The organism is Acinetobacter higginsii (assembly GCF_000369845.1).
Classification (GTDB): Bacteria; Pseudomonadota; Gammaproteobacteria; order Pseudomonadales; family Moraxellaceae; genus Acinetobacter; species Acinetobacter higginsii.
Genome location: NZ_KB850217.1, coordinates 1 through 57,671, shown reverse-complemented (window position 1 = coordinate 57,671; position 57,671 = coordinate 1). Strand labels below are relative to the sequence as shown.

The 57,671-nt window shown below is 43.0% G+C and carries 56 protein-coding genes; 37 read left to right on the top strand and 19 right to left on the bottom strand.

Annotated elements, in window-relative coordinates; genetic code table 11:
* Positions 1–410 precede the first annotated feature (410 nt).
* The 4 genes from guaA (at position 411) to F885_RS06300 (ending at position 5,682) form a co-directional block, all read left to right on the top strand.
* Positions 411–1,979 carry a glutamine-hydrolyzing GMP synthase gene (gene guaA, locus F885_RS06285; protein ID WP_005200744.1) on the top strand — a complete coding sequence of 523 codons (1,569 nt, stop codon included), beginning with the start codon at positions 411–413 and terminating at the stop codon, positions 1,977–1,979.
* 57 nt (positions 1,980–2,036) lie between these two features.
* Entirely contained in the window at positions 2,037–2,819 is a 783-nt protein-coding gene (locus tag F885_RS06290) for an ANT(3'')-II family aminoglycoside nucleotidyltransferase (protein WP_005319767.1), read from the top strand.
* A gap of 127 nt (positions 2,820–2,946) precedes the next feature.
* A complete protein-coding gene (locus tag F885_RS06295) occupies positions 2,947–3,876 on the top strand; it encodes a LysR family transcriptional regulator (protein WP_005319765.1) in 930 nt (309 codons plus the stop codon).
* A gap of 348 nt (positions 3,877–4,224) precedes the next feature.
* Complete coding sequence (locus F885_RS06300; RefSeq protein WP_005319763.1) at positions 4,225–5,682, top strand: aldehyde dehydrogenase family protein; 1,458 nt, start codon at positions 4,225–4,227, stop codon at positions 5,680–5,682.
* Positions 5,683–5,763: 81 nt separating this feature from the next.
* Here the strand turns inward: F885_RS06300 and F885_RS06305 are convergent, their stop codons facing one another.
* Complete coding sequence (locus F885_RS06305; protein ID WP_005319759.1) at positions 5,764–6,657, bottom strand: LysR family transcriptional regulator; 894 nt, start codon at positions 6,655–6,657, stop codon at positions 5,764–5,766.
* Positions 6,658–6,811: 154 nt separating this feature from the next.
* Here F885_RS06305 and F885_RS06310 point away from each other — a divergent pair, with 154 nt between their 5' ends.
* The 5 genes from F885_RS06310 to F885_RS06330 all read left to right on the top strand — a co-directional run bounded on the left by F885_RS06310 (position 6,812) and on the right by F885_RS06330 (position 12,029).
* Positions 6,812–7,873, top strand: a complete 1,062-nt coding sequence (locus F885_RS06310) for a cupin domain-containing protein (RefSeq protein ID WP_005319756.1) — start codon at positions 6,812–6,814, stop codon at positions 7,871–7,873.
* Complete coding sequence (gene maiA / locus F885_RS06315; RefSeq protein WP_005319754.1) at positions 7,870–8,505, top strand: maleylacetoacetate isomerase; 636 nt, start codon at positions 7,870–7,872, stop codon at positions 8,503–8,505. The genes F885_RS06310 and maiA overlap by 4 nt, the downstream gene beginning before the upstream one ends.
* 36 nt (positions 8,506–8,541) lie before the next feature.
* Positions 8,542–9,243, top strand: coding sequence for a fumarylacetoacetate hydrolase family protein (locus F885_RS06320; protein ID WP_004801930.1), 702 nt, complete (start codon positions 8,542–8,544; stop codon positions 9,241–9,243).
* Positions 9,244–9,351: 108 nt separating this feature from the next.
* Positions 9,352–10,695: an MFS transporter gene (locus F885_RS06325; protein WP_005319752.1), complete on the top strand. Its 1,344-nt coding sequence runs from the start codon at positions 9,352–9,354 to the stop codon at positions 10,693–10,695.
* 125 nt (positions 10,696–10,820) lie between these two features.
* Entirely contained in the window at positions 10,821–12,029 is a 1,209-nt protein-coding gene (locus tag F885_RS06330) for an OprD family outer membrane porin (protein ID WP_407636632.1), read from the top strand.
* A gap of 94 nt (positions 12,030–12,123) precedes the next feature.
* On the opposite strand, the gene F885_RS06335 is transcribed toward F885_RS06330, so the two are convergent.
* Entirely contained in the window at positions 12,124–12,639 is a 516-nt protein-coding gene (locus F885_RS06335; protein WP_005319746.1) for a hypothetical protein, read from the bottom strand.
* 391 nt (positions 12,640–13,030) lie between these two features.
* Here F885_RS06335 and F885_RS06340 point away from each other — a divergent pair, with 391 nt between their 5' ends.
* The 7 genes from F885_RS06340 (at position 13,031) to F885_RS06370 (ending at position 16,971) form a co-directional block, all read left to right on the top strand.
* Entirely contained in the window at positions 13,031–13,564 is a 534-nt protein-coding gene (locus F885_RS06340) for a PadR family transcriptional regulator (protein WP_005319744.1), read from the top strand.
* Between the two features lie 14 nt (positions 13,565–13,578).
* Positions 13,579–13,968 carry a Fur family transcriptional regulator gene (locus F885_RS06345; RefSeq protein WP_004801940.1) on the top strand — a complete coding sequence of 130 codons (390 nt, stop codon included), beginning with the start codon at positions 13,579–13,581 and terminating at the stop codon, positions 13,966–13,968.
* Positions 13,969–13,988: 20 nt separating this feature from the next.
* Positions 13,989–14,297 carry a DUF3861 domain-containing protein gene (locus F885_RS06350; RefSeq protein ID WP_004801943.1) on the top strand — a complete coding sequence of 103 codons (309 nt, stop codon included), beginning with the start codon at positions 13,989–13,991 and terminating at the stop codon, positions 14,295–14,297.
* Positions 14,298–14,441: 144 nt separating this feature from the next.
* Positions 14,442–14,714, top strand: coding sequence for a DUF2798 domain-containing protein (locus tag F885_RS06355; RefSeq protein ID WP_004801944.1), 273 nt, complete (start codon positions 14,442–14,444; stop codon positions 14,712–14,714).
* Between the two features lie 163 nt (positions 14,715–14,877).
* A complete protein-coding gene (locus tag F885_RS06360) occupies positions 14,878–15,825 on the top strand; it encodes a pirin family protein (RefSeq protein WP_004801952.1) in 948 nt (315 codons plus the stop codon).
* The gene (locus tag F885_RS06365) at positions 15,822–16,220 is read left to right on the top strand and encodes an OsmC family protein (protein WP_004801954.1); all 399 of its coding nucleotides are present in this window, start codon (positions 15,822–15,824) and stop codon (positions 16,218–16,220) included. The genes F885_RS06360 and F885_RS06365 overlap by 4 nt, the downstream gene beginning before the upstream one ends.
* 97 nt (positions 16,221–16,317) lie before the next feature.
* Positions 16,318–16,971, top strand: coding sequence for a glutathione S-transferase family protein (locus F885_RS06370; RefSeq protein WP_005319738.1), 654 nt, complete (start codon positions 16,318–16,320; stop codon positions 16,969–16,971).
* 56 nt (positions 16,972–17,027) lie between these two features.
* On the opposite strand, the gene F885_RS06375 is transcribed toward F885_RS06370, so the two are convergent.
* The 3 genes from F885_RS06375 to F885_RS06385 form a co-directional block, all read right to left on the bottom strand.
* Complete coding sequence (locus F885_RS06375; protein ID WP_005319736.1) at positions 17,028–17,633, bottom strand: SPOR domain-containing protein; 606 nt, start codon at positions 17,631–17,633, stop codon at positions 17,028–17,030.
* 339 nt (positions 17,634–17,972) lie between these two features.
* Positions 17,973–19,763 (bottom strand): arginine--tRNA ligase, encoded by a 1,791-nt coding sequence (argS, locus tag F885_RS06380; RefSeq protein ID WP_005319734.1) that lies wholly within the window; start codon positions 19,761–19,763, stop codon positions 17,973–17,975.
* Positions 19,764–19,935: 172 nt separating this feature from the next.
* A complete protein-coding gene (locus F885_RS06385; RefSeq protein WP_005319731.1) occupies positions 19,936–20,856 on the bottom strand; it encodes a Dyp-type peroxidase in 921 nt (306 codons plus the stop codon).
* Between the two features lie 157 nt (positions 20,857–21,013).
* On the opposite strand from F885_RS06385, the gene F885_RS06390 reads away from it, so the two are divergent.
* The gene (locus F885_RS06390; RefSeq protein ID WP_005319728.1) at positions 21,014–21,637 is read left to right on the top strand and encodes a LysE family transporter; all 624 of its coding nucleotides are present in this window, start codon (positions 21,014–21,016) and stop codon (positions 21,635–21,637) included.
* Positions 21,638–21,646: 9 nt separating this feature from the next.
* Here F885_RS06390 and znuB read toward each other — a convergent pair whose 3' ends face one another.
* From znuB to F885_RS06405, 3 genes are read right to left on the bottom strand one after another with little or no spacing between them, the layout of a single operon-like run.
* Positions 21,647–22,456, bottom strand: a complete 810-nt coding sequence (gene znuB / locus F885_RS06395; protein ID WP_004801966.1) for a zinc ABC transporter permease subunit ZnuB — start codon at positions 22,454–22,456, stop codon at positions 21,647–21,649.
* A gap of 3 nt (positions 22,457–22,459) precedes the next feature.
* Positions 22,460–23,248: a zinc ABC transporter ATP-binding protein ZnuC gene (znuC, locus tag F885_RS06400; RefSeq protein ID WP_005319724.1), complete on the bottom strand. Its 789-nt coding sequence runs from the start codon at positions 23,246–23,248 to the stop codon at positions 22,460–22,462.
* On the bottom strand, positions 23,221–23,718 hold the full coding sequence (locus F885_RS06405) for a transcriptional repressor (protein WP_004801969.1): 498 nt from the start codon (positions 23,716–23,718) through the stop codon (positions 23,221–23,223). The genes znuC and F885_RS06405 overlap by 28 nt, the downstream gene beginning before the upstream one ends.
* Before the next feature lie 220 nt (positions 23,719–23,938).
* Here F885_RS06405 and F885_RS06410 point away from each other — a divergent pair, with 220 nt between their 5' ends.
* The 10 genes from F885_RS06410 (at position 23,939) to F885_RS06455 (ending at position 32,114) form a co-directional block, all read left to right on the top strand.
* Positions 23,939–24,778 (top strand): metal ABC transporter substrate-binding protein, encoded by an 840-nt coding sequence (locus F885_RS06410; protein ID WP_005200703.1) that lies wholly within the window; start codon positions 23,939–23,941, stop codon positions 24,776–24,778.
* 170 nt (positions 24,779–24,948) lie between these two features.
* A complete protein-coding gene (locus F885_RS06415; protein ID WP_004801974.1) occupies positions 24,949–25,347 on the top strand; it encodes an ATP synthase subunit I in 399 nt (132 codons plus the stop codon).
* Between the two features lie 100 nt (positions 25,348–25,447).
* Positions 25,448–26,323, top strand: a complete 876-nt coding sequence (gene atpB, locus F885_RS06420; RefSeq protein ID WP_004801976.1) for a F0F1 ATP synthase subunit A — start codon at positions 25,448–25,450, stop codon at positions 26,321–26,323.
* A gap of 82 nt (positions 26,324–26,405) precedes the next feature.
* Positions 26,406–26,651 carry a F0F1 ATP synthase subunit C gene (atpE, locus tag F885_RS06425; RefSeq protein ID WP_000424060.1) on the top strand — a complete coding sequence of 82 codons (246 nt, stop codon included), beginning with the start codon at positions 26,406–26,408 and terminating at the stop codon, positions 26,649–26,651.
* Positions 26,652–26,690: 39 nt separating this feature from the next.
* Positions 26,691–27,161 carry a F0F1 ATP synthase subunit B gene (locus F885_RS06430; RefSeq protein WP_004801977.1) on the top strand — a complete coding sequence of 157 codons (471 nt, stop codon included), beginning with the start codon at positions 26,691–26,693 and terminating at the stop codon, positions 27,159–27,161.
* A gap of 11 nt (positions 27,162–27,172) precedes the next feature.
* Complete coding sequence (locus F885_RS06435) at positions 27,173–27,709, top strand: F0F1 ATP synthase subunit delta (protein WP_004801979.1); 537 nt, start codon at positions 27,173–27,175, stop codon at positions 27,707–27,709.
* 42 nt (positions 27,710–27,751) lie between these two features.
* Entirely contained in the window at positions 27,752–29,296 is a 1,545-nt protein-coding gene (gene atpA, locus F885_RS06440; protein WP_004801981.1) for a F0F1 ATP synthase subunit alpha, read from the top strand.
* A gap of 89 nt (positions 29,297–29,385) precedes the next feature.
* Positions 29,386–30,255, top strand: a complete 870-nt coding sequence (atpG, locus tag F885_RS06445; protein WP_004801983.1) for a F0F1 ATP synthase subunit gamma — start codon at positions 29,386–29,388, stop codon at positions 30,253–30,255.
* A gap of 27 nt (positions 30,256–30,282) precedes the next feature.
* Positions 30,283–31,677, top strand: coding sequence for a F0F1 ATP synthase subunit beta (atpD, locus tag F885_RS06450; protein ID WP_004801985.1), 1,395 nt, complete (start codon positions 30,283–30,285; stop codon positions 31,675–31,677).
* A gap of 17 nt (positions 31,678–31,694) precedes the next feature.
* On the top strand, positions 31,695–32,114 hold the full coding sequence (locus F885_RS06455; protein WP_004801986.1) for a F0F1 ATP synthase subunit epsilon: 420 nt from the start codon (positions 31,695–31,697) through the stop codon (positions 32,112–32,114).
* 94 nt (positions 32,115–32,208) lie between these two features.
* Here F885_RS06455 and F885_RS06460 read toward each other — a convergent pair whose 3' ends face one another.
* The 5 genes from F885_RS06460 to F885_RS06480 all read right to left on the bottom strand — a co-directional run bounded on the left by F885_RS06460 (position 32,209) and on the right by F885_RS06480 (position 37,157).
* Positions 32,209–32,805: a hypothetical protein gene (locus tag F885_RS06460; RefSeq protein WP_005319718.1), complete on the bottom strand. Its 597-nt coding sequence runs from the start codon at positions 32,803–32,805 to the stop codon at positions 32,209–32,211.
* Positions 32,806–32,977: 172 nt separating this feature from the next.
* Positions 32,978–33,523, bottom strand: coding sequence for a glutathione peroxidase (locus tag F885_RS06465; RefSeq protein WP_005319715.1), 546 nt, complete (start codon positions 33,521–33,523; stop codon positions 32,978–32,980).
* Positions 33,524–33,641: 118 nt separating this feature from the next.
* A complete protein-coding gene (locus tag F885_RS06470; RefSeq protein ID WP_005319712.1) occupies positions 33,642–34,415 on the bottom strand; it encodes an AraC family transcriptional regulator in 774 nt (257 codons plus the stop codon).
* Positions 34,416–34,429: 14 nt separating this feature from the next.
* Positions 34,430–35,644, bottom strand: a complete 1,215-nt coding sequence (locus F885_RS06475; protein WP_005319710.1) for an MFS transporter — start codon at positions 35,642–35,644, stop codon at positions 34,430–34,432.
* 289 nt (positions 35,645–35,933) lie between these two features.
* Entirely contained in the window at positions 35,934–37,157 is a 1,224-nt protein-coding gene (locus tag F885_RS06480) for an MFS transporter (protein ID WP_005319707.1), read from the bottom strand.
* 137 nt (positions 37,158–37,294) lie between these two features.
* Here F885_RS06480 and F885_RS06485 point away from each other — a divergent pair, with 137 nt between their 5' ends.
* Both F885_RS06485 and F885_RS06490 read left to right on the top strand, forming a co-directional pair.
* Complete coding sequence (locus F885_RS06485) at positions 37,295–37,948, top strand: TetR/AcrR family transcriptional regulator (protein WP_407636631.1); 654 nt, start codon at positions 37,295–37,297, stop codon at positions 37,946–37,948.
* Positions 37,949–38,051: 103 nt separating this feature from the next.
* Positions 38,052–38,972 (top strand): DMT family transporter, encoded by a 921-nt coding sequence (locus F885_RS06490; RefSeq protein WP_032859607.1) that lies wholly within the window; start codon positions 38,052–38,054, stop codon positions 38,970–38,972.
* 394 nt (positions 38,973–39,366) lie between these two features.
* Here the strand turns inward: F885_RS06490 and F885_RS06495 are convergent, their stop codons facing one another.
* From F885_RS06495 to F885_RS06505, 3 genes are read right to left on the bottom strand one after another with little or no spacing between them, the layout of a single operon-like run.
* Complete coding sequence (locus F885_RS06495; RefSeq protein ID WP_005319698.1) at positions 39,367–39,936, bottom strand: L-threonylcarbamoyladenylate synthase type 1 TsaC; 570 nt, start codon at positions 39,934–39,936, stop codon at positions 39,367–39,369.
* Positions 39,937–39,972: 36 nt separating this feature from the next.
* On the bottom strand, positions 39,973–41,103 hold the full coding sequence (dprA, locus tag F885_RS06500; protein ID WP_005319695.1) for a DNA-processing protein DprA: 1,131 nt from the start codon (positions 41,101–41,103) through the stop codon (positions 39,973–39,975).
* A gap of 10 nt (positions 41,104–41,113) precedes the next feature.
* A complete protein-coding gene (locus F885_RS06505; protein ID WP_004802007.1) occupies positions 41,114–42,265 on the bottom strand; it encodes a LysM peptidoglycan-binding domain-containing protein in 1,152 nt (383 codons plus the stop codon).
* 122 nt (positions 42,266–42,387) lie between these two features.
* On the opposite strand from F885_RS06505, the gene def reads away from it, so the two are divergent.
* The 3 genes from def to F885_RS06520 all read left to right on the top strand — a co-directional run bounded on the left by def (position 42,388) and on the right by F885_RS06520 (position 45,561).
* Positions 42,388–42,918 carry a peptide deformylase gene (gene def, locus F885_RS06510; protein WP_005319693.1) on the top strand — a complete coding sequence of 177 codons (531 nt, stop codon included), beginning with the start codon at positions 42,388–42,390 and terminating at the stop codon, positions 42,916–42,918.
* 19 nt (positions 42,919–42,937) lie between these two features.
* Positions 42,938–43,375 (top strand): DUF2946 family protein, encoded by a 438-nt coding sequence (locus tag F885_RS06515; protein ID WP_005319691.1) that lies wholly within the window; start codon positions 42,938–42,940, stop codon positions 43,373–43,375.
* A 74-nt stretch (positions 43,376–43,449) separates the two neighbouring features.
* Positions 43,450–45,561, top strand: coding sequence for a TonB-dependent copper receptor (locus F885_RS06520; RefSeq protein ID WP_032859604.1), 2,112 nt, complete (start codon positions 43,450–43,452; stop codon positions 45,559–45,561).
* Between the two features lie 45 nt (positions 45,562–45,606).
* Here F885_RS06520 and F885_RS06525 read toward each other — a convergent pair whose 3' ends face one another.
* Together F885_RS06525 and F885_RS06530 are read right to left on the bottom strand one after the other, a co-directional pair.
* Positions 45,607–46,368, bottom strand: coding sequence for a hypothetical protein (locus F885_RS06525; RefSeq protein ID WP_005319687.1), 762 nt, complete (start codon positions 46,366–46,368; stop codon positions 45,607–45,609).
* A gap of 318 nt (positions 46,369–46,686) precedes the next feature.
* A complete protein-coding gene (locus tag F885_RS06530) occupies positions 46,687–50,178 on the bottom strand; it encodes a hybrid sensor histidine kinase/response regulator (RefSeq protein WP_171068219.1) in 3,492 nt (1,163 codons plus the stop codon).
* A 185-nt stretch (positions 50,179–50,363) separates the two neighbouring features.
* On the opposite strand from F885_RS06530, the gene F885_RS06535 reads away from it, so the two are divergent.
* Together F885_RS06535 and F885_RS06540 are read left to right on the top strand one after the other, a co-directional pair.
* Positions 50,364–50,696, top strand: coding sequence for a DUF485 domain-containing protein (locus tag F885_RS06535; protein ID WP_004656466.1), 333 nt, complete (start codon positions 50,364–50,366; stop codon positions 50,694–50,696).
* A 1-nt stretch (position 50,697) separates the two neighbouring features.
* The gene (locus tag F885_RS06540) at positions 50,698–52,413 is read left to right on the top strand and encodes a cation acetate symporter (protein ID WP_017402153.1); all 1,716 of its coding nucleotides are present in this window, start codon (positions 50,698–50,700) and stop codon (positions 52,411–52,413) included.
* A gap of 51 nt (positions 52,414–52,464) precedes the next feature.
* Here the strand turns inward: F885_RS06540 and F885_RS06545 are convergent, their stop codons facing one another.
* Positions 52,465–53,673, bottom strand: a complete 1,209-nt coding sequence (locus tag F885_RS06545; RefSeq protein WP_005319681.1) for an oxygenase MpaB family protein — start codon at positions 53,671–53,673, stop codon at positions 52,465–52,467.
* 85 nt (positions 53,674–53,758) lie between these two features.
* On the opposite strand from F885_RS06545, the gene F885_RS06550 reads away from it, so the two are divergent.
* The 3 genes from F885_RS06550 to F885_RS06560 all read left to right on the top strand — a co-directional run bounded on the left by F885_RS06550 (position 53,759) and on the right by F885_RS06560 (position 57,223).
* A complete protein-coding gene (locus F885_RS06550; RefSeq protein ID WP_005319678.1) occupies positions 53,759–54,355 on the top strand; it encodes a TetR/AcrR family transcriptional regulator in 597 nt (198 codons plus the stop codon).
* Positions 54,356–54,398: 43 nt separating this feature from the next.
* Entirely contained in the window at positions 54,399–55,094 is a 696-nt protein-coding gene (locus F885_RS06555) for an ion channel (RefSeq protein ID WP_005319676.1), read from the top strand.
* 152 nt (positions 55,095–55,246) lie between these two features.
* Positions 55,247–57,223, top strand: coding sequence for a BCCT family transporter (locus tag F885_RS06560; protein ID WP_005319672.1), 1,977 nt, complete (start codon positions 55,247–55,249; stop codon positions 57,221–57,223).
* Positions 57,224–57,671 lie beyond the last annotated feature (448 nt).

Genomic DNA, 57,671 nt, shown 5'->3' with positions numbered 1-57,671 from the left:
CTAATTGTTGCTCGTGGTCGGGCAAGCGCTAGATGATAGTGAAATATTTTCGGCCATTGGTGAAACACCACGACCCTTAATTTTTTGAGTTACCCTTTTATTTTTCCTTTGAATCAGGACATCACAATCGTATAAAAAGGCAACGATGCTGTCGATTGAATACCTTTCCGTGGTAGTACATATCTTGACTCGTCATCTTAGCACCAATTTTTGCTTTATGTTGAGCAGAATGGGCAAGAATTGTTGATTAAACTCTCCTTATTTTAGCTTTTGCGGTTTAATTTTAGTTTAAATATCAGTGTCGATTGCTCAATCCAATGAAAAAACAAGATAGATGATGAATTGCGATGCGTCAAAGCGTGAAAAATGTTAGAATGTGGCGCTTAATTCATTTGCCTTTAAGATGAACCATGACGACCAATACTCAAATTACTGAAGATCGTATCCTTATTCTGGATTTCGGCTCTCAATATAGCCAGCTCATTGCACGTCGTGTGCGTGAAGCGGGTGTCTATTCTGAAATGTATGCATTCGATATGTCTGAAGAAGACATTCGTGCGTTTAATCCGAACGGGATTATTTTGTCAGGTGGCCCTGAGAGCGTACATGAAGAAGGCAGCCCACGCGCGCCGCAAGTTGTATTTGAATTAGGCGTACCAGTGTTGGGTATTTGCTATGGTTTACAAACCATGTCTGAACAACTTGGCGGTAAAGTAGAGCCTGGTACAGTGCATGAGTTTGGTTATGCAGAAGTAGACATTCTAGTACGTGATCATTTGATTGGTAACTTGCAAGATCGCGAGAACCAACTTCATGTATGGATGAGTCATGGCGATAAAGTAAGTGCGATTCCGGAAGGTTTCCAAGTCACTGCAAGCACACCTAGCTGTCCATTTGCTGCGGTGAGTGATGAAACACGTCGTTTCTATGGCGTTCAGTTCCACCCAGAAGTGACTCACACGGCAAAAGGTGCTGAATTACTGTCGAATTTCGTACATCAGATTTGTGGTTGCCGCGGTCTTTGGACACCTGAACACATTATCGACTTACGCGTAGAACAGTTACGTGCACAAATTGGCGATGAAAAAGTTCTATTAGGTTTGTCTGGTGGTGTGGATTCATCTGTGGTTGCTGCGTTATTGCATAAAGCTATTGGCGATCAGTTGACCTGCGTATTTGTAGATAATGGTTTACTTCGTTTAAACGAAGGCGATCAAGTGATGCAAATGTTTGCAGAAAACATGGGGATCCGTGTGATCCGTGCTGATGCTGAACAGCGCTTCTTAACTGCGTTGGCAGGTGAAGTTGATCCTGAGAAAAAGCGTAAAATCATTGGTCGTGAGTTCATCGCAGTTTTTGCCGAAGAAGCGCGTAAACTTGATGGCGTGAAATTCTTGGCACAAGGTACGATTTATCCTGACGTAATTGAATCTGCTGCAAGCAAACAAGGTAAAGCACACGTGATTAAATCACACCACAACGTGGGTGGTTTACCTGATGACCTAGAGTTTGAATTGGTTGAGCCATTACGTGACTTGTTTAAAGACGAAGTACGTAAATTAGGTACAACAATTGGTTTACCGCATAGCATGATTTACCGTCATCCGTTCCCAGGTCCAGGTTTGGGCGTGCGTATCTTGGGTGAAGTGAAAAAAGAATATGCTGATATTCTTCGTCTTGCTGACGACATCTTTATGCAAGAACTGCGTGACAGCGGTTGGTACGATAAAACTGCACAAGCATTTGCAGTATTCCAACCTGTAAAATCAGTGGGTGTTGTTGGTGATGGTCGCCGCTATGCATGGGTGATTGCACTTCGTGCCGTAGAAACCGTTGACTTTATGACAGCACGCTTTGCACATCTTCCATATGAATTGGTTGATAAAATCTCAACCCGTATCATGAACGAAATTAAAGATGTTTCACGCGTCGTCTACGACGTGTCATCTAAACCACCAGCAACGATTGAGTGGGAATAAGACCAAGGGCAGGATGAGAATCCTGCCTTTTTTATGTGATTGACAAAGAGGTCAAGCATGTCCGAAACCTTGCAACTCGAACAGTTAACAGGATCTTTACAGCAGCTTTTGGGTGAGTCCCTGTTTGCCATTTATCTGTATGGATCAGCCGTTGATGGCGGGCTAGGTCCAGAAAGTGATCTGGATGTTTTGGTTGTGGTGAGTCAAGCCCTGAAACTCCAGCAACGACAACAACTGGCAGAAACCTTATTACACATTTCGCATCCGATTGGTGCTGCACAACGTGCACTTGAAGTCACCATCGTACGCAAAGATCATATTGTTTCAGGAAGTTATCCACTCAGTTACGAACTACAGTTCGGGGAGTGGTTGCGGGATGAGTTAAGCCAAGGTGCTATACTTAGCGAACATGCAGACCCAGATCTGAGTATTTTGCTGAAGAAAGCACAAATGCATCATCGTACTTTGTTCGGACCAAGCTTGACACAGTGGTCAGCTGAGATTCCTGTACAGCAACTCTGGCAGGCGATGGCAGACACCTATCCATCGATTGTGGCGCATTGGGATGAGGATGCCGATGAACGTAATCAGATTTTGGCCTTATGCCGTATTTATTTTAGTTTGGTGACGAATGAGATTGCACCTAAAGATCAGGCTGCACAATGGGTGGTTGCTCAGTTACTACCGCAACATCAGCCTGTTTTGCAGCGCATGATCCAAGAATATAAAGGTAAGATTGGCAAGCAAAATTGGCAACAACAGCATCAGGCTTTAGGCCCTGTTGTTGATTTTCTCAGTATGAAAATAAAAGTGCTTTTAGAACAAAAAATACATAAATAATAAACAGTAAAGGACATTGCTTGGGTTGTTGCATGGATAAGACTTAGTATTGCAAGAACAGACTATTCAAGTAGGCGTGATTAGACCTAACATCAGTCTATGACTAAACCCTGATGGGGAGTGCCTTTTGAATCAGATTGTTGAAATGCAAACTTATATCGCAGTGGTTGAAGCAGGCAGTATTACCCATGCAGCGAAACGTTTGGGCATTACCAAATCGGTGGTGAGTCAACGGATTCAACAATTGGAACAGCGTTTATCTGCCGCACTGATTCATCGTGGTCGGAGTATGTTACTCACCGAGGCTGGGCAGGAATTTTATCGGCAGTCGACCAAGATTCTGGCGGAGTTAAGTGATTTGGAAGCGTCCATTAGTGCTCGGCATGAGCATTTAAGTGGCAGTTTTCGTTTATCGGTACCACAAGCATTTAACATTCAATTTCTCGCGCCTTATTTGGCGGAATTCATGCAGTTGTACCCTGAGCTCAAGCTGGATATTGAGTCGAGTGATCAATTCGTCAATTTGAATAATGGTCATTATGATGCAGCGATTCGGATGGGGGAGCTACCTGACTCCAACCTGATCAGCCAGAGCATTGCACCGAATCATCATTATATTTGTGCAAGTCCAGACTACTTAAAAGTACATGGAAGACCAACACATCCGAATGAGCTGTTGCGCCATCGTGGTCTGTTGTACCTGCCTCGGGAACCGCACGGCATGTGGCAACTCCCTGTCGCCGGTATGAAGGCATTCTTCCGAATTTCACCTTATCTACGTACAGATAGTGGTCATCAATTATTGGAAGCTGCCAAGCTGGGCTTGGGGATTGCGATTTTACCAAGCTTTCTTGCCGCAGACGCCATTTGCCAGCAGCAACTCAAGGTGATTTTGCCTGAGTTCTCACCTTCGGGAGGCAATATTTCTGTGGTTTACCGCTTGTCGAATCGAGCTTCACCTAAAATTCAAGCTTTGGTTGATTTTCTATCCACAAAAATTGGTCATCCTGCACCTTGGGATAGCCAGATTCAGAACATTTTGCGGCAGTCGTCCTAAGGGAATGTTCGGAAAAAGCGAATCATAGTTTTGTTTTTTGTGGTCTAGCGAACAAAAATCATCATTTGGTAGGGTGTTTGCCTCGCTTTAACCCTTGTTGATATCGGGTGATCTCAGAAGATCGAGAATTCAATCCGCATTTACGCTAGCGATGAATTGCCATTACAAGTCGAACCCATGAATCCAAAGTAACTTGCAAGTGTGGTTTAGAAATAGCATGGGTTGCAGTCTGGCACTTACTTAGATTGTTGATTGTGTGAGTGAAATATGATGGTGAACACGCTAGCAAACCGATATTTGATTGAGGACTCAGCCGATCTTCTCTTATTTTCATTTTAGGATGTGCAGATGAATAGACTAGCTAAAAACTGGATTAATGGTGAGTGGGTGGACTCTCATCAGCATATACAGTCGATTAATCCAGCAACATATGAAGTGATTGGTCAATATGCCAATGCGACGGTAGAGCAGGCGCAGAGTGCCATATTGGCCGCAAAGACTGCATTTAAAGAAAACGATTGGAAGCGTGACCGTCGGTTACGCGCAAAAGTACTCAATGAAATGGCTGATGCTTTTGAACGCCATGCAGATGAGTTGATTGAGATCCTTGCCACTGAAAATGGAAAAATTAAAGCAGAAGCCAGCTTTGAAGTGACGATGGTTCCTGCCAAATTACGTTATTACGCGGCATTAACCCTGACCGAGTACGGTCGAGCATTAGAACCAAAGCCAGGCAGCTATTCCATGGTTTTGCGTGAACCAATGGGTGTATCTGGCATTATCGTACCGTGGAATTCTCCAGTGGTTTTAATGATTCGTTCACTGGCACCTGCATTGGCCGCGGGCACCACAACAGTCATTAAGATGCCCGGTCAAACTGCACAAACCAATGCTGTGATCTCCCGAATTTTTTCTGAGCTTCCTTCATTACCACAGGGTGTGATCAATCTTTTTAGTGAGTCGACTGGAGGTGGAGCACGCCTATTGGTTGAATCTGCAGATGTTCCTGTGATTAGCTTTACCGGCAGCACGGCAACTGGTAAGGCCATTTCGGCAACAGGTGCACAACATCTGAAACGATTTGGCTTAGAGCTGGGGGGTAAAACGCCGATGATCGTGTTTAAAGATGCTGATCTCGATCTGGTCTTGCCGAAGTTAGAAAAAGCGCTCACCATCTTCGCTGGGCAGTTCTGTATGACCGGTTCACGTTTATTGGTGCAGCGTGAGCTCGCTGATGAACTAAAACAGAAACTGGCTCAGCGCTTGGAAGCGGTTAAAGTTGGCCCTGCTGCTGATCCAAGCAGTGATATGGGACCATTGATCGACAAAAATAATGTAGCACGAGTCGATGCGGTGGTTGAAAAAGCGATTGCCGAAGGAGCGACGGTCATTGTTCGTGGTGGGCCGATCACTGAGGGTGAGTTGGCGAAAGGGGCTTTCTACCGCCCAACCTTGCTTGAAGTGAATGATAATTCGATGGACATCATTCAGGAAGAAACCTTTGGGCCAGTGCTGACTTTACAGGTGTTTGATACGGAAGCGGAAGCGATTGCGCTCGCCAATGACAATCAATATGGTTTAGCGGCTTCAATCTGGAGTCGTGATGTGGAGTTACCATTGCGGGTGGCGACGGAAATGGAAGCGGGTACGGTTTGGATCAATGATTGGGCTGTGGTTTATGATGAGTTTGAGGAAGGCGGTTTCAAAAATTCTGGACTTGGCCGAATGAATGGTATGGCGGCGATGGATGACTTTATTGAATATAAGCACATTACCATTTCAACCGGTATTTCTAGAGCGGAATAGGTGTTCTGTTCGTCATTGAATCAGATATCAAATAGCGCATCGATTTCGATGCGCTATTTTATTTTAACCCTGCTCTAAGCATTAGGCCGAGAACAGTTTAAAGCAAATTTGCCTTAACCACTGATTACTTGGGGTCTGATGGACACGTGAATGCCAGTGTTGTTTGACACTGAATTGAGGGAAATTATAAGGCGGTTCAAAAGTTTTGAGTCCACCTTGGGTCATAAACACCTGCGCCAGATAGTGAGGGATTGTCGCAATGGTATCCGTATCTCGGACAATCAGACCAACTCCCAAATAGCTCGGTAAACGTACCAGAATATTTCGATTGACGCCGTGTTTTTGCAGCTCATGTTCCACCACATAATGTCCCCCAGTCGCCAAGATATCGACATGTAATTCCTGAGCGAACTCCAACGCAGACAGGCTGGTTCCTGTCAGTCTCGGATGCTGTTGACTGGCGATACAGGTGTAATGTTGCTGAAACAGGGTTTGTTGGTAAAAACCAGCTTCCAACTGAGGCAGAAATCCAATGGCAAGATCAATATCCCCATTCGACATCATTGGTGCGGTTTGGCTATCAATCGGTAAAATTTCCAGACGAATTGAGGGGGCATGCTGGCGCATGTAATTCATTAGACGTGGTAAAAATACCAAATGACTGATGTCGGTCATGCTGATACGGAATTGATAAGTCGAAGTCTGTGGATCAAAGTCAATATTGTAATTCTGGACTAACTTCAAGCGGTTTAAGATTTCTACCACCATCGGATAGATCTGTTGAGCAAGCTCAGTGGGCTGCATTTTATTTTCAATACGCACAAACAGTGGATCACGAAAATGTGCTCTGAGTTTATTCAGTGCAATACTCAAGGTGGGTTGACCAATACCAAGCTGTTCCGCTGCTTTAGAAATACTTTTGTGCTGATAAATTTCAAAGAAAATTTTCAGCAGTCTTGTATCCAGATCAAACATGTCGATGAACTACCGTATTGATTTTATCAATACAGCCTATTGTTTTTTGTGCATAGATTCAACACATCCTGATTGCTACATTGAGCCAACACCGAATATTGATGAAATTATCGTCATTAGTATTGTGCTCCATGGGCAGAAAAAGGAATGACATATGGAACAGTTAGGCACGCTCGAAGAGCTACCAGAACGTTATCGTGAAGAACTGAATGCATCCAATCTGGTGCCATTGTGGCCCAATCTAAGAAGTTTTATTCCACCTCATAAACCAAGACCGCAAACGGTTGCAACGGCTTGGTATTTTCAGCAAATCAAACCACTGTTGTTAGAAGCAGGTGAGTTAACACCGATTGAAAAGGCAGAGCGTCGTGTCTTGGCACTCGCCAACCCTGGTCATGGTTTGGAGAATATGAAAGTCAGCCCAGCCATGTATTTAGGTATGCAATTGTTGCTTCCGCAAGAGTGGGCGCCTGCACATCGACATGCACCGAATGCGGTGCGCCTCATTGTTGAAGGAGAGGGTGCCTATACCACGGTCGAAGGGCAAAAATGCATTATGGAACATGGCGACATGATCCTGACGCCTTCTGGTTTGTGGCATGAGCATGGGCATGATGGTGATCAACCTGTGATCTGGATGGATATCCTAGATTTACCGCTGGTTTACTACATGGAAGCCTCTTTTGTTGAAGAGGGTCGCCGTCAGGAAGTGGATCGGATTAATCAAGGTTCTACGCCTCAATATGCAGCGGGTATCGTGCCTACACCACATTTTAATCGTGAAGATGCGCCTTATCCGATGATGCGTTATGCCTGGAAAGACACCAAAAAAGTATTGGATACCTTGGCTGAAAAAGCTGGCTATCAGGACCCGTTACAAGTGGCTTATGTCAATCCTGAAACAGGTAAAGACTGTCAGAACATTCTGGGTTATTCAGCTTTACTTCTGCGTCCGAATGAAACGCTGTCTTTGCCTTTGCGTTCCACTGCACAGGTCTTTCATGTCATTGAAGGTGGACTGACCATTCAGATTGATCAACAGGACTTCCATTTAACCCAAGCGGATACCGCATGTGCACCATGTTTTGCTGCTATTGATTTAATCAATACATCTGCGCAGCCATGCTATGTGTTTATTGCCGATGAGGCACCTTTGCAACGTAAATTAGGCTTGTATTCGGTACGTGAACGCCATGCTGAAGGAGTGAGCCCATGAAACTGTATGGATTTTTCCGTAGTGGCACCTCGCACCGTACCCGCATTGTACTGAATCTCAAGGGTTTGGATTATGAGGCGAGCTATGTATCGCTGGCGAAAAATGAGCATCATCAAGCTGCTTTTCAAAGGCTAAATCCACAGGGTTTTGTTCCCGTCTTGGAAACGGAGGCGGGGATGCTGTTACAAAGCCCTGCCATTATCGAATGGTTAGAACAGCAATACTCTGAGCCTGCTTTGCTGCCAGCAGATGCGTTGGGTAAAGAGAAAGTACGTGCCATTGCAGCCTTGATCGGATGCGATATTCATCCCTTAAACAATAAGCGTGTACTGGAGTATTTACGCCAGCTTGGACTGGATCAGCATCAGATCAATGCTTGGTGTGCCAAGTGGATTCAGGATGGTTTTTCAGCCTTAGAGCAGATATTGGCTGAAGATCCAACTCGGGAAAAGTTCTGCTATGGCAAGCAAGTCAGCATTGCCGATGCGTATTTGATTCCACAAGTGGTATCGGCACAACGCTTTCAGGTCGACCTGTCGGCTTATCCTCAAATTAATGAAATTTATCAGCATTGTATGACCCTTGACGCATTCCAGAAAGCTGCGCCTGAACAGCAGGCCGATGCGTTTTAAGGCTCTGATTTAACTTATATCAACAAGGAATATGCCATGACTTTTATTTTCCAGCCAATGACACCCGCGGGCCTGTTTATTCATGGCTCAGATCAGCAATTTCCAGTACGTCGTGTCTATTGTGTCGGGCGTAACTACGCTGCCCACGCACGTGAAATGGGCTTTGATCCAGATCGTGAACCGCCATTTTTCTTTTGTAAGCCGAACGATCTAGAGTCGATCGTACCCGTTAATCAGGATGCAGTAGATCTTCCTTATCCAACCGAAACCTCAAATTATCACTATGAAATTGAGTTGGTGGTGGCGATAGGACGCGATGCTAAAAATGTTTCGGTCGAAGATGCCGTAAATTACATTTATGGTTATGCAGTTGGTTTGGACATGACTCGCCGTGACTTGCAAATGAGTATGCGTGAAAAGGGGCGTCCATGGGAAATTGGCAAAGCATTCGATTTTTCTGCGCCGATTGGCCCCATTCACCCGATGACGGAAACTGGTGAAATCAATCAGGCTGATATTCATTTGACCGTGAATGGTGAAACGGTACAACGCAGTGATATCACCCATCTGATCTGGTCAGTTGCTGAAACCATTGCCAATCTGTCGACCTTATTTGAACTGAAAGCGGGTGACTTGATCTTTACAGGTACGCCTGAAGGGGTCGGTGCTGTGGTGCGAGGTGATGTGATGCGTGCGGAGATTACAGGTCTAACAGGTATCACCGTGAATGTGAAATAACTCACTTGATCTGAGTGGTTTAAACAGGTGCTCAAACTGAACAATAAATAGAGTTGAGCACCTTTGCTAAGGATTGCACTGGCCAAGGTATTGGCAAAAGGAGTCGTTATGTCTCAGAAAACCATAGATGTACAAAATTTCATTGATGAAATACCACTGTCAGCTTTGCAAAAGCTAATCATGTGGTTGTGCTTTTTGATTGTTGCAATTGATGGCTTTGATACCGCAGCAGTCGGTTTTATTGCGCCTGCATTGAAAGCCGAGTGGGGCTTGCAACCCACTGATCTAGCACCGTTATTTGGCGCAGGCTTATTTGGCTTAATGGCAGGCGCACTTATTTTTGGCCCTTTGTCCGATAAACTTGGGCGTAAGCCGATTCTGATCGGCTCGGTGATCATGTTTGGCTGTGCCAGCCTATTTGCCGCCTTTTCATCGGACTTGCAAACGCTGATTATTTGGCGCTTTCTCACTGGGCTGGGTTTAGGTGGTGCTTTACCGAATGCCATTACCTTAACGTCAGAATATGCACCGACGTCCCGCCGTTCCAATTTGGTCACCATGATGTTTTGTGGTTTTACCATTGGCTCTGCGCTGGGTGGGATTCTATCGGCACAACTGCTACCACATATCGGTTGGCATGGCATTTTATTGATCGGGGGAATTGCACCTTTATGCACAGTGCCTTTCCTATATTATCTCTTGCCTGAATCGCTGCGGTTTCTGGTTTTGAAACAAAAAAGTGTCAAACACATTGAAAGCATCATTCGTCGTATGGCACCGCATATCACGCAGATTCCAAGTTTGGTCCCGCCTGCAAATGAAGTGGCAAAATCTAGTCTTAAAGACCTATTTAGCAAAGGTCTTGCTTTAGGTACTTTTCTAATTTGGTTTACATTTTTCATGAGTCTGCTGATTATTTATATGATCTCAAGCTGGATGCCGACTTTACTTACCAATGCAGGTTTTAACTTATCCAATGCCTCATGGCTCACCTCGATCTTTCAGATTGGCGGAACAATCGGTGCCATCGTTTTAGGTGTGCTGATGGATAAAATGGATGCGACTAAAATTTTAAGTGCAGCTTATGCTTTTGGTGGTTTGTTCTTGATCTGTTTAGGTCTCGGGATTGAACAGTCCAATACCATATTGCTGATGTTTGCCATGTTTGGTGTGGGTGTGGGGATCAGTGGCTCACAAGTTGGCGCAAATGCCTTTTCATCCAGTTTTTATCCAACACATTGTCGTGCAACTGGCGTGAGTTGGGCCAATGCGATTGGACGTGTAGGGTCTGTTGTCGGCTCTATCATGGGCGGCTGGCTGATGTCATTGAACCTTTCTAGTTTTGCCATTCTTAGCATTCTTGCTATTCCTGCCTTCTGTGCGGCCATTTCATTGTTGCTGATTAAACGCCTTAAAAAAGAACAGCCTGTCGTTGTGACAACGCTAGGCTGAAATTAAAGATATTCCGCATAAAAATAGATTGCTGTGCCAATGGATGGCACAGCACCCAGCGATGGATGATTCCTTCTATGAACCATTTAAATACACAAACTTTAACGCTGAGCCTACTGTTGGTGATGTCAGGAAGCAGTTCGGTGCTATGGGCAGCAGATCCAACCCAAGCTATTCAAGATGAATGGAAATTTAACCTAAAGAATGCCTATCTATATCGGGATTATGACAATCCGAATGCCAAAAATTTTGGTAGTTGGTCGCAAGGGGTTTCTTTATTTTATACTTCAAATTTACACGACACACCTTTAGCGATTGCAGACAAGCCGATTCGTATTGGCGCGGACGCTTCGGTGCAATATGCCGTACGTTTAAGTGCAGATCGGCATGTCAGTGATATGGTGCTGCCCTTTGACTCCAAAACACAATCTCAAGCTGCTGATTATTCAAAATATGGGGCAACCTTAAAATTGGGTTATGACAAAACCTTGCTGAGTATCGGGGAGTTATGGTTGGATTTACCTGTCACCACTTCAGATGCGAGTCGGCAGCTCATTACCTCGTATTGGGGGACGAATTTAAAGTCACAGATTTCGGATCAGCTGTATGTTGAACTGGGTAGAGTGGAAAAAGTATCTCCACGCAATGAGGAGGATTTTCATCGCTTTTCCTTTACCTCCAAAGGCAAAACGGCTTATTCCGATGGCTTAAATTATCTAGATCTACGTTATCAACTGACACCTGCACTGAAAGCTGAATACTATTTTGGCAATTTAGAGGATTTATATAACAAACACTATCTAGGCTTGGAGCATACGTGGAAACAGCCGACTTTTTCACTCAATTCCAAGTTGAAATATTTTAATGCTAAAAATGATGGCAATAATTTTGAGATTGATGCGCAAAATATCGGGCTGTTGGAAATGTTGAAAGTGAACAATCAGAGCTTTGGTTTGGGCTATCAACAGATTGTTGGTAAATCGGCCTATCCTTTACCTGATGGTTTTTTGCCTGAGTTGTATTTTATTAACTGGAATGCCACAGGCTTTTTTAAGCAGAATGAAAAGTCCTATCATTTGATGTATGGCTATGATTTTAAAGACTACGTACCGGGGCTAAATGCCATGGTTAAGTATGTTTATGGTCATGATTTTAGAACCGCCAATGGTGAGAAAAATCATGAAACTGAATCCAATGTCTTGGTCAATTATGCCTTTCAGCAGCCTTATTTAAAGGGTTTTGCCATTCAATATCTGCGTGTTGATTACAAGGTCAAACATGGCAATGACTTTGGTGAAGACCGTTTGTTTGTGAACTATACGAAGCGGTTTTAATCATATTCAAGGTCGTAAAAAAGAGTGTTTGAGCACTCTTTTTTATTGTTTATAAAAGTTATTATGCTGATCTTAGAAATTTTAAACACCTCAATTATCCTTTATTTGACCCTCTTTTTCCAAAAGCAGGTTTTAAATTAAAAGATAAGTTATCTTCAATAAGCTGAAGCACTTCGTTGGTTTCTTTATAAACTCTAATCTCTATTTCATAGACACCCTCAAACCACTTATTTAATCTTAGTGCATAAGTATCATTAGGAGATTGGGTAGTATGTTGACGTAAACGTCCTATTAAATTTGTTGTTGAAGATCCTACATATAAAATTTCTGATGGGCTATTTAATTGAGGACATGCTAAAACTATCTCCTTCTCTTCATTCTCTTTTTTATTTTTATTTCTTTTTCGTTTCTCTGTTTGCTCCTCTTTAAATTTTTTAAACTGATTGAACGTACTGTTGGCATCGCCATTCTTTTCTTTAATGATATAAATTGCTGATGAAATGGTTGATAGATCACTATCATTTTTAAAAATAAATTTTTTAACACAAACTGCTTTTTTAGCAGCCTCACAATTAGCGATCAACTGCTCTAAATAACCTACTTGTTCCATCTCTGTATTTGATCACTAAAAATAATATTTAAATTATAAGCACCTAATGTAAATAAATTAAGCGGTATCCATATCTTTAACATCATTTTGTATAAAACAATATTTTTTCAAATATTTATTTGGTTTATCAATAGTCTAGAACGGAGCAGACTCAAAGACTGCATTTGAAATAAGTCAGATTTTTTGCAACTTGATTCGATACTTGTTACCAAAAAAAGAGTGCCTACGCACTCTTTTTTATTACTTACTCTTCCAAAAGTTCTTTTGAGAAAATAAATAACCCCATAAATATCAAACTATTAAAAATTAAGTTGTATCTTAACTTGATAAAAGATATATTAAGATATATCTTAGAAGTCGTAAATTAAGCAAATATAGAGAAAAATAACAGATGAAACATCAATCCGAGCATTCCCATGATGAAGCCGAAGCGGCTTTATTACATCGAGAACATCACCGAGCCGGTCGCCGTGGTCGCTTATTTGAATCAGGTCGTATGAAACTGTTAGTGCTGCATTTGATTCAGCAAAGCCCTAAACATGGCTATGAAATTATTAAAGAAATTAGTGATCTGGTAGGCGATGGTTATACCCCAAGTGCCGGAACGATTTATCCAACGCTAACCGCATTGGAAGAAATGAATTTGATTCGCGTGCTGGATGCCGAACGTAAGCAATATCAGATTACCGACTATGGCGACAGCTATTTAAAGGAGCAGCAAGACATGCTGTTGGCACTTCTACAAAAGCTGCGACTAAGACGTGAAATCCATAATAATGATCAGCTGATTGATATCCACCGCGCGATGGAAAATCTGAAAACCGCATTGCGTTTAAAGCTGAATATCACAGATTTGCAACAAGAACAGATCCATCAAATTGCGGAAAAAATTGATCAGGCCGCCATCGCAATTGGACGTTTATAAGTTGGGAGCGAAATATGTTAGAGCTACAACAGAAAATCAAACAGGCGGGTCTAAGGGTGACTCATCCACGTATGGCGGTATTGTCTGTGCTGGCACAACAATCAGAAGAGCTTACGGTGAAGCAGATTTATCAACGGTTGAATGAACAGAAACAGCAACTGAGTTTGGCTACAGTGTATCGGGTGGTCAGTGATCTGGTGCAGGCCGGCTTGATTGCCAGTTATCAGTTTCATCGTGCTGAGACCAAGTTTAATTTACCTTCAATCTCTAACGGTCAAGTGCTGCAAATTCGTTGTGCTGATTTAACCACAGCCAAACAGACCGCATTTTTACAGTCGTTGGCTGCAGTATTTCATCAATTTCAAGTCGACCTGATGCAGGTTGAAATTAAAGAGAGTGCTTAAAAGCATCTTGGAGCAGAAGCATGAAACAACATCAATATCATGTCACAGTACAACATCTAAAGGATGCGAAAGGGCAGGTTTCAACTTATAGCGAGCGTTTAGAGTTTTATACAGGCAACCATGACGATATCTTCGAGATTGTCGAACGTTTGAAGAAAGCCGATTTTTTTGATGATCAAACCACCAAATCATTTGCAGTGGGCTTAAAGCTGTTTAGTGAAGTGATGTTGGAAAACAAAGATCATCCTTTATTTGAGACTTTTCTACCTCAGTTTGGTCAGTTTATGAAAAATTTAAAACAGCAAGTGAAGAAAGACAATCCTGAGTAAGGTTGTTTTAGAACAAAGTTCATGATGCGTTCAGTAATAGATTGTTGCATAGATAGTACCCTGTGTATCGTTTATGGATCGTGCTGATGACGTTATAAATTATTAAAATTAACTAAAGATTGTTTTTATTAAAACGAGCTAAAAATGCAAGAATTGAAAGCAAGCCCACGACTGATTGCGAAATTACCCGCGAAGTATGCAGCGTGGATCTTACCGCTGATTTTATCTTTTTTTATGAGTGGGACTTTATCACTCGTTAATCTATGGATGAGAACGGGCTTTATTTCAGGGTTTACCATGATCTGGTTGGAAACATGGATGTTTTCTTGGTTGATCGCTTATCCATTGGTCTTGGTTTTATTGCCTGTGGTACGGCGTTTAACAGGCTTGATTGTCGATATGCAAGCTAAGCCATAAACCTAATGAAGTGGTATTTTATTGAAGGATATTAAGCCTATATCAAGATTGTCTCATGAATAACACTCTGTGTATTACTAAAAGACTATATTGCTGAATGATTGTATTGATAAGATCAAGCTATCAACTCATTGCAATAGCATAGGTAAAAGAGAGCAATATCATGAGCAATAATAACGACTACGATATTTCTGATTCAAAAGACTGCGAAACATATATTAATCAATTCATTCAAGAATTTACCATTCGTTCTGCCGAAATTGGTAAGGGAACCGTGATTAAGCGTGCTCTGCCGAGTCGACAAAAACGCTTGGTCGGAGCATGGTGTTTTCTAGATCATGCTGGGCCTGTGAGTTTTCCAGCGGGTGATGGTTTAGATGTGGGACCGCATCCACACATTGGTTTGCAGACGTTCACATGGATGATTGAAGGCACCATGATGCATACCGATAGTCTGGGCTCAAAACAATTAATTCGCCCGAAGCAAGTCAATTTGATGACGGCAGGTCACGGAATTTCACATACCGAAGTTGCACCTGATACCGAAACCAAAATGCATGCTGCACAGCTTTGGATTGCATTACCAGATGACAAACTGAATATGTCGCCTAAGTTTGAGCACTATCCAGAATTACCGATTGTGAATAAAGATCAGGTTGAATTTACGGTACTGGTCGGAGATTTCCTCGATACAACCTCACCTGTACACGTGCATACCCCTTTGGTGGGTGTGGATCTGACTGCACAAGCTGATACCAAAACCCGTATTCCACTCAATCCAAAGTTTGAATATGCCTTTATGGCTTTAGAAGGCACGGCTCGCGTCAATGGGCATGAGCTGACTGCCGATAATATGGTGGTTTTAGAAACCGGACTCACTGAAATTGAAGTCGAGTTAACTCAAGGTCATCGTCTGTTATTGATTGGTGGTGAACCGTTTGAATCGCCGATTTTACTGTGGTGGAATTTTGTAGGGCGTACCATGGAAGAGTTAAAGCAAGCGCGTGAAGACTGGATTAATCACGATGCTCGTTTTGGGGAAATTCCAGATTACCAAGGTAAACGCCTAGAAGCGCCAGTGTTACCTGATCAAATGAGGGCATCAAAATGAGTATTATTGCCAGTGCAGCAGTCCAGACTTTGCCAGAACCTTGGAAGGGGGCAGTGAAGAGTGGTACGCATCAATTTCTTACCGATAAGCCAGAACAGTTTGGTGGACATGATACAGGTCCTGCACCTTATGATTTCCTCACCACAAGTCTGGCCTCCTGCACCATGATTACCTTGCGAATGTACGCGCAGCATAAGGAAATGGATTTAGGTGAATTTACCGTTGAAGTCGATTTTCATACCAATCGTGAACAGCAGGAACGGATCGAACGCCGTGTAATATTTAAACAACCTGTTTCACAAGATTTAAAAGAAAAGCTTCTCAATGTCTGTAGCAAAACGCCTGTTACTAAAACTTTGTTACGTAGTTTAGACATTCAGACCATGATTCTTTAAGACTAAAGTGCTATTGTGCTTGGGCAAAACATAATTCTAAGCGTAGCTATGAGAGGGACTAAAACCATAGTTACGCAGCTAAAAAGCAGGCACAAAAATGATTACCTTACATTACCTACAATGCTCACGTTCGTTCCGCATATTGTGGGCGTTAGAAGAACTTGGTGTGGATTGCCAAGTTGAGTATTACCAAAGGTCAGCCAGTTACGCAGCGCCAGAAAGCCTTAAACAAATTCATCCTCTCGGTAAAGCACCTATTTTGGTCGATGGGGATGATGTCATTGTTGAATCTGCTGTGATCCTCGATTATTTACAACAGCAGTATGATCTTCAAAGCAAATTTAAACCTCAACAGGCATCTGATCAACGTCAATATTCATACTGGATGCATTATGCAGAAGGTTCATTGATGCCTTTATTGGTCATGACCCTTGTGATGAATAATGTCAGCAAACACGTTCCTTGGGTGATTCGTCCGATTGCGGAAAAAATTACCGATGGTGTTAAAGCCGGCTTTGTCCGCCCACGAGTGAAAGAACATATTTTGTATCTTGAGGATTATTTGTCAAAACATGATTATTTTTCGGGTGATTTTTCTTTTGCTGACATTCAAATGGCTTTTCCACTGATTGCGATTCAGAACCGCTTACATGGTAAGTATCCAAACATTCAGGCTTTTGTACAACGTGTTCAGCAGCGTCCGGCTTTTCAACGTGCTGAACAAGGAACACTGCATTCTCAATGCGCATAAATTTTTAAGCATAAAAAAGGGAACTGATTGTTCCCTTTTTTATTGTGACTCTATTTTTAGCGTTTAATTACAATTGAATCAATGCCGCTATGTTGTAAGGTCTGTTGAGCAGCAAGCGCAGATTCTTGGCTGTCATAAGGTCCAGAGAACACTCGATACCAAGTTTGACCATTTTCAACGCTTTTCACCACATCTGCAGATAAACCATTCAGGATGATTTCTGCACGACGTGCGTCGGCACTGTCTGGGTCAGGGTAGCTACGTACTTGTAAAATATAAGTCGCATGTGCAGGAGCTTGTTCACTTGGGGTGATGCCACTTGGATCTTCTGTTGTTGTGGTTTCAGGTTTTGGTGACTCGATAATCACAACATTACCCTGAGGTTTAGATTCTGGCACGGCTTGCTCAGGAATTGGGGTTACTTGCTGTTGCGGAAGTAAGTCATAAAAGCGGTAGTCTTTATTGGTATTTTCTTCTTCATAGTGTTCAGACGTTACCTGATTTTTTGCAGGAACAGGCTGCCATGGTTGCCAAAGCATGAGCATCACGGCAGCGCACAGGATCGCGAGAACTGCGACAAGCATTCCTAACCACTTTGGAATGAGTGGTTTTTTGGGCTTGTTTGGTCGTTCAGATACACCACGTTGCGTTTTTCCAAACACCAGAAATTCCTCTTGATCCTATTAGGTTATTTGTAACTTGAATCTGCTTAAAAACAAAGCATTATGTTTGAAAATAATGCTTTGTTTACCATATTGTTTAACAATCATGGTTTAAGTTTACATCTGTTTAAGCTTTGATTTACGGGTTGCCGTTTTACCTCAGGCATCGCCTTTGGTCTTGCGACGATGTGCAAAGCGTTGCTTTGCTGTTTTACAGCCCACCTCAAGCATAGCTTTTGGTTTTACAGCCATGTGTGAAGCGTTGCTTTGCTGTTTACATGGTTACTTCGGGCACAGCCCTCCGTCTTGCGACCATGTGTGAAGCTTTCGCTTCACTTTTTACATGGTCTCAGGAGCGGAGACACCGAGTAATTCTAAGCCATTGTGTAAAACTTGCTGTACATTGATTGAAAGCAATAAACGTGCTTGAGTCAGTGCCACATCATCACCCAAAACCTTATGCTCATTATACCAAGCATGGAATAGGGCAGCTAACTCTTTAAGATAGTTACCAATTTGGTGTGGTTCATAGACATTTGCCGCACGGACTAAAATATCAGGATAAGCAGCAAGCTTAGACAGAATTTCTGTTTCAGCATCAAGTTCTAAACGATTGGCTTGCTCGCGCGCTGCAACAGCATCAAAACTGATCCCTGTAGTGGCTGCTTTTTCTAACATACGACAAATACGTGCATGGGCATATTGAATGTAATACACCGCATTGTCCTTGCTTTGTGAAACCGCAAGATCAAGGTCAAAGTCGATGTGTTGTTCAGACTTACGCATCACATAGTAGAAACGTGCGGCATCATTACCCACTTCTTTACGTAGATCACGTAAAGTCACGAACTGACCCGAACGCGATGACATTTGTACCATCTCACCGCCACGCCACAAGCTTACGAACTGAACCAAAAGCACAGTCAATTTCTTCGAGTCATAGCCCATTGCATCAATGGCAGCTTTGACACGTGAAATATAACCGTGGTGGTCTGAACCCCAAATATCAATCAGGTCAGTATAGCCGCGTTGTAATTTATTTAAGTGATAAGCAATGTCAGAGGCGAAGTAAGTGGTTTGACCATTACGACGTTTCACCACACGGTCTTTTTCATCACCAAATTCAGTTGATTTAAACCAGATGTTACCCTCTTTTTCATAGAGGTAACCACGCTGGTCTAATGTCTCAAGCGCTTCGTCAATTTTGTCAGTTAAAGAGTCTTCACTGAACCATTTGTCAAAGGTCACGCCAAAGTCAGCCAAGTCATCTTTGATGTCATCTAAGATGGCATGTAACGCTGCTTGATGGAAAACACGGTAGTCCGCACCCAAGTGTTGTTGTGAGTTTGCGATCAAACCATCAATGTGTTTTTCTTTATCGCCAGAAAGCACAACTTTGTTGCCTTCTGCATCGAGTTCTTCAGCGTATTGAACATCTTCTGGTACATCTTTATAGATGTCAGCAACGGCACGAACGTGTGCATTGCCATCTTTATCAATAATTTCTTGTGCGATTTCTTTGACGTAGTCGCCTTGGTAGGCATTTTTAGGGAAAACTAAAGTTTGTCCCGTCAATTCTAAATAACGTAAATAAGTTGAAGTCGCCAAAATGTCCATTTGACGACCTGCGTCATTGACATAGTATTCACGATCAACGGTTGCACCTGTCGCTTCTAATAGATTCGCAACGGTCATACCATAAGCTGCACCACGACCATGGCCGACATGCAGGCTAGAGGTTGGGTTTGCTGAGACAAACTCGACTTGGATCTTTTTAGCTGCGTTGGCTTGGCTACGACCATAATCATTTTTTTGTGCTTGAATTTGGTCGAGTACCGCGTAGCGTTGGTCAGCATTCAAAAAGAAGTTGATAAAACCCGGACCTGCAATTTCTGCTTTGGTAATGTCAGCGACTTCAGGCAGGGCTGCCAAGATTTTTTCAGCGAGAGCGCGAGGTTTCATACCTGCAACTTTTGAGCCGATCATGGCGATATTTGAAGCAAAGTCTCCGTGACTTCGGTCTTTGGTACGGGTTAAATGGCTCGTGTTGGTCCAATCTGAAGGAAGTACACCTTGTTGTTGCAGGGTTTGTACCGCATGATCGAGAGCTGCTTGTATTGCCGTATTCATAGTTACCGAAAATAAATGTCGCGGAAAAACGACCAATATAGCAAATTTTATCGGCTTAAGGGGAGTGGGATTTGTGCGGAATTAACATATTCACATAAATCTTTTTGGCGTGAGTAGAAATTTGGTGGTCATACAGATGCTATGTCATTGATAAACATAGCATCTGCTGGTTCTAATCTTCTAAAATCTGTTCTAATAATTCATCGCTTGGCGCGAAGTAATAAGCACCATCAATTGCGGTAGTAAAATGCAGCAAGCGATCATGAATGCCATCACCTGTGGTCCCAAACATACGTTTCAGCATCTCGTCAATAATGCTTAAATTGTTGGTGTAAGCGACAAAGAATAAGCCTTGCTCACCTTTGCCATCACCATAAGGCAAGCTGTGACGCAAGATTTCCATTTCCTCACCTTCACCGTCTTCAACGACTGTACGTGCCACATGTGAGTTTTCTGGTTTTACATCATCATCAAGCTCAATTGACTCAAGTTTGGTACGGCCAAACACATGCTCTTGCGCATCAACTTTCAGTTGTTGCCATTTTGCTAGGTCATGGATATAGCGTTGTGCAAAGATAAAGCTACCATCAGCAAAGGCCCCTGCTGTTTCTGGTAGTAATGCTGCTTCGGCACGGTCATCTGGAAATTGCGGATTTTCTGTTCCATCAATAAAGCCTGTCATATCACGGCCATCAAAGAAACGGAAACAAGCACGTTCATCTAGGACTTCGACTTTGTCTTGAATGCCGTTAAAAAAAGCTTGGCTCATGGCAAAACAAATATCTGCACGGGCACTGGCAAGATGAATAAATACATCCGCTGGCACCACTGGCATATTAAACGCACCTTGTTGCGGATCGAGCTGTTTAAAACCTTCAGGTGTTTGCGAATAGAGTTGTGCCCAAAGTTCGGGACCAAAAGCGATGGCTGTTTTAATCTGGTCATTCGGGTGTTGTGTGATCAAACGGTCACGTGTCGAAAGGAGAGCTTCAATCTGTTGTTTTAATTCGGCAATGCTTAGATCTTTTAAACGTAAAACAATAAAGCGGGCGTGGTCAGAAGGTAATGGAAGAATGACAGATTGCGCAGTCATTAAAAAACTCCTTAGTTATTTTTAAGGGGAAAACGATAATTGTGCCTGATGTTGGTTGGGCTGAGTAGTTTATTTAAGAAATTTTATTGCCTAAAAAATCATCGTAACTATTCAATAAAACAGTATAATTCACCTTTTATTGTTCGACGCTGTTGTTATGTCTTTGCAGATTTGGTTTGCTTTTATGTTGGCGTGCTGGGTGATTAGCATCTCTCCAGGCGCGGGCGCAATTGCGTCAATGTCGAGTGGCCTCAACTACGGCTTTCGACATGGCTATTGGAATGTCATTGGTTTACAAGTGGCATTGTTGCTACAAATCCTGATTGTGGCAGCAGGTGTTGGTGTGCTGTTTGCGACTACACCTTTGGCTTTTCAGGTGGTGAAATGGTTTGGCGTCGCTTATTTGGTCTATTTGGCGTATAAGCAGTGGACTGCACCGATTCAGGCGATTGAGATTCGACAGGAACAACCTCAATCAGCGATCGCCTTAATATTGAAAGGCTTTGTGGTGAATATGAGTAATCCTAAAGCCATTGTATTCTTGCTGGCTGTTTTACCGCAATTTCTAGATTTGAGTCGACCGCAATGGCTGCAATACTTAATTATGGCGGTCACGATGGTGACGATCGATCTGATTATCATGGCGGGCTATACCGGACTGGCTTCGAAAGTATTGAGATTGCTTCGCTCACCGACACAGCAAAAATATTTAAACCGTGGTTTTGCGGTGATGTTTAGTGGTGCAGCACTTTTATTAAGTGCGATCCAACAGTCAAGCTGACTGCCTGATTTAGGCAGATTGAGCTTGGCTTTTGAGTTTTTGCGTGATGAAAATAGCGGCAAAGCAAAGTGCCATACACAGAACAATACTTAAGCCTGTAGAAATATTCAGTGCAGCACTCGACCATAGGCCAACCGTAACCCCGAGCTGTGCCAACACAAATGCCCAAACCACCATTTGTTTTGGTGAGTGCGCCAATAAGCGTGCACTCAGGGCTGGAATCACCAGTAAAGCACCCATCAATAATGAACCGACCGCACGTAATGCCAATACGGTAAACAGTGCCAATAACAACATGAAGATCAAACGTTGCCAATTGGCACTGACCCCTTCACTCATGGCGATATCTGGATCAATCGCAATTTGAATCTGCGCTGACCACGAACGATAAAGTACGATTAATGCACCTGCAATCACCACGGCAAACATGGGTAAATCAGCCCACTCGATACTGAGTAAATCACCGAATAAATAGCTAAGCAATTCAGGGCGCAAACTTGGTACTTGTTGAATCAGTAGCAGACCAGAGCAGAGGAGGGTGGCAGAGCTTAAAGCGAGTAATGCATCATTGGGTAGACGCGAATCGTGCAAAACCCACAGCAGAGCAACCAGCAACAGCGCAAGGCAAGCGACACCCAGCCAAAAAGGTAAATTCAGAATCCCTGCAACCGCGACACCCAGTAAGGTGCCGTGTGCCATGGTGTCGGCAAAAAAAGACATTCTGCGCCAAAGCATCAAGCAGCCGAGAGGCGCCGTTAGAAAAACCAGCAGTGACCCCATGATCCAAGCAGGGAGGAGGAGTTGTAACCATTCCATCATGGCTTAGACCTTTGGCTCAGGGTGAATATGTGGGCGTGGATCGTGTGAACACGGTTCGGCATGATCACTATGCCCACAGTGATTGTGATGATGCTGATAGAACATACGTTGGGTGCCAAAAATCGCTTGGTATTCTGGATGCTGTTGAATACTTTCAGGTAAACCACTACAGCAGATATGTTTGTTAAGGCAGACTACGCGATGTGTACCTTGCATCACCCATTGTAGATCATGTGACACCATCAACACAGCACAGCCATAGCGTTCAGGCAAACTGCGGACATATTCATAAAGCTCAGCTTCGGACTGAATATCCAAGCCTTGCATTGGTTCATCTAGTACTAAAATATCGGGTTGACGCAATAAAGCACGAGCCAATAACACCCGTTGCCGTTCACCACCTGAAAGTTGCTGTACTTTGGATGACTGTAATTTTTGAATGCCTGTGTCGCGAATAATCTCTTCGCGTAACGCTTGTTCGCAGACTTCTAGATCAAGTAAATCTTGTACACGTAAAGGTAGGCTCGCGGAAGGGTTAAACTTCTGCGGAACATAGGCCATTTTTAATTTTTTAGAAAAGTGAACTTTGCCTGTATTCGGCGGCATGATACCTAGTAGCACTTTGATCAATGTAGATTTACCTGCGCCATTGGGACCAATCAACGTCACAATTTCTTTTGCCTGCAAGGCAAAATCTACATTTCTTAAAATATCCAGCTCATCACGACGAACTGAGATTTTCTCCAGTTGAATAAGTGGAGTGCTTACTGGCGTGTGCTGCACTGATGACATTTTCCAGAGATTTCAATAATGCTATGTTGCGCTAAAAACTGGTCTGATGACGCAAGTTGATCGAGTTGCTGGATCAAACCTTGTGCTGAGGCTTCTTTCACAGAATGACATTCCGTACAGATCAGAAAAGCCGCTTGATGGCCTTCACGTGGATGACAGCAAGGAATATAGGCATTAATAGATGTAAGTCTATGAATTAAGCCTTTTTCTAATAAAAAGTCTAAAGTACGGTAAACCGTAGGAGGCGCAGCAGGGCGGTCTGCTTGGCCTTTAATTTTAGCCAATAAGTCATAAGCACCCATCGGTGCAGATGCATTTAAAATGAGTTCAAGTACTTCTTTACGTAAAGGTGTCAGACGAGCGCCAGTCGCAGTACATAAAATTTCTGCTTCGGCAAGGCGCGCTTTAATATCGTGATGACCGTGAACACCATGTAAAGCATTGTCATGTTCATGTGAACAAGAACTCATAGATTGACCTCATTGTTTTTGTAGAGCCTATTGAATTTTCACTGACATGAAGTGTCTGAATAGTGTCGCAATAGCCCCGCTATCATAACATGCAATTTATGATAACTATCTATATAAGTTAAATGCACGACGGATAGTGCAGCGAATCTAAAAATAGACATAGGCATTTTTTAACTTTTGTTATATTATAACATGCTTCGCTAAATTGAGTAATGTTGTGATGTCTCGCCTATTTGTCTTGGTCTTGTTTTCGATGTTAAGCACATGGGGCTGGACACAAAGCTTGGTGGTTTCAACACACCCAATTTATCTGATTGCCAAAGAGGTAACAGACGGAGTAGAAGAACCGATTCTGTTATTAAAAGATCAAAGTGGCCATGACGTACAACTCACACCCGCTCACCGTAAAGCGATTCAAGATGCCTCATTGGTGATTTGGCTTGGCAAAGCGCATGAGGCACCGCTTGAAAAGATGCTAAATCAGAACCGTAAAGCGATTGCGCTATTGGATTCAGGCATTTTAACGACTTTACCGCTGCGTAATTTGCGTGGTGCGTCTATGGCGAACACAGTAGATAGTCATGTGTGGTTAGATCCGAATAATGCAGTTCGTATCGCTTTCTTTATTGCAACTTTACGTTCGCAGCAATATCCAGAAAATAAAGCCAAATATATGGCCAATGCCAAAGAATTCTCTCAGCAGATGCTGCAAGCCTCACAACAATATGAAAGCTCTAATAAAGCCAAAAACTATTGGTCTTATCATGATGCCTATCAGTATCTAGAACGTGCCTTGAACTTAAAATTTGCGGGTGCACTAACAGATGATCCACATATTGCCCCAACGGCAGCTCAGATTAAGTACTTAAGAGATAATCGTCCGCAAAATAAAATGTGCTTATTGGCCGAAACGACAGCAAGTGCCAGTCAGTACCAAAAAATGAACCCAGTAGTTTTCCAATCGGTCGATGAAAGCATGCGTGGTGAAGACAATTTTGTAACAGCATGGCAAAAATTGGCTTTAAAAACCGATAAATGCGTAATAAGTGCACAAAATTGATCAAAAAAATAAAAATCAATTGACTCTAACGTCAAAAAATATGGTAACGAAAAAAGCAGACTTAAGTCGAGAAAAGATTGCATGTTCAGGGGTGTAACTCTATAATGCCTGCGATTCGAAACGATCATGATTAAAACTTGTCAAGCAGTTCTGCTGTAAGTGGGTAAAAAATGAGCCAAACTAGTCGCATGATTGACCGACGATTAGCAAAAGCTTTGGTCTTCTTACAAGCATGTATGATTCCTGTTGCCGCTTTACTGGCATGGGCAATGAAAGATACAACTGCTGCTTTGAGTGCTGCGCTTGGGGCTTTGGTATGTTGGTTGGCACATTGTTATTTTGCTTGGCAGTCGTTTAGAACGGCAGGCGCAAGAGCATCAAAACAAGTCATGCTGAATATGTACCGAGGAATGCTCGGTAAGTTTGCGATTGTGATCGTGGGTTTTATATTAATTTTGAGCAATGTTAAACCGCTGTCACCGGTTGCATTGTTTTGTGGATTTATTCTCGTACAAGCGATGTCGTGGGTCGCGCCATTTTGGGTGGCACGTCTACAAAAACGAGGGTAAAACACATTTTGAGATTTTTGGAAGTAGAGGCGGGATCTTTGCCATCCGCTTGATTCGTTTCTACTTCTTTTTAATGATTGACATTGACCAGGTGTGATTTATGGCTGCTGAAGAACATGCCCTGACTTCGACCGAGTATATCAAGCATCACTTGACCAATATGACCTATGGCAAAATGCCTGATGGTACATGGAAATTGGCTGAGACTGCTGAAGAAGCTCATTCGATGGGGTTCACTGCAATTCACTTGGATTCAATGGGTTGGTCTATCGGACTTGGTGTGATTTTCTGTTTGTTGTTTTGGACAGTTGCGAGAGCTGCGAATGCAGGTGTTCCAACTAAATTCCAATCAGCGATTGAAATGATTATCGAGTTTGTTGACTCAAGTGTTCGTGATACTTTCCACGGCAAATCACGTTTAATTGCACCATTGGCATTAACCATTTTCGTGTGGATTTTCCTCATGAACGCAATGGACTTAATCCCTGTTGACTGGATTCCGTATACAGCTCAATTGATTGGTGCAAACGTATTTGGTATGGACCCTCACCACGTTTACTTCAAAGTTGTTCCATCTACTGACCCGAACATTACCCTTGGTATGTCGTTGTCTGTATTTGTTTTAATTTTGTTCTATAGTATTCGTGAAAAAGGGATCGGCGGTTTCGTCGGTGAATTGGCACTTAACCCATTCAACCCAAGTAACAAATTTGCAAAAGCGTTATTGATTCCAGTGAACTTAATTTTGGAATTAGTAACTTTCCTTGCTCGTCCAGTTTCGTTAGCTCTACGACTGTTCGGTAACATGTATGCGGGTGAGTTGATCTTCATCTTGATCGCATTATTGCCGTTCTGGATCCAGTGGGCGTTATCTGTGCCTTGGGCTATTTTCCACATTCTTGTAATCACGCTGCAAGCATTTATCTTTATGATGCTGACCATCGTTTACTTGAGCATGGCAAGCGAAAAGCATTAATGGTATTGCCTAACTATCACCTGATCGTTGGGCTTAAATTTTAGTTTAATTTGGTAATAACCTAACCTCTGAGGAATTTTTCATGGAACTCACTTTAGGTCTAGTTGCAATTGCATCTGCTATCTTGATCGCTTTCGGTGCTTTAGGTACTGCGATTGGTTTTGGTCTTTTAGGCGGTCGCTTCTTAGAAGCTGTTGCTCGTCAACCAGAATTGGCTCCACAACTTCAAACTCGTATGTTCTTAATTGCGGGTCTTCTTGATGCTGTGCCTATGATCGGTGTTGGTATTGGCTTGTTCTTCATCTTCGCTAATCCATTTGTAGGTTAATAGCTTAATTCCTAAATCCACATATTGAGGAATAGCGAAATGAATATCAACCTCACATTGATTGGCCAAGCAATTGCATTTGCGATCTTTGTCGCATTCTGCATGAAGTTTGTTTGGCCTCCACTAATCAATGCGATTAGTGAGCGTCAGCGTAAAATCGCTGATGGCTTAAACGCTGCTGAAAAAGCAAAAGCTGACCTTGCTGATGCGCAAGCACAAGTAAAGGCAGAATTAGACGCAGCAAAAGCACAAGCGGCTCAATTGATCGAACAAGCGAACCGTCGTTCAGCACAATTGATCGAAGAAGCGCGTACCCAAGCATCTGCTGAAGGTGAGCGTATTCGTCAACAGGCGAAAGAAACTGTTGATCAAGACATCAATTCTGCTCGCGAAGAATTACGTCAACAAGTTGCTGCTTTGGCAGTTGCTGGTGCAGAAAAAATTCTGAACCAACAAGTTGACGCAGAAGCTCATAATGCCATGCTGAATCAGCTGGCTGCTAAACTTTAAGCGAGGCGAATATGGCTGAACTCTTGACGTTAGCACGCCCGTACGGCAAAGCAGCATTTGCTTATGCATCTGAGCAGAATGCAACTGACGCTTGGTCAAATGCGTTACAACTGCTCAGTGCTGCGGTGCAAGATGAAGCATTTTCCGCTTATTTAAATCGCCCTGAGCTGACTCCTGCGGAACAAGTAGGTCTTTTTGCCAAGGTTTTAGGTGAAGATCAAACTCAATCAGTGTCTAACTTTTTGACATTGCTTGCAGATAATGATCGTTTAGTTTTATTGCCTGAAATCGCAACAGAATACGAACTACTTAAATCGCAGAACAACAACACATTGGAAGTAGAAATTGAATCTGCTTTTCCAATGGATGCGACACAAGAGCATATTTTAGCTCATGCGCTTGAAAAACGTTTTAACAGAACAGTTCATGTCACTGTTAACGTTAATCCAGCGTTGATCGCAGGTGTTGTGATTCGTGCAGGCGACCAAGTGATAGATGACTCTGCGCTTAACAAGCTTGAAAAAATGCGGACTCGTCTTCTTGCGTAATAGCAAAAAGACTGAACTTAAAAAAGATTGAGGAATAGCGCAATGCAACAACTGAATCCATCCGAGATCAGTGCGCTCATTAAACAGCGTATCGGCGATCTGGACACCAGCGCGACCGCGAAGAATGAAGGTACCATCGTCATGGTATCTGACGGTATCGTGCGCATTCACGGTCTTGCAGATGCAATGTACGGTGAAATGATCGAATTCGACGGCGGCTTATTTGGTATGGCACTGAACCTAGAACAGGATTCAGTGGGTGCCGTTGTTTTAGGTAACTACCTAAGCCTTCAAGAAGGTCAAAAAGCTCGTTGCACAGGTCGTGTATTAGAAGTTCCGGTTGGTCCTGAACTTCTTGGCCGTGTCGTAGACGCTTTGGGTAATCCAATTGATGGTAAAGGCCCAATTGATGCAAAATTAACTGATGCTGTTGAAAAAGTAGCACCAGGTGTAATTTGGCGTCAGTCTGTCGACGAACCTGTTCAAACTGGTTATAAATCAGTTGATACCATGATCCCTGTAGGTCGTGGTCAGCGTGAGTTGATTATTGGTGACCGTCAAACTGGTAAAACAGCAATGGCGATCGATGCGATCATCGCTCAGAAAAATTCTGGCATTAAATGTGTATACGTTGCGATTGGTCAAAAACAATCAACAATTGCAAACGTGGTACGTAAGCTAGAAGAAACTGGCGCTATGGCGTATACAACTGTTGTCGCAGCTGCGGCCGCTGATCCTGCAGCAATGCAGTATTTAGCTCCGTACTCAGGTTGTACAATGGGCGAATACTTCCGTGATCGTGGTGAAGACGCGTTAATTATTTATGATGATTTGTCTAAGCAAGCTGTTGCTTACCGTCAAATTTCATTACTTTTACGTCGTCCACCAGGTCGTGAAGCGTATCCAGGTGACGTATTCTATCTTCACTCGCGTCTTCTTGAACGTGCTTCGCGCGTTTCAGCTGATTATGTTGAGAAGTTCACGAACGGTGCAGTAACTGGTCAAACTGGTTCTTTAACTGCGTTACCGATCATTGAAACTCAAGCTGGTGACGTATCTGCATTCGTACCAACCAACGTAATTTCGATTACTGACGGTCAGATCTTCTTAGAAACATCATTATTCAACGCAGGTATTCGTCCTGCTGTGAACGCGGGTATCTCTGTATCTCGTGTTGGTGGTTCTGCTCAAACGAAGATCATCAAAAAATTGTCTGGTGGTATCCGTACTGCTTTAGCGCAATACCGTGAATTGGCTGCGTTTGCTCAGTTCGCTTCTGATCTTGATGAAGCAACTCGTAAGCAACTTGAGCATGGTCAACGTGTAACTGAGTTAATGAAGCAAAAACAATATGCTCCTTACTCAATTGCTGACCAAGCTGTTTCTGTTTATGCATCTAACGAAGGCTATATGGCTGACGTAGAAGTGAAGAAAATCGTAGACTTTGATGCTGCGTTAATTTCTTACTTCCGCTCTGAACAAGCTGCGTTAATGCAACAGATCGATGAAACTGGTGATTATAACAAAGACATCGAAGCAGCAATCAAATCAGGTATTGAAAGCTTCAAAGCGACTCAAACTTACTAATTTTAGCAATAGCTAAAACTTTAGTTAAGTTTGGTTCACGGATCAACCTTCGGAAGCTCGCAAGAGCTTTCGAATACTAGGTTAAGCGTATGGCAAATTTAAAAGAAATTCGCGCCAAAGTAGCTAGTATCAAGAGCACGCAAAAGATTACTCGCGCGATGCAAATGGTAGCTGCTTCTAAAATGCGTCGTGCGCAAGAGCGCATGGCTCAGGGCCGTCCGTATGCCGATAATATGCGCCGTGTAATTGCTCACTTAGTCCAAGCAAACCCTGAATACAAACACCGTTATATGGTTGAGCGCCCAGTTAAGCGCGTTGGCTATATTGTGGTGTCTTCAGATCGTGGTTTGGCAGGCGGCTTAAACATTAACTTGTTTAAGAAAGTTGTGCAGCATGTCAAAGCACAACAAGAGCAGTCAATTGAAGTTGAATTTGCTTTGATTGGTCAAAAAGCGGTTTCGTTTTTTAAGAGCTACGGCGGTAAAGTGCTCGGTGTGACCACTCAGTTGGGTGATACACCAAGTTTGGAACAGTTAACGGGCTCAGTGCAAATTATGCTTGATGCATTTGATAAGGGCGAATTAGATCGTATCTACCTCGTATCAAATGGCTTCATCAATGCAATGACACAACAGCCTAAAGTAGAACAACTCGTTCCTTTAGCACCAGCAGAAGAGAGTGATGACCTTAACCGTACTTATGGTTGGGATTACCTCTATGAACCAGAAGCAGAAGAATTGTTAAATGGTTTGTTGGTCCGCTATATCGAGTCTATGGTTTATCAAGGTGTGATTGAAAACATCGCCTGTGAGCAATCTGCACGTATGGTCGCTATGAAAGCAGCGACTGACAATGCAGGCGATCTCATCAAGAGCCTACAACTCATTTATAACAAGCTGCGTCAAGCCGCGATTACTCAGGAAATTTCCGAGATCGTTGGTGGTGCCGCTGCCGTTTAACATTATTTTTGAATTGAGGAGACAGCAATGAGTAGCGGTCGTATCATTCAGATCATCGGCGCGGTTATCGACGTCGAGTTTGAACGTAATAGCGTTCCTAAGATCTATGAAGCTCTCCAAGTTGATGGTACTGAAACGACTTTGGAAGTTCAGCAACAGCTTGGTGATGGTGTAGTTCGTACTATCGCAATGGGTTCTACTGAAGGCCTTAAACGCGGTCTTAACGTGACTAGCACTGGCGCACCGATTTCTGTTCCAGTTGGCCCAGCTACGCTTGGTCGTATTATGGACGTTTTGGGTCGCCCGATTGATGAAGCGGGTCCTGTAGCGACTGAAGAGCGTTTGCCGATTCACCGTCAAGCCCCTTCTTATGCTGAACAAGCAGCTTCTACTGATCTTTTAGAAACTGGTATCAAAGTCATCGACTTACTTTGCCCGTTTGCGAAAGGTGGTAAAGTTGGTTTATTCGGTGGTGCGGGTGTTGGTAAAACCGTTAACATGATGGAGTTGATCAACAACATCGCGAAAGCTCACTCAGGTTTATCTGTGTTTGCTGGTGTTGGTGAGCGTACTCGTGAGGGTAACGACTTCTATCACGAAATGAAAGATTCTAACGTTCTTGACAAAGTAGCAATGGTCTACGGTCAGATGAATGAGCCGCCAGGTAACCGTTTACGCGTAGCGTTAACTGGTTTGACCATGGCTGAATATTTCCGTGATCAAAAAGACGAAAATGGTAAAGGTCGTGACGTATTATTATTCGTCGACAACATCTACCGTTATACACTTGCGGGTACTGAAGTATCAGCATTGTTAGGTCGTATGCCATCTGCAGTAGGTTACCAACCGACACTTGCAGAAGAAATGGGTGTTCTTCAAGAGCGTATTACGTCTACTAAGTCTGGTTCGATCACTTCGATCCAAGCTGTATACGTACCTGCCGATGACTTAACAGATCCATCGCCTGCGACAACATTTGCTCACTTAGACGCAACAGTTGTATTGAGCCGTGACATCGCATCTTCTGGTATTTATCCAGCGATCGATCCACTTGACTCAACTTCACGTCAGTTAGATCCATTGGTTGTTGGTGCTGAGCATTATGAAATTGCACGTTCTGTACAGAACGTATTGCAACGTTATAAAGAGCTTAAAGACATCATCGCAATCTTGGGTATGGACGAGTTAGCAGAAGAAGATAAATTGGTTGTTTACCGTGCGCGTAAAATCCAACGTTTCTTCTCTCAACCATTCCACGTAGCTGAAGTGTTTACTGGTGCGCCTGGTAAATTAGTACCGCTTAAAGAAACGATTCGTGGCTTTAAAGGTCTATTAGCTGGTGAATACGATCACATCCCAGAACAAGCGTTCTATATGGTTGGTGGTATTGACGAAGTGATTGCTAAAGCTGAGAAACTCTAATTTAAGGAGATCATCTCATGGCGACTATGCAATGTGATGTCGTAAGTGTTAAAGAGTCAATTTACTCTGGACAAGTTACGATGTTAATCGCAAAAGGTGCGGGCGGTGAGCTTGGTATTTTACCAGGGCATGCACCACTCGTAACTTTACTCCAACCGGGCCCGATTCGTGTTCAGTTGGAAAATGGTACAGAAGAAATCGTTTATGTATCTGGCGGTGTGTTAGAAGTTCAACCTCATGTTGTTACCGTACTTGCAGATACTGCAGTTCGTGCTGACAATTTAGATGAAGCTGCAATTTTGGATGCTCGTAAACAAGCTGAAGCATTGCTAGCAAATCAAAAGAGTGACTTGGACTCTGCTGCTGCACTTGCATCTCTATCTGAGATTGCAGGTCAGCTCGAAACGATTCGTAAGATGAAAAACCGCGCATTGTAATTTGCAGGTTTGACATAAAAAAGCCACCGTAAGGTGGCTTTTTTATGTCTCATCTATTTTGAAATCTGAATTTGAAGTTAAACAATCGATGCTTTTAAGTATTTGATTCGTCTTTATTTCCTAGCACTAAAGTCGCCAGTTTTACCATATCCATTTGAATCGTATTAAATTGCTTTTCTATCTTGGCAAAATCGATTTTTGAAAGATCGGTTTGACCATGCAATAGCGGCATATTCAGCAACTGTTGATTTGCACTCAATAAGCTTTGGCGAATTTGATCCACTTCCGTACTTTTTAAATTGAGTGCCAGCAAGGCATCATGTAAACCATTCAACTCTTGGCTGAGTGTAGCCGTGGTACTTTGTAAAGTTTGGACATTTTTATCTTGAATCGCTTGTTCAAGATTGCTTTTTGATTGCTTAAGCAGCGTGACGTAGTCATCAGTCTCGATTTGCAACTTGGCAATATCACGGGCGATGTTCAACATATTGCCACGACTTAAGGGTTGGGTGTCTTGGGTGACTGTTGTTGCGCTTTCTTCATTTTCAGAAGCTGTGTCTGCCTGTTCAAACGTAGTTGTTTGTTCAGCTTGCTCATTATCTTGGGGAGCTTGGTCACAGCCAGTGAGCGTTAATGCCGCCGCAAGTGTAGATATAGAGAGAATGGCTTTGAGAGATAGATTTTCCATCATGGCTGAACGACACCAGATTATAAGAAGATGGTCACTATAATGAGAAAGTGTGGAGAAAGAAGTGATTTTTGCAATTCAACAACAGTTTGATGAAAACAGAGGGATGAAGGGGTTTCTAAGTATTGAATAGAAAAGAGCAGATCAACTGCTCTTTTCTATTTGTTTCTCAAAATTATTTCGCTAATTCTGCTTCAATTGCGCTGATAATACGCTCGTCATCCGCAGTAATATCTGGTGCAAAACGGGCAACAATTTCACCGTTCTTATTTACTAAGAATTTTTCAAAATTCCATAACACTTCTGGTGGGTTGTTTGGCGTTAAACCATAATCGACCAAGTCTTTCCACCATGGACCTTCGCCTTGACGCTCTGGAATCGCTTGGGTCAGGGTTTGATATAAAGCGTGTTTATCCTCCCCCGCAACAGAGATTTTTGCGAACAGAGGGAAGTGTACGTCATAGTTCAGTGAGCAGAACTGCTGGATTTCATCATTTGATCCTGGCTCTTGTTCTAAGAAGTTATTCGCAGGAAAACCAAGAATTTCTAAACCTTGATCTTTTTTGGCTTGATACAGTTTTTCCAAACCTTCATATTGCGGTGTTAAACCGCACTTTGATGCTACGTTAACGATCAACAGGACTTTGCCTTGATATTGATCTAGATCGACTTCTTGGCCTTTAATGTCTTTAACTGGAATGTGATAAACCGATTGGCTCATGGAATACGTCCTAATTTGTTGTTGTGACAATACCCGTTTGTTTTAACTGCTATTGCCGCAGAGTGCAATGCTCTTGATATGAATCCATACAAATAATCAGAAAAACCAAGCCTTTATTTCAGAGAGAAGCATTTTTAAGTTGAATCGGTGTTTGCCCTGTATAGCGCTTAAAGAACTCAATAAAGCTGGAGCTGTGATGATAGCCCAAAGCAAAGGACAACTGTTTAATGGTCATCCCTTGGCGAATTTGATTGATGGCAAAAATAATCTTGGCGCGATTGCGCCATTCTGATAGCGATAGTTGTAACTCTTGTTGACTCAGACGAAGCACATGCCGCTCGCTCACTGTAAAGTTATTTAATACCTGCTGTAAACTGCTATTAAATAACTCAGGATCAGACAGCTTCTCTAAGATTGGTGACAAAATGGGATGGCTACTTTGGGGTAAGTAATGTGAATAAGCAGGCGCTTGTTTGAGCTGATCGAACAGCACTTGCAGCAGGTGTTCGAGATATTCAGGGGGAGCAGCTTGTTTTTGTTGCTCTAAGATTTGCAGTACCAATGCTCGAAAGAAAGGCTCGATACTAAAACAACGGCAAGTATTCCCTAAGAAATCGCCAAACTTCGGATGTAGCCGGATACAGATATAATGAATTTCATGCTCAACGGGGAGTGATTGATGTTCGGTTCGTGAGGGTAACCACAATCCATAACTCGGTGGTGATAGGTAGTATTTACCTTCAATATCAAACTCTAAAGTTCCATTCAAACTGAAATTGAAATCACCCCAAAGTGAAGAATGAGGTGTGACAATATCGTCTTTTTGATATAGAAATTCATGGACTTCTATACCGTGTAAAAAGGGAAATTGTTCAGCAACATCATGCTTCATTTGAGGGGCTCATTTTAGTTTTCGTAGGTCACTTTAGGATTGTTTAGACCTTTGGCTAAAGTAAAAATACTAATCAAAGCTAAGGCAACAAAACTAATTACACCATAAATTAAGATATTTTCATTGAAATGATCAACCACATAACCACCGAGTAGTGAACCTGTGGCAATCATGACTTGGAACATGCCCACAAACAGAGGCATACCTTTCTCCACAGCATGAGGGGCATGCACAAACATCCAGATATTGGCTGAGGTCGGGAACGCACCGAAAGCAAAACCCCATAAGGCGGTCAGTACAATGGCACCAAACTCATGAATTGCAAAGATTGGGAAGCCAAAGAAGACGATGGCAAAACAGATCCCGACAAAGGCAAGGGTATAGCGCACATTTAAATTGCCACTATAGCCTGCAAAGGCATTACCAAAAATACCTGCAATGCCATAAAGCAGAAGCAATGAGCTAATGGTGGTTCCATTAAAACCTGCAATATTTTTAAAGAAGGGGGCCAAGTAACTATAGGCACAGAAGTGAGCAAGACCAATCAGTAACACGATCAACATACCGCTACGTGCTTTGGGGGTACGCAATAATGCAGGTAGGTCGCGTAAATGAATGGCAGACTCAGGTTTCAGTTTAGGCAAGAAAATCACTTGTAGAACCAAAACCAGCAGTCCAATCACCGCAGTAATGCCGAATGCACTGCGCCAACCATAGAATTCACTCAGCCATGTCCCGATTGGAACGCCTAGGACGGTTGCAAAAGTAACACCCGCCATCACAATCGCAGTGGCTTTGGCGATGGGTAAATGGGGTGGTGCAAGCTTGCCACTGAGCGCGATTGCGGTTGCCCAGAAGCCACCAATTGAAATTCCGAGTACCAACCGGCTGAGCAATAGCACATTGAAGTTATCGGCAAATGCCGTAATGGTATTGGCAATGACCATAATTGCAGTCAGTAAGATCAATACATAACGACGATCTAGCTGTTTGACCCAAATGGGTAATAGCGGTGCAGCAATTGCTGCCATTACACCAGGTAAGGTAATGATTAAACCTGCAGTCCCGACGGAAATATTTAAGTCCGCCGCGACACTATTCAGTACGCCTACGGGCAAGAATTCACTGGTCACTAATGCAAAAGCACCAATGGCAACAGCTAAAATTGCATACCAACTGCCTTGTGTGGTTTCGATGGGTCGTGCATCTGAGGAAGTGGATTGTTCCATGTGAATGTCCTTATTTGTCATTAAGATGACAAAAGGGTTAAGAATAAATTAAGTTTTTATAACGATCGCTATAAAATAAAATAGTAGATAAATTCAAGGTCGTCAATTAATTTAATAGTGATCATTATAAAAATATTTGTAAGGCTTATGAGAAATATGCATAGCTTGAGAAAGTCACGTGGAAATGAATCAATAGGTCGCCTTAACAGGTTGTGTCGAGGCGACCAGTCATGATGCGGATAGAAGAAATACCTAAGCAGGGGGCAATTCAGTATTATCTCTGCATATATTATTGCTTTTGATAATGGACTTTAGGATTGTTCAGACCTCGTGCCAGCGTAAAGATCAATACTAGAGAACAGAGGACCAGTGGCAGCATGGCGAAAAATAAGACCGTACCATTAAAATAATCCACGATAATGCCACCAAACATACTGCCCAGCGCAATCAAGATTAAAAAGGTCAATGTCACCATTGGCATGCCTTTTTCAACGGCTTCAGGCGCATGGGTAAACATCCAGATGTTGACTGCGGTTGGGATAATGCCATAAGCAAAGCCCCATAAAGCAGTCAATATAATTGCTGAGATGACATGTGCGCCAGACAGTGGTAAGCACAGAAAGGCAAAGAAGAAAGTGATACCACTGACTGCAAAGGTATAACGGATATTCTTCTGCCCCAGATAGCCAGCAAAAATATTACCAAAAATCCCTGCAATCCCATACACCAGCAGTAAACGGCTAATCAGACCATCAGAGAAGTCTAGTTGATGCTTAAAAAAGGCAGAAAAATAACTATAAGCCGCAAAATGTGCAAAGCCCATAAAAATAAAGATGATCAGACCTTTACGCGCTGCAGGATGTTGCAACAGGATCGGAAGTTCTTTCCAACGCAATGAAGAGGCGGGTTTGAGTTGAGGCAGATATAGATACTGGAAGATAAACAGCAATACCCCCATCAATGAAATTGCCGTGAAAGAGGTCTGCCAACCATTATATTGAGCCAACCACGTGCCCATCGGCACCCCCAATACACTGGCCAAGGTCACTCCGAAGGCTACCCAAGCCGTTGCCTTGGCAATCGGTAAATGAGGCGGTGCAAGGCGACCGCTTAAAGCAACCGCAGTGGCCCAGAATCCGCCAACGGCAACGCCCAGAATGATACGTCCGACTAACAGCAGGATAAAGTTAGGTGCAAAAGCTGTGAGAAGATTGGCAACAATCATTAACAGAGTGAGCATCAGTAATAGAGTACGCCGATCTAGTGTCTTCGCCGAAATGGGAATCAGCACAGCAGCAAACATGCCGACGATTGCGGTCAATGAAACGGTTAGACCTGCTGTTCCTACAGAGACTTGAAAGTCCCGTGCGATGTCATTGAGTACACCAATCGCAAGAAACTCACCTGTGACCAAGGCAAAAGCACTGAAGGTAACGGAGAGCAATGCGAGCCAGTTCCCTTGCGAGGGGTTTGACTCCAGTGAGCTGAGGTCAGTTGCAGATGGGTTTTCCATAAAAATTCCCTTTATTGTTAATTAGATAACAATAAAATTGAAAAGTATTAATTTTTTATAACGATCGATATAAAATAAAATAGTTGATTAATGTTGCTGCGTCAATTAATTTGATAGTGATCGTTATGAAAATACCTGTGACTGTTATGACAAATGCACCTGATCCTCTGCCAACACCCTGTGATGACAGCTTGAAAAAAAAGCGTGGCCGTCCAAAGTGTTTTGACGAGCAGCAGGCTCTGGAAAAAGCCATGTTGCTATTTTGGGAGCATGGTTATGAAGCCACGTCGATCAGCGATTTAACACAAGCGCTAGAGCTGACTGCACCGAGCTTATATAGTAGCTTTGGTGATAAAGCTGGGCTGTTTTATAAATGCATCGACTATTATTTGGCCCATGAAGCTTGTCCGATTGTTCCTATTTTTTTAGAAGCCAAAACTGCCAAAGTTGCATTTGAGCTTTATTTATATGACAACGTCAAACGTTTGGCTCAACCCAATAAACCGACAGGTTGTATGTTGGTTGTCGCGACCATGAACTGCTCGGACAATGCACAGGCGGTGCAACACAATATTTTGGAAAAACGTTTGCAGACCAAGCAAAAACTGTTTGAGCGTTTAGAACAGGGAGTTGCCAACGGGGATTTGCCAGCAACAGCGCCTTTACAGGAAATGACAGACTTCTATGCAACGGTTGTGCAGGGTCTGACGATTCAAGCACGAGATGGGGCGACGGTTGAACAACTGCATAAGGTGGTTGAACACGCGATGCGCGCATGGGAGCTGTTCTAAGCCACGATGTCGTGACTGCGATATAAATGTCTGAAATACGATATTTCAATTATTTTGGACATCTTCCACAATACTCTCATTGCTGAGATAGGGTGAGAAAATGATGGGTCAGTTAAGTAAGTACCAAAAGTGGGCCTTCGTATTGCCCTTGATTGCGGTTTTGATTTGGTCGTTGAATATTGCAGTGACACGCTATGTGGCGGACTATATTTCGCCTGTAAGTATCAGTTTTTATCGTTGGTTTGTTGCCTTTATTATTTTGACACCGTTTATGTTGCCGAAAGTATGGCGACAACGCGCTGTAATTCGTCCGTTGATTCCTAAATTAGCCATACTCAGTGCTTTTGGTATGGTGTTGTACCAAGGTTTATCTTATACCGCTGCTCACTATACGACTGCGACCAATATGGGCATTGTGAATGCCTTTGTCCCGATCTTTACCATCTTTATCTCTTATTTTATTTTAAAAGATGCACCGAATCGTTTTGCGATTTTTGGCAGTCTTTTATCTTTTGCAGGCTTGATTTATGTGATGAGTCAAGGCCACCTGTCAAACTTATTTGATCAAGGCGGGCACTGGGGCGATGCAGTCATGGTATTGGCTGTGGGTTTCTATGCGTTTTATGGCGTGTTCTTGAAAAAATGGCAGCTACAGCTTCCTTTATTAAGCAGCTTGTATGTACAAATTGGTTTTGCGTTGCTGTATCACGTCCCATTCTTGCTCTGGTTTGGCCTAGATGGGATTAATGCTCAGAATGCCGCGAGTGTTCTGTATGCGGGCATGTTCCCTTCATTAATTGCACCTTTATTATGGATGGTCGCTGTACAGGCGATTGGCCCAAATCGTACCAGTATTTTTATGAATTTAATGCCGGTATTCACTGCGATTATCGCTAGTTTCTGGTTGTCAGAGCACTGGACAATTTATCATACCATTGGTGGTTTGATGATTCTGATGGGGATCATTATGGCGCAGAAGAAAACGGTTAAAGTATCGGCTCCGCTGGCTGAATCTGCATCCTAAATGTGAAAGTTGATGGTGCGTTTGTTTAAAATATCAACAAACGCACCAAAAATATTTTTTTATGACTGTGCTTTCTATATGATTTGCAAATATATTTTTAAGATTTACTAAATTTACGATCAAAAAAAAGCTGAATAAAAATATAAATATAATTTTATTGAAAATGACGAAGTGACAAAATTGGTACGCTTTTCACACTTTTTGTTAGATAAATAATATATTTGTATAAATGGGACGATTCCCTCATAATAGCAACCACAGCAAGATGATTCATTTTTAGAATGAATAGGTTGCTCACCAAATTTACAGACCCTCTGGATGTGATTATACACATCCTTTTTATGCTCAGTTATCCCTATATAACTGAGCTTTTTTTTGTCCGCTATTCACCTAATTAGGCGCGAACAACCTCACCTGTCAGTGCATTCAAAATGCGACTTGGTTCTCGACTCAACCCTAAATCACCTTCGAGATAATGTAATGAAGTGCTGAAGTAATGCTGCGCTTCTTCTAAGCTTTGTGCGGGTGAGAGACCTGCTGGGTTGGCGCTGGTAGAGACAATAAAGCCGCCAAATTGTTGGCATAGTTCCATGCATAGTGGATGTGTCGTGACACGAACTGCGACCAAAGGATGCTGTCCCTTGATCCATGTTGGAATACTTTGATCAGCAGGCAGTAGCCATGTTGTGGCACGTTCTGTCTCAAGGCGATTCGACCAACTTGCAATCACTTGCTGACGCAGATCAGTACTCAAGCCTTGCAGTAAATGTTCGACTTGGTCTAAATGCCCAGCCAATAAGATCACGCCTTTTTCAACGGGACGATGTTTCAGTTCCAGAACTTCCTGAAATGCCTGCTCATTGAAGGGATCACAACCCAATCCCCAAACTGCTTCTGTCGGATAAGCCAGAACTTGTCCTTGCTTTAAAAGTTGAGCTGCTTCAGAAATAGAGGAAGTCATCATGGGATGTATGTGAAAACAGGAGAGAGTATGACTAGTTTAATACATTGGGCGACAACGTAAATAGCGTCCTGCTTGTTGCATGCATAAACCGAGTAATTCCAATTCCATTAATTGTGCAGTCAGTTCCGCAATTGGCATCGGGTGACGTTGAATCAACTGATCTAGGTCTTGTCCGACCCAATCTAAAACTTGATAAAGTGCAATCAGATGGTTGGGTAAGGTAGGAGGGGCGATAGGTGCTTCTTCGGTTGTTTGTTGTTGGGTTTGCCATTGCGTTGGTAGTGCTAAATCTTCGATGATTTGTTCAGGATGATCGACCAGAATTGCACCTTCGCGAATCAGTTGATGACAGCCTTGATGGTGTTCACTATAAATATGCCCTGGAATCGCAAATACCATTTTACCTTGGGTTGCTGCCTCATTCGCGGTAATTAATGAACCACTTTTGAGTGCCGCTTCGACCACTAAGACACCGAGGCTAAGACCACTGACAATACGATTGCGCCTTGGAAAATGTTGTTGTAAGGGCATCGTGGTCGGCAGAAACTCAGTTACGATGGCCCCAGACTGGGTGATTTGTTGTGCCAGTTGTTTGTGCTGAGCCGGGTAGACGCTATCGAGGCCTGTACCCGTCACTGCAATGGTCCGTTGATGGGCCAATCCACCTTGATGTGCGGCCTGATCAATCCCATGTGCGAGTCCGCTGCTGATATAAAAACCTTTTTCACTTAAATAATAGGCAAAATCATAAGCGACTTGGCGTCCATGTGGACTCGGTTTACGGCTGCCCACCATGGCAATCTGTGGTTGTAATAAGGCCTGTGCTTGACCTTGTCCAAATAAAATGGGAGGACGATCTACATAAGGCAGCAGTTGAGTTGGGTAGCCAATATCATCAGGCGTTAAAATAAAATCGCTATATTTGCAAACCAGATCAAGAAGTTGTTGGAACTGTTGTTGACCCTGAGGGCTTTGAAATTCTGCTAAACGTTTTAAGTGATTGGCGTGTAAGCTCAGCTGAGACCATTCTGAGAAACGATGAGGCTGTGTTGCTTGTTCACAACCACCAAAGTGCTGCTGAATTTTGCTGAAACTCGACAGCGAATGCTGAACCAAGTACCACACCAACACAGTGTGATAGTGATGAGGTGATAATTGATTCAACATAGGCGTTTACTTAGTCATCTAAACGAGGTGGCTTAATATCCGAGCCAAGCTTGATCGGTAACTCGCTTTCAAGGATATAGGCGTAGCTGATACGATCAAAACTCTTAAAGATCATGGCGCTACCTAGGTATTGTCCAGGGAGTTTCACTTTCTCTTTGGTTTTTGGATCTCTGACCACTTCACCATCTTGATAGACACTAAACACTTGACCAATTTCAACGCCATCAGCGGTGCCACGATCAACGGTGACCACCCCATTTTTGGCTGCTGTGCCAATTGAACCCATTACACGAATGATTTTGCCGCCGTCTTTTACCTGATTGGCATCAATTGGGTAGAATAAAGTCGGTAGCATGGCATCCTGTTCAGCCATCACCCGATCGCCACGACGGACTTCACCGTTATAACTATCGGTAAGCTCAACCGTGGTGATGTCATTTTCATTGCGAATGGCAACAGCTGAAGCCACTTGCGTCAGTTCAACCCCAAGATTCTGTTTCTTGCCATTTTGGTCCAATACAATGTATGGCTCACCTTCACGGAATACTCCATAACGTTGACCGTTTTCAAGGCCTTTACCACGAACATAAACACTTTGGCCTTTACCTGCAAGTACGCGGTTGTCTGCTGTGCCCAGGATATAAGGGGTATTGGCAATCGCGTCTGCTGGTAGCACCGAAGTGCGCTCTAACCATTGTTGAATATGTGCCAAAGGAATGACAGGAACACTATTATTCAAGGCCTCAACACGGACTTGAGGACGTAAATTTGAGGTATTGCCTGTATAGCGACGGATAATCCCATCACAACCATCACCTTCATCTTTACCAATCAATGGTTTTCCATTCAAGCTACACAGCAGTAAGCGATCGCCCGGATAAATCCAGTGCGGGTTTTTCACATGCTTATTGCTTGCCCATATTTCTGGCCAGCGCCAAGGCTTACTTAAAAATTTCCCTGAGATATCCCAAAGCGTATCGCCTTTTTTCACCACATAAACATGTGGCGCACCGACTTTCACTGACGGTGGACTGACATTTGGGCTGGCTGCGTGGGCGAAATTAATGCTCATGCCTAATCCCGCACAAATTGCAGCGGCAATCAGTTGTTTTTTTAACCCCAAGGCATGAAATGAGTGTATGCCGTTTAAAACCTTTTTCATTATCATAATTCCTAATAATTATGTGTGTAGTTGCGTTATAATAACGACTTTACACACAATTTTTTGATCAAGTATTCCCTTTAGTTGGTTTTTTGATCAATGGCATAAGTGAGGACGACTGTATGGCCTTATTACCTATTCTAAGTTTTCCTGATCCCCGCCTTCGTACCATCGCCAAACCAGTCGAAGAAGTCACTGATGATATTCGTCAGCTTGCAGCAGATATGTTTGAAACCATGTACGAGGCACCGGGTATAGGTTTAGCGGCAACTCAGGTTGATCATCATATTCAGCTTATTGTTATGGACATCTCTGAAGAGAAAAACCAACCGATGGTGTTCATTAACCCCAAAGTCATTCCACTGACCGAAGATACGCAGCCTTATGAAGAAGGCTGTCTCTCTGTGCCTCAAATATACGACAAAGTTGAGCGTCCGTCACGCGTAAAAATCGAGGCAATTAACCTTGAAGGTCAAGCATTTGTGTTAGAAGCTGACGAACTTCTCGCTGTTTGTATCCAACATGAAATGGATCACTTAAATGGCAAACTTTTTGTCGATTATTTATCGCCATTAAAGCGTCAACGTGCACGTGAGAAAGTGGAAAAAGTGGTTCGCCAACGTGAAAAAGAAAAAGTCACTGTCAAACGTTAAGCGCTAGACATTATTTAAGATGTTTTCTTTGTTTCGTTGTGGCTTGCTGCTGGCTTTAACCGCGGTCTGTTTGCAGATTGCGGTTTTCTTGCAGCCGCTACTTCCGAAGCAATATCAAATCGCGCCTGTCTGTGAAACCATTACTCAGGCGTTGCTGTTGCCTAAGCTACAAGCTTCGCACAGCCATTCGGGCCATGCATCTTTGCAGCATGAGCATCAACTTGAACATGTTCAAGTGTCGATGCCACAACATGATCATCACGATCCTAACCACCAATGTCAGTACTGTACGGTCTATGCCAATCTGGTATTGCCGCCTGAATTGGGGGTGAAAGAGGTTTTGGTCCGTATCCAAATCCGTTTAGTTGCGTATCAACAAGCCTTTAAGCATGTTTATTTTGCACTGCAACGGTTGTTCTTATTGCCTCAAGGGCGGGCTCCGCCACTCTTTGCATAAATTAAAACTTTATTTTCGTTAGGGTTTTTTTGAACTCTGGCTCTGTTTTATCTATGTTTTAAGAGAGACCGATGATGGCTCAACCTAAATTTTTATTACAACCGCTGACGGTTGCGATCTTGGCTGCTTCAAATACCGCAATGGCATGGGCAGAACCTGTTCAGCATGAGCAGGCACATGTCTCAATGGCACCGATTGTGGTCACTGCACAACAGCCGAATGAGAGCAATGGTTTGGTGGTACAAGCCGATCCTAAGAAACCAATTCAACCCATCCCAGCGACAGATGGTGCCGACTATCTACAAAGTATTATGGGTTTTAACTCAATACAAAGCGGTGGCACCAATGGAGATGTGACTTTCCGTGGTATGTTTGGCTCCCGCATCAAGATTTTAACCGATGGTACGGAGAATCTCGGTGCATGTCCTGCTCGTATGGATGCGCCGACCTCTTATATATCCCCTGAAAGCTATGATCGTATTTCAGTGATTAAAGGGCCACAAACGGTTCAATATGCCAATACCGGTTCAGCAGCAACGGTGATCTTTGAGCGTGAACCTGAAAAACTCACCCAAGACAAACCTTATCGTGGGCAGGCGAGTGTATTGTGGGGTTCGTTTGGACGTTTAGATCAGAATGTTGAAGCGGCGATTGGCGATGAAAAAAAATATATCCGTTTAAATGCCAATCGTTCTGAATCGAATAGTTATCAAGATGGTGATGGTAAAACCATTCCATCGTCATGGGAACGCTGGAATGCCGATGTTGCATTGGGCTGGACCCCAGATGAAAACACTTGGTTGGAGTTGACCGGTGGAAAAGCGGATGGTGAGGCTGAATATGCTGGGCGTGGAATGGATGGTGCGCAATTCGCCCGTGAAAGTTTAGGTCTGCGTTTTGAAAAGAAGAATGTCACTGATGTGATCAAGAAAATTGAAGCTCAGGTCAACTACAGCTATAACGACCATATCATGGATAATTATAGTTTGCGCACACCGCCATTGGTTGAAATGAGCCATGATGGCATGACCATGCTGATGCCAAACCCGATGGCCATGCAAGTGACACGCCGTACCTTGAACTCACGTTTGGCCATGACCTCGGAATGGGATCAGTGGAGCTTAATCACTGGGGTCGATTCTCAGTTTAATAAACATGGTGGCAGTATGTTCTCGCCGACTATGCCATCAATGAATGTACCCTTCCGTCAGGATATGCGCTTCCAGTCTTATGGTGCCTTTGGTGAGTTGACTTATCAATTGAACCCGCAGAATAAAATCGTGACAGGTGCTCGTGTAGACCAAGTCACTGTTGATGATGAGCGTGCGGATTCTAAAGCCAAAGGTTTCAATACCCAGCTTGAAAAAACCTTACCTAGTGCTTTTGTTCGTTTGGAAAATCAAAATGCCGAGCATGGTGTAAACAGTTATGTGGGCTTGGGTTATGTTGAACGTATGCCAGATTATTGGGAATTATTCAGTCCTGAACATGGTAATGCAGGTTCGAGCAATACCTTTAATGGAGTACGTCCAGAGAAAACCTTGCAGTTAGATCTTGGTTTTACTCAGCAGCAGGGGGCATTTAACTCATGGGTGTCGGCATACGCAGGGTTGATTGATGACTATATTCTGATGAATTATCACGATCATAGCCATATGCATGCAGGTGGACATGGCGGGCATGGCAGCAGTGGCATTACTGCTGGCGCGAAGAATGTGGATGCAACCATTGCGGGTGCCGAGGCAGGTATTGGTTATCAGTTTACCGATCACATTCAAGCAGATGTGAGTGCGATGTATGCGTGGGGGAAAAATACCACGGACAATACACCGTTACCACAAATCGCACCTTTGGAAGGTCGGGTTAACCTGCGCTATGTTGCTGATAAATATACGCTCGGTATGTTGTGGCGAGTGGTCGATCAGCAAAATCGCATCAGCTTGCATCAAGGTAACATCGTGGGTTATGACTTGAAACCAAGTGCAGGTTTCTCAACGATTTCACTGAATGGTAGTTATAGTCTCAATAAAGATATCGATCTTTCTGTAGGGGTAGATAACGTCTTGGATAAGACCTATACCGAGCACCTCAATAAAGCCGGTAGTTCGGGTTTTGGTTTTGCCAGTGAAGAGCAATTCAATAATACCGGTCGAAATTACTGGATGCGTATGAGCATGAAGTTCTAAGCAACAAAAAACAAGGTGGCTGAGCCACCTTGTTTCATTTTAGCATTAAGCCAAGCAATCCTGTTTTGGCATTAAGCTATCGCAATACAATGGATTTAAAGCACATTGCAAATCATCGATTTGTTCTTGAGTCACATAGCCTTTGGCTTTGAGATATTCTGCGACGCGATCATCACGCAGACTTAAGAATGCAGCATCATAAACGCCTAAATCAACAAATAAAGCGGCCGTTTCCAAGCTATTAAAATGGTCTAAGAACACATCATTTTCATACATTAAGAAAATATGCGTCAAAGCAGCATTGGCATCGACTTTTAAACGTTGCGCTAATTGTTCAGGACGCGTTTTGATAAATAGTAAATCTGATAGTTCATCGAACTGGGTTTTATCCAGTTGGTTTTCACCCCCTTTGACATGTCCTAACCATGCTTTAAATACCAACACCGCACCACCACGTAACAGCATGCTCCAGATTTGATGGCGTGTTTCATGATCAAGATGGGATGATTCTGTTTCGAGTGCGTCTAAGAAAGAATCTTCTTGCTCTGCCAGTTTTTCAAATAAGCCAAGACCTTGTGGATGATAAGCTGCAGGTGCGAACACATCAAAATTGAGTTGGTTAAAGATATTGAGTGCCAGTGGAACAGCGGCTTGGTAAAGCGTATTCAGTGCGCGTAAATGTGTTTCATCCAGTTTGCTGTGTACAAAGATGGTTTGCCAGTCCAGTTCAGGTAACAGGGCATTCGCACTGTATTGGCGATAAAACTGTTGTGAGCTATGGTCAGTTGAAGGGTGACTGTTATTCATGATCAATGTCCTTTTTGACAATTTGTAATGAGAAACCCAACAAGCCGAGGTCTAGGTTTCGTTGAACTTGATCAATTTATGCTGTATCGAGAAAACAAGTAGAATACGACTAAAGTTGTAGATGTAATTTTAATAGTAAAATTTAATATTGAAAACAACAACTTGTTAAATTGTAAGTAAGTGTACAAACGTTCACTAATGTAAGTGAACGTTTTTGCCATAGCCAATAATGATTTGAGCACTTTGGTCAATTGATCATCGAGCAAAGTGCATTGTTTTGATCATTTTCGCCTATGTTGCAAAATATTTTGCTAGTTATTACATGGGCATGATTTTTAAACCAGATAGCCACGCACGCAGGCCTGCAGGTTTGAGTGGTTTTCTCAACAACACAATATTCTGCTGTTTTAAGTATTGCGGAAGTTCTGGGTCAGAATCTGCAGTAATCAGCGCGACTGGAATATGGGCCAGTCGATGTTGTTCAATGAAGTCTAGACCACGTTGATCATGGTTCAAATGCTGGTCGATCAGCCAGACCTGAATATCCTCTTGTTCAATCAGTCGTAGTGCTTGCTCAGGTTCTGTTGCAGTAAAAATCTGATAGCCCCATTTGCTGAGTAAAGTCCGCATGCCTTCTAAAATGGTTTCGTCATTGTCCAAGCACAACACTTTATAGGCGGTATGTTGCAGTGCTGGCACATGTGGTATTGCCATTTGAATTTTTGGTGCTTCAGCGAGTGGCACTTCAATCATGAAGCAAGAACCTTTACCCAGTTCCGAATAGACATGCACAGGGAAATCAAGCAGGCTGGTCATACGTTGTACGATGGCAAGTCCGAGACCAAGACCTTGTTCTCCCCAAGGCGAAGTATGGCCACAGCGTTCAAATTCTTGGAATAGTTTGAGGCGTTGTTGTTCATGAATACCAGGCCCTGTGTCCCAAACCCCGATACGAATATGCTTCGGACGTTGTGCAGAACGTAATACACCAACTACCACACGACCTTGAGCGGTATAACGCAATGCATTGCTGACAAAGTTCTGGATAATACGTCGCATCCATTGCGGATCGGTATCGACCCAAAATTTAGTGTCGTGAACAGACAGATGAATATTGCGTTGAGCAGCGATCGATTTGAACTGTAATTCCAGATCATTTAATAAGTCATGCAGTGCATAAGCTTGGCGTTTTGGCTGAATCGTACCCCCTTCCAAACGGGCGATATCGAGGAGTGCTGAGAGCATACTTTCAGCCCCATACAGGGCACGATCCAGTTGTTGTAAGGTCTGCTGGTCTTCGGTTGAATGTACACTTTGCTCTAATGCGGTACTAAATAAACGGGCCGCATGCATGGGTTGTAATAGGTCATGACTGGCTGCGGCAAGGAAGCGACTTTTCGATTGATTGGCTTTATCGGCTTGCTCTAGTGCCAGTTGTTGCTCGGTCAATGCATTGGCAAGCTGCTGAGTTCGGTCACTGACGCGTTCTTCCAACACTGCTTCATTTTCACGGAAGGCGGTAATATCAGCGAAAGTGGTCACGAAACCACCTCCCTCAATGGGATTACCACGCATCTGAATGACCAGACCATCTTTACGAATCCGCTCAAACTCATGTGCACTACCGACTTTCATCCAGTGCAGCCGCTTACGCACATGTTCCTCGACAGGGCCGGGACCACATTCACCGCGTTCAGCGTTATAGCGAATCAGATCTGCGATTGGACAGCCGACGTAGACCAGATCTTTAGGATAATCAAATAGCTTGAGATATTGGTTGTTCCACGCCACCAAACACATATTTTTATCGACCACACTGACGCCTTGAGTCATATGGTCGATCATGGTCATGAGCAGGTTTTGGTTAAAACGTTGCCATTGCGAGGCTTGGTCGAGAATATTGGCGACTTGTCCGAGTGCCAAACCATTGTTAATCATCGCAGTAGTGAGCAGTGTGCGGGCAGAGGCTGCCCCAATAATCCCTGCCAGATACTGCTCGGTGAAACGCCACCACATACCATTGGCAACGTGATTTTCATTTAACACCACATGGTTTTGTTCACAAAATTGCTGGAATGCTTGAAGGGTTGGCTTATCGCCCGTAACCCGTTTAGCCAGAGCTAATAAGTCACCGACTTTCAGGCGTGCGGCATTCAGGTGTAGATCGGTTAAATCCGTATTGGACTGAGCTGATGGCAGTGGTTTACTTTCATAATAAAAAAAGCTTTCTGCCTGAATTTGCTCTGCCACACTTGGACGATATAGACGAGACACCCAGATATACAGCACCACATTGAGACCTAATGACCACAACACGCCGTGGGTGAGGGGAGCAAAAGATTCGAATCCAAATAATGCTTCAGGGCGTAAGCCATTGATATCAAATGGGCCAAACAATAATAGGTGCTGTGCAAATTCTTGATAGTGATCTGGCAGGCTGCGCAATACTGTTGGGAAGAGTAGCGTGTAGCTCCACATGGCAAAGCCCATGAGTAAGCCGACATAAACCCCTTGGCGACTTGCACCACGCCAGTATAGCCCACCAATCAAGGCTGGAGAAAACTGTGCCACCGCACTAAAGGCCAATAAACCAAAGACTGAAAGCTGATTGATATCGTTAAAGAAATGGAAGAATAAGAAGCCCAGTAACATCACACTGACGATACTGATGCGACGCGTCAATTTGAGCACACGAGGCAAATGCTGATCATGACGAGAAATGATTTTAAAGCGCCATAATGCAGGCATGATCAGGTCATTACTGAGCATGATCGAAAGTGCGACTGAAGCCACCAATAGCATGCCTGTCGAAGCTGAAAAGCCACCTAAAAAGGCCAATAAAGCCAACCATTCTTGTTGATAGCTTAAAGGCAGAGCCAATACCGCAATATCAGGTGTACCCAGTGATTCAGGTAAAGAGTGTAAAGCCCAACTGGCAATCGGAATAATCGCAATCACGGTAAGAATCAGATAGGCCGCGAACCAGCGTCGTGCGCCACGAATATGCTTTTCATCCCGTAATTCGACCACTGCCACGTGAAATTGACGCGGCAAGCAAATCATGGCTAAGCCTGCAAGTAGGGTCTGAACCCAAAAAGTTTCAGGCACACCCAGTTGTTGCAGGTCATGGAAATGCTGACTGACATCGCTGCTGACCTGTTTGATATTGTCAGGTGATTGTAATAAGAAAAAAGCAGCCACACAGAGCAGTGCAAACAGTTTAACAAAGGATTCAAAGGCAACGGCCAACATTAGACCGCCGTGCTGTTCGGTATGCGCAATATGACGGGTACCAAAAATCATCGCCAAAATTGCCAGCACCGCGGTCAGCACTAACACACTATTGGTGGTGGTATGGATATGCGCATTTTGTTCAAGAATAACCGATGCACTGAGGGCAATGGCACGCAGTTGCAAAGCTAGATAAGGCACAATGGCAATCACAGCAAGGATGGTCACCAGTGCGGCCAAGCTACCACTTTTGCCATAACGCGCTGCGACAAAATCGGCAATCGAAGAAATCGCATGATGTTGACGAATCCGACCTAAGCGTTTCCAGATGTCATAACCAAACCAGATGAACAGCAAGGGGCCAAGATAAATCGGTAGAAAAATAACCCCCTGACGTACTGCAGCACCTGTCGCGCCGTAAAAGGTCCATGATGAGCAATAGACGCCTAAAGTCAAACTAAACAGCAGCATACGGCCGCGGGTACTTAAACGACTGGCATGTTTTTCACCAAAAAAAGCGCAGCCGAATAACAGCACAATATACAGGGCAAGGACACCAAGAATAAGCCAGCTGTTCATATTGCTCACGTGATCAAATTCCATTTTTTATCATACTCGAAGTGCAGGTATAGCAAGGAGTAGAGATTGTCATTTAGAGACCAAAGTCTAAGTTACGAGTCAAGCATAATCTTGTTACTTTGGATAATGAAAAATCCCATGTGAAAAAGGGGTCCACGGTTGGACACAAAAATAAGGAGTCAATTATGGATGATTCACAGGTAGATCGAATTCTACGAAATCCAAAGTTTCAAGAGATGGTCAGCAAAAAGCGCACATTAAGTTGGACATTAACAGCAATCATGCTGTTTATCTACGTTGGGTTTATGCTTTTGGTTGGCTATAACAAAGAATTTTTAGCAAGTTCATTTAGTGGTGGTGTGACCACATGGGGAATTCCCCTCGGTTTAGGCATTATCGTATTGTCATTTATCTTATGTGGTGTGTATTCCTATATTGCCAATACGAAACTTGACCAACTGAATGAAGCAGCCCTCAAGGAAGTTGAGGCCATTGCACATGAAAAAGGGATGCACTGAGATGAAAGGGACATCATTCAAAGCGATACTGTTCACGCTGCTCAGTTTTTGCTGCTCAAGTATTGCATTCGCGGGTCCAGACCTAGGTGCTGCTGAACAGCAGGCGACTAACTGGCACGCGATCATTATGTTTACGATCTTTGTCGGTTTCACATTGTTCATTACCAAATGGGCGGCAAAGCAAACTCAATCTGCACAAGACTTTTATACGGCAGGTGGTGGAATCAGTGGTTTCCAAAATGGTTTGGCGATTGCGGGTGACTATATGTCAGCGGCATCATTTTTGGGTATTTCAGCATTAGTTTTTAGCTCAGGCTTTGATGGCTTACTTTACTCACTTGGTTTTATGGTAGGTTGGCCAATCGTACTTTTCCTTGTTGCGGAACGCTTACGTAACTTAGGAAAATATAATTTGTCAGACGTGGTGTCATTCCGTTTGGAAGAAAAGCCAGTCCGTACTTTAGCAGCATTTAGCTCATTGGTTGTGGTTGCATTCTACCTGATCGCACAGATGGTGGGTGCAGGTCAGTTGATCAAATTGCTATTCGGTTTGAACTACAACATCGCAGTTGTGATCGTCGGTCTATTGATGATGGCTTATGTGATCTTCGGTGGTATGTTGGCAACGACTTGGGTACAGATCATCAAAGCGGTGATGCTACTCAGTGGCGCGACTTTCATGGCCTTTATGGTGATGAAAGCAGTTGGCTTTAGCTTCACCAATATGTTTAACCAAGCCATTGGTGTGTATAGCCAAGCGCATAGCATGAGCTGGGAAGAAGCATCAAAAATCATGGGGCCGGGTAAACTCGCGGCAAACCCAATTGATGCGTTATCACTTGGTCTTGCTTTGATGTTTGGTACGGCAGGTTTACCTCATATCCTTATGCGTTTCTTTACAGTAAAAGATGCAAAAGAAGCACGTAAATCAGTTGTGGTTGCAACTGGCTTTATTGGTTACTTCTATCTGCTCACCTTCATTATCGGTTTCGGTGCAATCCTGTTTGTTGCGAACAACCCACAATTCCTTGATGTTGCAAAAGCGGCAGTAACAGGAAAATTAGAGTTGGTTGGTGGTAACAACATGGCTGCCGTGCATTTAAGTGATGCAGTGGGTGGCGACTTGTTCATGGGCTTCATTTCAGCGGTCGCATTCGCAACGATTCTTGCGGTGGTTGCTGGTTTGACTCTGTCTGGTGCTTCAGCGATTTCACATGACTTATATGCCAATGTGTTCAAAAAAGGCAAAACCACGCCTGAATCTGAATTGAAGATGTCAAAAATTGCAACTTTAGGTTTAGCAATCTTTGCCATGATCTTGGGTATCTTGTTTGAGAAGCAAAACGTTGCCTTCATGGTGGGCTTAGCATTCTCAGTCGCATGTTGTGCAAACTTCCCAATCCTCGTGTTATCAATGTTCTGGAAAGGTTTGACTACACGTGGTGCGGTGATTGGTGGTGTGGTTGGTTTGGTTGGTGCGGTGAGCCTAATCATTCTGTCTAAAGCAGTTTGGGTGGATACTTTGGCAATTTCTGAAACTGCGCCAAACCCATTCAATGGTCCAGCATTATTTGCAATGCCACTCTCATTCTTCTGCTGCTGGTTCTTCTCTGTAACAGACAAGTCAGCACGTGCGGAGAAAGAGCGTAAAGCCTTTGATGCTCAGTTTGTGCGTTCAATGACAGGGATCGGTGCTTCTGGCGCGTCAGATCACTAATCAAAACCAAGCATAAAAAAAGCCCTCATTGATTGAGGGCTTTTTTATGGCTTACTGATGCATACTGGCCAGTTGCTGCCCTTGGTTGCGATATAAAGACAAACCAATGCGCTGTAAATGCCGTCCATTTTGTTCAAGGAAGTTATTTAATTTTGGAATATGTTTAGCACCTGTATATAAGGCTAAATTACGACCAATCAGATAATAAGCAAACCATGATGCCGATTGCGGAGCTAAACCGAGCTTCTGCATTTTGTTACGACCAATAAAAAATTGAGTAATTTCGAGATGCTGCTTATAGGCCAGTTTCTGTTGGAAAGAACGTAGATAGCGATATTTTCGCTCAAAGGGTTCTTTGGAAAGACTGGAACCCAATGAAGCGCTGCTGGCATCAGATTGAGGATGCGCGAAATGCATCCAGTAAATCAGTTTCCAGCCATCGGCTTCTTGATCGACTAACCATTTTTCTTCAACGCCCATTAGCCAGCCTGCGTATTTCCAAAAATGTAAAAAGCTGTCGACTTCTTGTTTACTTGGAAAAATGCCTAAAGCCCGGATCCCAAGCAATACCACACCGCTAAAAGCGATATTGGTCATTGCCTGATCATATTGATTGATTGGAATTCCCCAAGTTTCGGCATCCCATTTCTCCGATTTTTGCAGTTGATGACGCACGAGTGAATGAATAAAACGCACAAAAATGGTTGAGGTAAAACCTTTGCTAAAACGTTCAAAGCCATTTTTTTCGGTGATGTCAACCCACCATTTGGTGGTTTCAGCCAGACGTGTACCTGCCTGTTTTTTTAATGCGCCTGTCAGGACCAAGGGTTGATTAAAACCAGGGTACATATAGCCGGTCATTAGGGATAAATCTCGGAGGATCAGTCCGTTATTGATTCCCAAGCGATAGGTAAACTTCAGTGCAGCATCAATTTTGTTTTGATCATACCAAGCAGGTTTTTGTTCAACGAATTGGAAGAAGGTAGTGAGTTCAGGAATCTCATGTGGCAATTCATCTAAACCTTGATATAACGCCGTTTCAAAGTATTTGCGATGTTGTTTTGGATTTTCTAAAACCCAAAGCAGCAGTTGATCCATGGGTTGATCACCACTTTGCAGAGCGGTATTCAGTGCCTGATACTCTTCATAGCTTGGTTGTACCTGTTGATGGGTCATATAACTCAGAATTTTGGTTTTGATATTGGACTGACTCATGTCTTCAAACGCAGCCAAGCGTTTAGGTTTAATGATGCTTTGCATTGCATAAAGCCTGTGATTGTTATTTAATCAAAGCTTAATATGAATAATTATTCGCATTCAATTCGCATTCCAGTCGAGTTTGTTTATGAGAAAAAGACCACAGCAGCAACGTGCCAAAATGATTGTCGAAAGCATTTTGGAAGGGGCGCAGAAATGTATTTCTGAATATGGGGTTTTGCAGGTGACGACGCCTAAAATCTCTGAAAAATCAGGCGTTAGTGTTGGGTCGATCTATCAGTATTTTGAAAATAAAGAACAAATCATCGCAGAACTATTATTGCGTAAAAGTGAAAGCTTGGGGCAAGCCGTAAAGCAACTGGTGATGCTACAACAACAAACCCCTATTCAAGACATCATCACATTAAGTATTGCGTTTGGCTTTGAATCTTTGAAATCTGATCAAGGTTTTTTTATCGAAATCTTAAAAAACTGGCATGCCTATAGTGACTCGGAAGCGGCACAGGTGTTGGAGCAACACTTCTTGGAAATCGGCATGTATTTATTTGGTCGTTACTATCCGCAGTGGGATTTTGAAACTTTAAAACATAAGTCTTTTGTGATTATTAACAGTACTCTATTTACCATGATGCGTTATGCCAGTAAAAATACTTTTCTTATTGAAGAACAACGACTACAACAAGAACTCTCGAAAATGATTGTTTCATTTTTAGATGCAGTATGATGCGATTGATAAGAAAACCAGAACAAGATTTAGGAATAACAACATGCAAACGTTAAAACAATTTTGGCAGAGCCTTCGCTTACTTCCATCAGCATGGTTATTGCTGGTTCAATTGGCCTTGTTGATTTTATATATGTTGACCACTGGCGACAGTGAATTTCGTGCTTTAACTTGGTCGCTGGGCGTATTGGCCTTATTGATCATCGCTAAAGTGATTCGGCAAAGCCCTGTATTTACCTTTTGGGGACTGGTTTTTGTGAGTGGTGCTTTTTTATTTTCGATCCTGATTTTTATTGGCTATAGCAATTTGATGATTCAGATCATCGCACATAGTTTTGAAGCGTTGGCTTATTTCTATGCAGCATATGGTTTGTTGCGCTATATGTTTGCGGATCGTTATCTCACCAAAGATGAATTGTTTGCAGCCGGGGCAGTATTTACCCTCATCGCTTGGGCTTTTGCCTTCTTATATAGTATCTGTCAGTTAATCCTGCCAAATAGTTTTCAAAATCCCAATCAACCTCAAGCCTTACAACATTGGCTGGATTTATTGTTTTTGAGTTTTAGTCTGCAGTCCGCAACTGGATTATCGGATTTAATCCCGATCAGCCCTGCGGCCAGAGTGTTGGCAATGTTGCAAATGTTTGGTGGTGTCATGTATTTGGCTGTGGTGGTGTCTCGTCTCATTGCCTTACAGTATATTGCACATGCGCCAAAACACGCCAATGATAAAGAATAGCTTTGTTACAGCATTACAACTGCTTTATTTTTCACATTTTTTATAATTAGTATCGAGTTTTACATGCTTTAAGCTCGCTTTTATTCACATTGTGAATGTCTTCTTTGGCCATCATGGCCTGTCCATTATCATTAGAATAACGTGAGGGAATTATGCCTTCCAAGCCATCTTCGCAGTTTGCGAATGTGAATCCAAACGTGTTTTTAAGCACGGTGATTATCATTGCGATTTTTATCGCAATCGTCATTATCGCACCCAGCTCATTTGAATTTCTGACACAACAACTGAAGCAATGGATCACGGACTCGTTTAGCTGGTTCTATGTCCTCTCTGTTGCGGTGTTTTTGATTTTACTGATTTATATTGCCTGTTCGGCCAGCGGCAAAATTAAATTAGGCCCTGATCACAGCCAACCCGAATATAGTAATGGCTCGTGGTTTGCCATGCTGTTTACCGCAGGGATGGGGATCGGGTTAATGTTCTTCGGTGTAGCTGAGCCGGTGATGCACTATGTTAGCCCACCCAGTGGTGATCCTGAAAGTGTCGCTTCGGCACAGCAAGCCTTGAGAATTACCTTTTTCCATTGGGGCTTGCATGCATGGGCAATTTACGCCGTGGTTGGATTGGCCTTGGCCTATTTTGCTTATCGGCATAATCTGCCATTAAAAACCCGTTCCGCCTTATATCCAATTATTGGTAAGAAAATCTATGGCCCTTGGGGGGATGGGATTGATACCTTTGCCACCATTGGTACAGTTTTCGGGGTGGCGACCTCTTTAGGTTTTGGTGTGACGCAAATCAATTCAGGTCTGCATTATCTATTTGGGATTGAGCAAAGCAGCAATGTTCAGGTGATCCTGATTATTTTTGTTAGTGCTTTGGCATCCATGTCGGTATTTTTAGGTCTGGATAAAGGGGTCAAACGCCTTTCCGAACTCAATCTAATTTTGGCTTTGGTGTTGTTGGCTTTTGTATTTATTGCTGGCCCAAGTATTTATCTGCTGCAAACCACCATTCAAAACATGGGTTCGTATATGTCGAACCTATTCGGCATGACCTTCAACCTCTACGCCTATCAACCGAATGGTTGGATTGGTGGTTGGACCATTATGTATTGGGCATGGTGGATTTCATGGTCGCCGTTTGTAGGCATGTTTATTGCCCGTGTGTCGCGTGGTCGAACCATCCGTGAATTTATTGTTGGGGTGTTATTGATTCCGACAGGTTTTACCATTATCTGGATGGGCTTTTTAGGTAATGCCGCACTGTTTAGCATTATGCAAGAGCATAATGTAAGTTTGCTTCATGCCGTGCAAACGGATTCATCAGTCGCTTTATTTGAGTTTTTGAATCATTTGCCATTTTCGGGTGTGATGAGTTTGTTGGCAACCGTATTGGTGATGCTCTTTTTCGTAACATCTGCGGATTCGGGTGCTTTGGTTACCGATTATCTCACCGCTAAAACCGAGAACTCACCAACATGGCAAAGACTATTTTGGACGGTATTGATGGCAGCCTTGGCTATTATCCTGCTGTTGGTTGGTGGTCTGTCTGCATTGCAATCCTCTATTATTATGAGCGCATTGCCTTTTACTTTTATTATGTTGCTGATGAGTTGGGGTTTACTCAAAGCCTTGAAGTTGGATGTCACCAAAATGAAGGCGATTCAAGAGGCGCGTATTACCCCACGTGCCATCAATAATCCACGCAGTTGGCAGCAGCGTTTAGGTTTAATCATGCATTATCCGCATACTGAAACTGAAGTTCAGCACTATATCGATACGCAAGTTCGTAAGGCTTTTGAAAGTATTCAGCGTGAATTCAAACGCCGTCACTTGGAAGTGGAGATTCGTGAAATCGAAAATGGTCTGCAATTGCATGTCGATCATCACCATGAAATTAACTTTACCTATAAAGTGGTTTCGCATGCCACTGTTCCACCTAGCTTTATGTTAGGGCGTGCAGATGAAGATGAGGCCAATTACTTTCAGGCAGAAGTATTCTTGCGTGAAGGTGGGCAAAACTATGATGTGATGGATTGGACGCAAGAAGATTTGATTCAGGACATTATTGATCAATATGAACGTCATCTTTACTTCCTAAATATTGTGAGAGGCACAACGTCTTAATCAAAAATTCTGACTGTAATATGGAAAACAACGGTTTTGAGCTTATCAAAGCCGTTGTTTTTATTTGGATGAATGTATTTTAAGCATGAAGAGGATGCAGGAAAGGCTTTTTAGCGAAGTGGGGTGGTTAAAATAAAAGCTAAATATAAAGATAAAGTTGTTTTTCGGCTGATAATTAAAGCGTATTTATTAGAAAATCATTAAATTACAGGTATTTACGTTGTTTAAATTCACTTTTAAGATAATTAATAAATTTTAAATTATATAAATCAGTGAATTAGATAAGTTAAAGTTTAAAAATAAAACAACCGAATAATTTAATTTTTAAAAGTGCTTGCACCTGATGTGAAATACTGTAGAATGCACATCCATCGGCGGTGATGCAGATAAAAACTTGTTGAGAAACAAGGATTTGGCTAAAGTGGTTAGATTCTTGAGTTGATTGATA

Bases quoted from the DNA above. Each gene is read 5' to 3' on its own strand.
- F885_RS06350 (WP_004801943.1), top strand. From the start codon at position 13,989: ATGAAACAACATCAATATCATGTCACAGTACAACATCTAAAGGATGCG.
- F885_RS06505 (WP_004802007.1), bottom strand. From the start codon at position 42,265: ATGAAAAAGGTTTTAAACGGCATACACTCATTTCATGCCTTGGGGTTA.
- dprA (WP_005319695.1), bottom strand. From the start codon at position 41,103: ATGTTGAATCAATTATCACCTCATCACTATCACACTGTGTTGGTGTGG.
- znuB (WP_004801966.1), bottom strand. From the start codon at position 22,456: ATGATGGAATGGTTACAACTCCTCCTCCCTGCTTGGATCATGGGGTCA.
- F885_RS06370 (WP_005319738.1), top strand. From the start codon at position 16,318: ATGATTACCTTACATTACCTACAATGCTCACGTTCGTTCCGCATATTG.
- F885_RS06415 (WP_004801974.1), top strand. From the start codon at position 24,949: ATGAGCCAAACTAGTCGCATGATTGACCGACGATTAGCAAAAGCTTTG.
- F885_RS06365 (WP_004801954.1), top strand. From the start codon at position 15,822: ATGAGTATTATTGCCAGTGCAGCAGTCCAGACTTTGCCAGAACCTTGG.
- F885_RS06455 (WP_004801986.1), top strand. From the start codon at position 31,695: ATGGCGACTATGCAATGTGATGTCGTAAGTGTTAAAGAGTCAATTTAC.
- atpB (WP_004801976.1), top strand. From the start codon at position 25,448: ATGGCTGCTGAAGAACATGCCCTGACTTCGACCGAGTATATCAAGCAT.
- F885_RS06355 (WP_004801944.1), top strand. From the start codon at position 14,442: ATGCAAGAATTGAAAGCAAGCCCACGACTGATTGCGAAATTACCCGCG.
- F885_RS06530 (WP_171068219.1), bottom strand. From the start codon at position 50,178: ATGAACAGCTGGCTTATTCTTGGTGTCCTTGCCCTGTATATTGTGCTG.
- F885_RS06435 (WP_004801979.1), top strand. From the start codon at position 27,173: ATGGCTGAACTCTTGACGTTAGCACGCCCGTACGGCAAAGCAGCATTT.
- F885_RS06310 (WP_005319756.1), top strand. From the start codon at position 6,812: ATGGAACAGTTAGGCACGCTCGAAGAGCTACCAGAACGTTATCGTGAA.
- F885_RS06340 (WP_005319744.1), top strand. From the start codon at position 13,031: ATGAAACATCAATCCGAGCATTCCCATGATGAAGCCGAAGCGGCTTTA.
- F885_RS06405 (WP_004801969.1), bottom strand. From the start codon at position 23,718: ATGAGTTCTTGTTCACATGAACATGACAATGCTTTACATGGTGTTCAC.
- def (WP_005319693.1), top strand. From the start codon at position 42,388: ATGGCCTTATTACCTATTCTAAGTTTTCCTGATCCCCGCCTTCGTACC.
- F885_RS06540 (WP_017402153.1), top strand. From the start codon at position 50,698: ATGAAAGGGACATCATTCAAAGCGATACTGTTCACGCTGCTCAGTTTT.
- F885_RS06535 (WP_004656466.1), top strand. From the start codon at position 50,364: ATGGATGATTCACAGGTAGATCGAATTCTACGAAATCCAAAGTTTCAA.
- F885_RS06520 (WP_032859604.1), top strand. From the start codon at position 43,450: ATGGCTCAACCTAAATTTTTATTACAACCGCTGACGGTTGCGATCTTG.
- F885_RS06360 (WP_004801952.1), top strand. From the start codon at position 14,878: ATGAGCAATAATAACGACTACGATATTTCTGATTCAAAAGACTGCGAA.
- F885_RS06545 (WP_005319681.1), bottom strand. From the start codon at position 53,673: ATGCAAAGCATCATTAAACCTAAACGCTTGGCTGCGTTTGAAGACATG.
- F885_RS06490 (WP_032859607.1), top strand. From the start codon at position 38,052: ATGGGTCAGTTAAGTAAGTACCAAAAGTGGGCCTTCGTATTGCCCTTG.
- atpD (WP_004801985.1), top strand. From the start codon at position 30,283: ATGAGTAGCGGTCGTATCATTCAGATCATCGGCGCGGTTATCGACGTC.
- znuC (WP_005319724.1), bottom strand. From the start codon at position 23,248: ATGTCATCAGTGCAGCACACGCCAGTAAGCACTCCACTTATTCAACTG.
- F885_RS06515 (WP_005319691.1), top strand. From the start codon at position 42,938: ATGTTTTCTTTGTTTCGTTGTGGCTTGCTGCTGGCTTTAACCGCGGTC.
- guaA (WP_005200744.1), top strand. From the start codon at position 411: ATGACGACCAATACTCAAATTACTGAAGATCGTATCCTTATTCTGGAT.
- argS (WP_005319734.1), bottom strand. From the start codon at position 19,763: ATGAATACGGCAATACAAGCAGCTCTCGATCATGCGGTACAAACCCTG.
- F885_RS06555 (WP_005319676.1), top strand. From the start codon at position 54,399: ATGCAAACGTTAAAACAATTTTGGCAGAGCCTTCGCTTACTTCCATCA.
- atpE (WP_000424060.1), top strand. From the start codon at position 26,406: ATGGAACTCACTTTAGGTCTAGTTGCAATTGCATCTGCTATCTTGATC.
- atpG (WP_004801983.1), top strand. From the start codon at position 29,386: ATGGCAAATTTAAAAGAAATTCGCGCCAAAGTAGCTAGTATCAAGAGC.
- F885_RS06430 (WP_004801977.1), top strand. From the start codon at position 26,691: ATGAATATCAACCTCACATTGATTGGCCAAGCAATTGCATTTGCGATC.
- F885_RS06550 (WP_005319678.1), top strand. From the start codon at position 53,759: ATGAGAAAAAGACCACAGCAGCAACGTGCCAAAATGATTGTCGAAAGC.
- F885_RS06480 (WP_005319707.1), bottom strand. From the start codon at position 37,157: ATGGAAAACCCATCTGCAACTGACCTCAGCTCACTGGAGTCAAACCCC.
- F885_RS06465 (WP_005319715.1), bottom strand. From the start codon at position 33,523: ATGAGCCAATCGGTTTATCACATTCCAGTTAAAGACATTAAAGGCCAA.
- F885_RS06320 (WP_004801930.1), top strand. From the start codon at position 8,542: ATGACTTTTATTTTCCAGCCAATGACACCCGCGGGCCTGTTTATTCAT.
- F885_RS06290 (WP_005319767.1), top strand. From the start codon at position 2,037: ATGTCCGAAACCTTGCAACTCGAACAGTTAACAGGATCTTTACAGCAG.
- F885_RS06460 (WP_005319718.1), bottom strand. From the start codon at position 32,805: ATGATGGAAAATCTATCTCTCAAAGCCATTCTCTCTATATCTACACTT.
- maiA (WP_005319754.1), top strand. From the start codon at position 7,870: ATGAAACTGTATGGATTTTTCCGTAGTGGCACCTCGCACCGTACCCGC.
- F885_RS06345 (WP_004801940.1), top strand. From the start codon at position 13,579: ATGTTAGAGCTACAACAGAAAATCAAACAGGCGGGTCTAAGGGTGACT.
- F885_RS06495 (WP_005319698.1), bottom strand. From the start codon at position 39,936: ATGATGACTTCCTCTATTTCTGAAGCAGCTCAACTTTTAAAGCAAGGA.
- F885_RS06385 (WP_005319731.1), bottom strand. From the start codon at position 20,856: ATGACTGCGCAATCTGTCATTCTTCCATTACCTTCTGACCACGCCCGC.
- F885_RS06325 (WP_005319752.1), top strand. From the start codon at position 9,352: ATGTCTCAGAAAACCATAGATGTACAAAATTTCATTGATGAAATACCA.
- F885_RS06525 (WP_005319687.1), bottom strand. From the start codon at position 46,368: ATGAATAACAGTCACCCTTCAACTGACCATAGCTCACAACAGTTTTAT.
- F885_RS06335 (WP_005319746.1), bottom strand. From the start codon at position 12,639: ATGGAACAAGTAGGTTATTTAGAGCAGTTGATCGCTAATTGTGAGGCT.
- F885_RS06390 (WP_005319728.1), top strand. From the start codon at position 21,014: ATGTCTTTGCAGATTTGGTTTGCTTTTATGTTGGCGTGCTGGGTGATT.
- F885_RS06330 (WP_407636632.1), top strand. From the start codon at position 10,821: ATGTCAGGAAGCAGTTCGGTGCTATGGGCAGCAGATCCAACCCAAGCT.
- F885_RS06475 (WP_005319710.1), bottom strand. From the start codon at position 35,644: ATGGAACAATCCACTTCCTCAGATGCACGACCCATCGAAACCACACAA.
- F885_RS06410 (WP_005200703.1), top strand. From the start codon at position 23,939: ATGTCTCGCCTATTTGTCTTGGTCTTGTTTTCGATGTTAAGCACATGG.
- atpA (WP_004801981.1), top strand. From the start codon at position 27,752: ATGCAACAACTGAATCCATCCGAGATCAGTGCGCTCATTAAACAGCGT.
- F885_RS06305 (WP_005319759.1), bottom strand. From the start codon at position 6,657: ATGTTTGATCTGGATACAAGACTGCTGAAAATTTTCTTTGAAATTTAT.
- F885_RS06470 (WP_005319712.1), bottom strand. From the start codon at position 34,415: ATGAAGCATGATGTTGCTGAACAATTTCCCTTTTTACACGGTATAGAA.
- F885_RS06560 (WP_005319672.1), top strand. From the start codon at position 55,247: ATGCCTTCCAAGCCATCTTCGCAGTTTGCGAATGTGAATCCAAACGTG.
- F885_RS06300 (WP_005319763.1), top strand. From the start codon at position 4,225: ATGAATAGACTAGCTAAAAACTGGATTAATGGTGAGTGGGTGGACTCT.